Origin of the sequence: Nostoc sp. DedQUE07 (assembly GCF_034530975.2) — a bacterium.
Classification (GTDB): Bacteria; Cyanobacteriota; Cyanobacteriia; order Cyanobacteriales; family Nostocaceae; genus Nostoc.
The window spans coordinates 1-57,671 of the sequence record NZ_JAVRCC020000017.1; the positions used below are offsets into that span (position 1 = coordinate 1).

At 42.3% G+C, this 57,671-nt stretch carries 40 protein-coding genes and 1 other RNA gene; 25 read left to right on the plus strand and 16 right to left on the minus strand.

Going from position 1 to position 57,671, the window contains the following annotated elements:
- Nucleotides 1-186 precede the first annotated feature (186 nt).
- Nucleotides 187-1,146 (minus strand): NAD-dependent epimerase/dehydratase family protein, encoded by a 960-nt coding sequence (locus RMZ95_RS15190; RefSeq protein WP_322682675.1) that lies wholly within the window; start codon nucleotides 1,144-1,146, stop codon nucleotides 187-189.
- Between the two features lie 628 nt (nucleotides 1,147-1,774).
- Here RMZ95_RS15190 and purD point away from each other — a divergent pair.
- The 5 genes from purD to RMZ95_RS15215 all read left to right on the plus strand — a co-directional run bounded on the left by purD (nucleotide 1,775) and on the right by RMZ95_RS15215 (nucleotide 16,910).
- Nucleotides 1,775-3,055: a phosphoribosylamine--glycine ligase gene (purD, locus tag RMZ95_RS15195; RefSeq protein ID WP_322682676.1), complete on the plus strand. Its 1,281-nt coding sequence runs from the start codon at nucleotides 1,775-1,777 to the stop codon at nucleotides 3,053-3,055.
- Entirely contained in the window at nucleotides 3,048-3,392 is a 345-nt protein-coding gene (locus RMZ95_RS15200) for a XisI protein (RefSeq protein ID WP_322682677.1), read from the plus strand. Before purD ends, RMZ95_RS15200 begins: the two co-directional genes overlap by 8 nt.
- Before the next feature lie 332 nt (nucleotides 3,393-3,724).
- The gene (gene nblS, locus RMZ95_RS15205) at nucleotides 3,725-5,671 is read left to right on the plus strand and encodes a two-component system sensor histidine kinase NblS (RefSeq protein ID WP_322682678.1); all 1,947 of its coding nucleotides are present in this window, start codon (nucleotides 3,725-3,727) and stop codon (nucleotides 5,669-5,671) included.
- Between the two features lie 524 nt (nucleotides 5,672-6,195).
- Entirely contained in the window at nucleotides 6,196-11,637 is a 5,442-nt protein-coding gene (locus tag RMZ95_RS15210) for an AAA family ATPase (RefSeq protein WP_322682679.1), read from the plus strand.
- A gap of 419 nt (nucleotides 11,638-12,056) precedes the next feature.
- Entirely contained in the window at nucleotides 12,057-16,910 is a 4,854-nt protein-coding gene (locus tag RMZ95_RS15215) for a non-ribosomal peptide synthetase (protein WP_322682680.1), read from the plus strand.
- A 396-nt stretch (nucleotides 16,911-17,306) separates the two neighbouring features.
- Here RMZ95_RS15215 and RMZ95_RS15220 read toward each other — a convergent pair whose 3' ends face one another.
- On the minus strand, nucleotides 17,307-17,678 hold the full coding sequence (locus RMZ95_RS15220) for a zinc ribbon domain-containing protein (protein ID WP_322682681.1): 372 nt from the start codon (nucleotides 17,676-17,678) through the stop codon (nucleotides 17,307-17,309).
- Between the two features lie 258 nt (nucleotides 17,679-17,936).
- Between RMZ95_RS15220 and RMZ95_RS15225 the strand changes: the two genes are divergently transcribed.
- Together RMZ95_RS15225 and RMZ95_RS15230 are read left to right on the plus strand one after the other, a co-directional pair.
- Nucleotides 17,937-19,316, plus strand: coding sequence for an AAA family ATPase (locus RMZ95_RS15225; protein WP_322682682.1), 1,380 nt, complete (start codon nucleotides 17,937-17,939; stop codon nucleotides 19,314-19,316).
- Complete coding sequence (locus RMZ95_RS15230; RefSeq protein WP_322682683.1) at nucleotides 19,316-20,032, plus strand: chromosome partitioning protein ParB; 717 nt, start codon at nucleotides 19,316-19,318, stop codon at nucleotides 20,030-20,032. The genes RMZ95_RS15225 and RMZ95_RS15230 overlap by 1 nt, the downstream gene beginning before the upstream one ends.
- Before the next feature lie 210 nt (nucleotides 20,033-20,242).
- Here RMZ95_RS15230 and RMZ95_RS15235 read toward each other — a convergent pair whose 3' ends face one another.
- From RMZ95_RS15235 to RMZ95_RS15245, 3 genes are all read right to left on the minus strand, one after another.
- A complete protein-coding gene (locus RMZ95_RS15235) occupies nucleotides 20,243-21,190 on the minus strand; it encodes a glycosyltransferase family 2 protein (protein ID WP_322682684.1) in 948 nt (315 codons plus the stop codon).
- Between the two features lie 66 nt (nucleotides 21,191-21,256).
- Nucleotides 21,257-22,285 (minus strand): Npun_R2821/Npun_R2822 family protein, encoded by a 1,029-nt coding sequence (locus RMZ95_RS15240; RefSeq protein WP_322673050.1) that lies wholly within the window; start codon nucleotides 22,283-22,285, stop codon nucleotides 21,257-21,259.
- Nucleotides 22,286-22,584: 299 nt separating this feature from the next.
- Nucleotides 22,585-23,034, minus strand: a complete 450-nt coding sequence (locus RMZ95_RS15245; protein ID WP_322682686.1) for a hypothetical protein — start codon at nucleotides 23,032-23,034, stop codon at nucleotides 22,585-22,587.
- A gap of 481 nt (nucleotides 23,035-23,515) precedes the next feature.
- Between RMZ95_RS15245 and RMZ95_RS15250 the strand changes: the two genes are divergently transcribed.
- Both RMZ95_RS15250 and RMZ95_RS15255 read left to right on the plus strand, forming a co-directional pair.
- Nucleotides 23,516-24,988: a DHA2 family efflux MFS transporter permease subunit gene (locus tag RMZ95_RS15250; protein WP_322682687.1), complete on the plus strand. Its 1,473-nt coding sequence runs from the start codon at nucleotides 23,516-23,518 to the stop codon at nucleotides 24,986-24,988.
- A gap of 44 nt (nucleotides 24,989-25,032) precedes the next feature.
- Nucleotides 25,033-25,782 (plus strand): SDR family NAD(P)-dependent oxidoreductase, encoded by a 750-nt coding sequence (locus RMZ95_RS15255; RefSeq protein WP_322678877.1) that lies wholly within the window; start codon nucleotides 25,033-25,035, stop codon nucleotides 25,780-25,782.
- A 173-nt stretch (nucleotides 25,783-25,955) separates the two neighbouring features.
- Here RMZ95_RS15255 and RMZ95_RS15260 read toward each other — a convergent pair whose 3' ends face one another.
- Both RMZ95_RS15260 and RMZ95_RS15265 read right to left on the minus strand, forming a co-directional pair.
- A complete protein-coding gene (locus RMZ95_RS15260) occupies nucleotides 25,956-26,936 on the minus strand; it encodes a sugar-binding transcriptional regulator (RefSeq protein WP_322682688.1) in 981 nt (326 codons plus the stop codon).
- A gap of 101 nt (nucleotides 26,937-27,037) precedes the next feature.
- Nucleotides 27,038-27,838, minus strand: coding sequence for an SDR family NAD(P)-dependent oxidoreductase (locus RMZ95_RS15265; protein WP_322682689.1), 801 nt, complete (start codon nucleotides 27,836-27,838; stop codon nucleotides 27,038-27,040).
- 147 nt (nucleotides 27,839-27,985) lie between these two features.
- Between RMZ95_RS15265 and RMZ95_RS15270 the strand changes: the two genes are divergently transcribed.
- The 7 genes from RMZ95_RS15270 (at nucleotide 27,986) to RMZ95_RS15300 (ending at nucleotide 36,396) form a co-directional block, all read left to right on the plus strand.
- Nucleotides 27,986-29,332, plus strand: coding sequence for a sugar ABC transporter substrate-binding protein (locus tag RMZ95_RS15270; protein WP_322682690.1), 1,347 nt, complete (start codon nucleotides 27,986-27,988; stop codon nucleotides 29,330-29,332).
- A 104-nt stretch (nucleotides 29,333-29,436) separates the two neighbouring features.
- Nucleotides 29,437-30,360: a sugar ABC transporter permease gene (locus RMZ95_RS15275; protein ID WP_322682691.1), complete on the plus strand. Its 924-nt coding sequence runs from the start codon at nucleotides 29,437-29,439 to the stop codon at nucleotides 30,358-30,360.
- Nucleotides 30,361-30,439: 79 nt separating this feature from the next.
- On the plus strand, nucleotides 30,440-31,261 hold the full coding sequence (locus RMZ95_RS15280; RefSeq protein WP_322682692.1) for a carbohydrate ABC transporter permease: 822 nt from the start codon (nucleotides 30,440-30,442) through the stop codon (nucleotides 31,259-31,261).
- Between the two features lie 202 nt (nucleotides 31,262-31,463).
- Nucleotides 31,464-32,621, plus strand: a complete 1,158-nt coding sequence (locus RMZ95_RS15285; protein ID WP_322682693.1) for a sn-glycerol-3-phosphate ABC transporter ATP-binding protein UgpC — start codon at nucleotides 31,464-31,466, stop codon at nucleotides 32,619-32,621.
- Complete coding sequence (locus tag RMZ95_RS15290) at nucleotides 32,578-34,065, plus strand: mannitol dehydrogenase family protein (RefSeq protein ID WP_322682694.1); 1,488 nt, start codon at nucleotides 32,578-32,580, stop codon at nucleotides 34,063-34,065. Before RMZ95_RS15285 ends, RMZ95_RS15290 begins: the two co-directional genes overlap by 44 nt.
- A 78-nt stretch (nucleotides 34,066-34,143) precedes the next feature.
- Nucleotides 34,144-35,610 (plus strand): xylulokinase, encoded by a 1,467-nt coding sequence (xylB, locus tag RMZ95_RS15295; protein WP_322682695.1) that lies wholly within the window; start codon nucleotides 34,144-34,146, stop codon nucleotides 35,608-35,610.
- Nucleotides 35,611-35,673: 63 nt separating this feature from the next.
- The gene (locus RMZ95_RS15300; protein ID WP_322682696.1) at nucleotides 35,674-36,396 is read left to right on the plus strand and encodes a gamma-glutamylcyclotransferase; all 723 of its coding nucleotides are present in this window, start codon (nucleotides 35,674-35,676) and stop codon (nucleotides 36,394-36,396) included.
- Here the strand turns inward: RMZ95_RS15300 and RMZ95_RS15305 are convergent.
- The 5 genes from RMZ95_RS15305 to RMZ95_RS15325 all read right to left on the minus strand — a co-directional run bounded on the left by RMZ95_RS15305 (nucleotide 36,374) and on the right by RMZ95_RS15325 (nucleotide 39,919).
- The gene (locus tag RMZ95_RS15305) at nucleotides 36,374-37,213 is read right to left on the minus strand and encodes a class I SAM-dependent methyltransferase (RefSeq protein WP_322682697.1); all 840 of its coding nucleotides are present in this window, start codon (nucleotides 37,211-37,213) and stop codon (nucleotides 36,374-36,376) included. The two genes, RMZ95_RS15300 and RMZ95_RS15305, sit on opposite strands and share 23 nt — an antisense overlap.
- Nucleotides 37,197-37,586 carry a DUF120 domain-containing protein gene (locus RMZ95_RS15310; protein WP_322682698.1) on the minus strand — a complete coding sequence of 130 codons (390 nt, stop codon included), beginning with the start codon at nucleotides 37,584-37,586 and terminating at the stop codon, nucleotides 37,197-37,199. Before RMZ95_RS15310 ends, RMZ95_RS15305 begins: the two co-directional genes overlap by 17 nt.
- Before the next feature lie 143 nt (nucleotides 37,587-37,729).
- The gene (locus tag RMZ95_RS15315) at nucleotides 37,730-38,338 is read right to left on the minus strand and encodes a TetR/AcrR family transcriptional regulator (RefSeq protein ID WP_322673064.1); all 609 of its coding nucleotides are present in this window, start codon (nucleotides 38,336-38,338) and stop codon (nucleotides 37,730-37,732) included.
- 113 nt (nucleotides 38,339-38,451) lie between these two features.
- Nucleotides 38,452-38,955, minus strand: coding sequence for a GNAT family N-acetyltransferase (locus RMZ95_RS15320; RefSeq protein WP_322682699.1), 504 nt, complete (start codon nucleotides 38,953-38,955; stop codon nucleotides 38,452-38,454).
- 250 nt (nucleotides 38,956-39,205) lie between these two features.
- A complete protein-coding gene (locus tag RMZ95_RS15325) occupies nucleotides 39,206-39,919 on the minus strand; it encodes a DJ-1/PfpI family protein (protein WP_322673066.1) in 714 nt (237 codons plus the stop codon).
- Nucleotides 39,920-40,241: 322 nt separating this feature from the next.
- On the opposite strand from RMZ95_RS15325, the gene RMZ95_RS15330 reads away from it, so the two are divergent.
- Entirely contained in the window at nucleotides 40,242-40,727 is a 486-nt protein-coding gene (locus RMZ95_RS15330; RefSeq protein WP_194040625.1) for a beta-lactamase hydrolase domain-containing protein, read from the plus strand.
- A 242-nt stretch (nucleotides 40,728-40,969) separates the two neighbouring features.
- Here RMZ95_RS15330 and RMZ95_RS15335 read toward each other — a convergent pair whose 3' ends face one another.
- Nucleotides 40,970-41,293, minus strand: coding sequence for a hypothetical protein (locus RMZ95_RS15335; protein ID WP_322682700.1), 324 nt, complete (start codon nucleotides 41,291-41,293; stop codon nucleotides 40,970-40,972).
- 726 nt (nucleotides 41,294-42,019) lie between these two features.
- Here RMZ95_RS15335 and RMZ95_RS15340 point away from each other — a divergent pair.
- The 8 genes from RMZ95_RS15340 (at nucleotide 42,020) to RMZ95_RS15375 (ending at nucleotide 54,474) form a co-directional block, all read left to right on the plus strand.
- Nucleotides 42,020-42,544, plus strand: coding sequence for a pentapeptide repeat-containing protein (locus RMZ95_RS15340; RefSeq protein ID WP_322682701.1), 525 nt, complete (start codon nucleotides 42,020-42,022; stop codon nucleotides 42,542-42,544).
- Nucleotides 42,541-43,707 carry a 5-(carboxyamino)imidazole ribonucleotide synthase gene (locus tag RMZ95_RS15345; protein WP_322682751.1) on the plus strand — a complete coding sequence of 389 codons (1,167 nt, stop codon included), beginning with the start codon at nucleotides 42,541-42,543 and terminating at the stop codon, nucleotides 43,705-43,707. The genes RMZ95_RS15340 and RMZ95_RS15345 overlap by 4 nt, the downstream gene beginning before the upstream one ends.
- Nucleotides 43,708-43,767: 60 nt before the next feature.
- Nucleotides 43,768-43,951: non-coding RNA, 6S RNA (ssrS, locus tag RMZ95_RS15350), on the plus strand.
- A gap of 136 nt (nucleotides 43,952-44,087) precedes the next feature.
- Entirely contained in the window at nucleotides 44,088-49,511 is a 5,424-nt protein-coding gene (locus tag RMZ95_RS15355) for an AAA family ATPase (RefSeq protein ID WP_322682702.1), read from the plus strand.
- Nucleotides 49,512-49,678: 167 nt separating this feature from the next.
- Complete coding sequence (locus RMZ95_RS15360; RefSeq protein WP_322673071.1) at nucleotides 49,679-50,944, plus strand: pitrilysin family protein; 1,266 nt, start codon at nucleotides 49,679-49,681, stop codon at nucleotides 50,942-50,944.
- Between the two features lie 129 nt (nucleotides 50,945-51,073).
- Entirely contained in the window at nucleotides 51,074-52,369 is a 1,296-nt protein-coding gene (locus RMZ95_RS15365; protein WP_322673072.1) for a pitrilysin family protein, read from the plus strand.
- Between the two features lie 106 nt (nucleotides 52,370-52,475).
- Complete coding sequence (locus RMZ95_RS15370; protein ID WP_322682703.1) at nucleotides 52,476-53,471, plus strand: peptidoglycan-binding domain-containing protein; 996 nt, start codon at nucleotides 52,476-52,478, stop codon at nucleotides 53,469-53,471.
- A 649-nt stretch (nucleotides 53,472-54,120) separates the two neighbouring features.
- The gene (locus RMZ95_RS15375) at nucleotides 54,121-54,474 is read left to right on the plus strand and encodes a phage holin family protein (RefSeq protein WP_094347683.1); all 354 of its coding nucleotides are present in this window, start codon (nucleotides 54,121-54,123) and stop codon (nucleotides 54,472-54,474) included.
- A 4-nt stretch (nucleotides 54,475-54,478) separates the two neighbouring features.
- On the opposite strand, the gene RMZ95_RS15380 is transcribed toward RMZ95_RS15375, so the two are convergent.
- The 3 genes from RMZ95_RS15380 to argS all read right to left on the minus strand — a co-directional run bounded on the left by RMZ95_RS15380 (nucleotide 54,479) and on the right by argS (nucleotide 57,440).
- Nucleotides 54,479-54,988: a cobalamin biosynthesis protein gene (locus RMZ95_RS15380; protein ID WP_322682704.1), complete on the minus strand. Its 510-nt coding sequence runs from the start codon at nucleotides 54,986-54,988 to the stop codon at nucleotides 54,479-54,481.
- Between the two features lie 8 nt (nucleotides 54,989-54,996).
- A complete protein-coding gene (locus tag RMZ95_RS15385; protein WP_322682705.1) occupies nucleotides 54,997-55,560 on the minus strand; it encodes a Uma2 family endonuclease in 564 nt (187 codons plus the stop codon).
- 125 nt (nucleotides 55,561-55,685) lie between these two features.
- Entirely contained in the window at nucleotides 55,686-57,440 is a 1,755-nt protein-coding gene (gene argS / locus RMZ95_RS15390) for an arginine--tRNA ligase (RefSeq protein WP_322682706.1), read from the minus strand.
- Nucleotides 57,441-57,671 lie beyond the last annotated feature (231 nt).

Below are 57,671 nucleotides of genomic sequence, written 5' to 3' on the forward strand. Positions count from 1 at the left end.
TTAGCAGACTATTCTGAGAAAATTTTGCGTGGTATTGCTTATAAATATGGTAATAATAGCCATGAGTATCAGATGGCTGGGGGTACTCGTAAAAGCGATGTCTACGACGGGCTACGCCTACGCAAGCGTGCTGTGCGCCAAGGTGTTGTTTGACTACTAGCTAAGGGATAAAGAGAATAAGGAAAATTAGGAAGATAGGGAATACAAAGATTTCACCCACTCCCATTCCTGCGTCAAACCCTCTTTTAGAGAGACTTGCGGTTGATATCCGAGAATTTTCTGTGCTTTAGATACATCAGCAGCCGTGTGGCGCGCGTCTCCCATCGCTTTTTCTATGTGGTTTCTTTTGATTGGCTTCCCAACAATTTCTTCAATCGTATTTAAAACTTCTGCTAAAACCACCCTGCTCCCACCACCGATATTAAAGATTTCTCCCACTGCTTGGGGTGCGGTAGCGGCGGCTAAATTAGCGGCGACAATATCACTAACAAAGGTAAACTCCCGCGTTTGCTGGCCATCGCCGTAAATAGGAATCGCCTCATCGTGCAAAATGGATTGAAAAAATTTATGAAATGCCATATCTGGGCGCTGTTTGGGGCCATAAACTGTAAAATAGCGCAATGTCACACAGGGCACACCAAAGTTTTTGTAATACAATTCACACAAAAACTCTGCTGCTAGCTTGGTAATGCCGTAAGGAGAAACCGGTTGAGGACAAATTTTTTCGTGGGTAGGTAATGTTTCTGCATCACCATATACACTAGATGAAGAGGCAAACACTAATCTTTTTAAGTGTTTAGCATCCTTAGCTGCTTCCAGCAAAACTTGTGTAGCGTTAACATTTCGTTCTGTATAGCCTCGAAAAGCTTTACCCCAACTTGCTCTGACCCCTGCTTGTGCCGCTTGATGGTAAACTACATCAACATCTTTTAGGAGTTTCTGCCAATCTAAAAACTGCATATCTCCTTCAATTAATGCAAAATTAGGTAAACGATACAAGTGTGCAACATTGTTTCGCTTTAACATCGGATCGTAATAATCATTAAATTCATCAATCCCGATTACTTCGTTTCCTTGTTGTAGCAATGTTTCTGCAAGATGAGAACCAATAAAGCCTGCGACTCCAGTAACGATAATTTTAGCCATGTTGCCGATTTTTTCTATCCTGATTAACCGCGATATTCACAGGTTAATAATTATAATCAAAAATCGGTTATTAATTGAAGATTATTTTATAGATAGGTTGAATTATATCAGCATAAAAGATAATTAAACTAATACATTTATGCTAAAAATGTGTTATGAACTTGATGGAGTAATTACTAATAATAAAAACTAAAATTTTACTAATTAGTTAAATTTAATTTTTAAAATAAATGCAGTTGGAATTCAATAACTAAAATAGCTGAAAAACCCAAGGTTTTACCCCACCCTAACCCTCCCCTTGTAAAGGCTACGGTGTACACACAAGTCTGAAATAGCTAAAAAACCCAAGGTTTTACCCCACCCTAACCCTCCCCTTTACAAGGGGAGGGAACAAGATTTCTTATTTCCCCCCTTTATAAGGGGGGACTAAGGGGGGTAAATCCAGGGTTTGTGTGTACACCGTAGCTCAATATATCGGGGGGATTAAGGGGAGTGGAATTTTAGGGGACTTTTACAACAGGTATACTAAATCATCAGAAACTTGCACAAGTGTGAAAATTGATGAAAAAATTGATCCGCGAGAGCAGTTAAGGTATTCTCATTTTGCAAGGGACGCACGAGGAAATCAGTGAAAGTTTTAGTCGTTGGTAATGGAGGGCGCGAACACGCTCTGGCGTGGAAACTGTTGCAATCTAAGCAAATTGAGCAAGTTATCTGTGTACCAGGGAATGGGGGGACGGCAAGTATGGAACGTTGCCAGAACTTGCCCTTAGCAGTAGACGATTTTGAGGGAATGAGCCGATATGCTCTAGAACATGGCATAACTCTGGTAATAGTTGGCCCAGAAGTTCCCCTATCTAAGGGAATCACAGATTACCTCCAAAATAAAGGATTGATGGTATTTGGGCCAGTCAGAGCCGGAGCGCAAATTGAAGCGAGTAAAGCTTGGGCAAAAGCCCTGATGCAAGAAGCAGGGATTCCAACGGCACGGGCTGCGGTATTTACGGAAGCTGCGGCAGCAAAATCTTACGTCAAATCTCAGGGAGCGCCCATTGTTGTTAAAGCTGATGGCTTGGCGGCTGGTAAGGGTGTAACGGTGGCTGAAACAGTTACACAAGCAGAAAGTGCCATTGATGCAATTTTTCAAGGGCAATTTGGCAATGCTGGTGAGTTTGTCGTCATTGAAGAATGTTTGATTGGGCAAGAAGTGTCAGTTTTAGCGTTGACTGATGGGTTAACAATTAGACCCTTGTTGCCAGCGCAAGATCATAAGCGGATTGGTGACGGCGATACAGGCGAAAATACTGGCGGGATGGGAGCATATAGCCCCGCACCCATCGCTACACCAGAGTTGATGGCACGCATTCAAACAGAAGTATTAGAAAGAGCGATCGCCACCTTAAGAGCTAAAGGCATTGATTACCGAGGCGTGCTGTATGCTGGGTTAATGATTGCACCCGATGGCGATTTGAAGGTTTTGGAATTTAACTGTCGCTTTGGCGATCCCGAAACCCAGGTGATTTTACCACTGTTAGAAACACCCCTAGAAGAATTGATTCTAGCTTGCGTACAGCAGCGCTTAAGTGAATTGCCGCCCATTGCTTGGAAAGGGGGAGCATCTGCGACTGTCGTTGCCGCTTCCGGTGGTTATCCAGGAGAATATCAAAAGGGGCAGGTGATTACTGGCATTGAGCAGGCAGAAGCAGCAGGAGCAACTGTATTTCATGCAGGTACGAAATTGAACCAGCAACAAGAAATAGTCACAGATGGGGGTCGAGTATTAAATGTGACCGGAATCGGAGAAAATTTTGAGCAAGCGATCGCTCAAGCCTACGCTAGTATCAAACATATTCAGTTTCAAAGGATGTATTACCGAAAAGATATAGGGCATAAAGTGGTTAATGGATAAATTAACTGAGTATCCCCAGATAATTAAGCGTATCCTTACTGAGTACGTAGAACTATGCAACCGTCGTTCTAACCGAGACATCGAAAGATTCTTAATTATCGATGAGCCAAAGGGTCACTATATTTGGATGAACCTTGGTTGGCAAAATGGCGAACGCATTACTGGTATGACTGTCTACGTTCGGATTCGAGATGGCAAATTCTGGATTGAGGAAGATTGGACTGAAGATGGAATCGCAACTGACCTAGTTCGTGCAGGTGTTGCCAAAGAAGATATAGTTTTGGCATTCCATGAGCCTAAAATGCGGCAGTACACAGATTTTGCAGTAGCATCCTAACGATCGCTAATTTTTTAGTTGTTGGGGTTTGAGGAAAACAGGAGAGAGAAAGTTAAACTAATGCCTAATACCCTTCAGGAGTTCTGAGTGCAGGGCGTTGAGCCAGTGCTGAATTGGTAATCTCACTTATGTTACTTGGAACTTGGAACTGTTTTGCTCAATGCCCACTTGCCCTGAGCGTTCGCGTAGCGTCTCGCAGAGAAGCCGTTCGCGTAGCGTCTCGCAGAGAAGGGATGCCTCATTCCCCATTTCCCTAACATATTTGTCAAATTAACTGTTAATTTTTAAGTTGTTGGGCTTTATAACAAAGACTACTAACAACTTTATTTAAGATGCTAAGTCTGTTCAAATCAATTCGAGATGCGATCGCAAGTTGGTGGTCGGAGTTCACTCTCCAAACTAAACTGCTGGCTGTGGCCACAATGGTAGTTTCGTTGGTGATGAGTGGTTTAACCTTCTGGGCTGTAAATACAATCCAGCAGGATGCGCAGATGAATGATACCCGCTTTGGTCGTGATTTGGGGCTGCTGCTTGCTGCCAACGTTGCCCCCTTGGTCGCGGACAATAATCTCACGGAGGTTGCCCGATTTTCCCAACGTTTCTATAGCAGCACCTCTAGCGTGCGTTATATGCTTTATGCCGATGAAAACGGGGAAATCTTTTTTGGCATTCCTTTTTGGGAAGCCGAGGTAGAAAATTCTCTTACCATTAAACGGCGGATACAACTGCCAGAAGATTATCCTGGTGATGGGGAAAAGCCGATGGTGCGGCAACACACAACCCCAGATGGAACAGTCACCGATGTATTTATTCCCCTGATTGTCAATAAAAAATACTTAGGTGTATTAGCGATCGGGTTCAACCCCAATCAAACCGCTGTTATCTCTACCAATTTTACCCGCGATGTCACCATTGCCGTTTTTATCACAATTTGGGTAATGGTGATTTTGGCAGGAGTGATTAACGCTTTGACCATCACCAAGCCGATTAAAGAACTACTGGTGGGGGTAAAGCAAATTGCTACCGGGAATTTTAAGCAGCGGATTAATTTACCTTTAGGCGGCGAACTAGGAGAATTAATTTTCAGCTTTAATGAGATGGCAGAGCGATTAGAGCGCTATGAAGAACAGAACATTGAAGAACTAACCGCAGAAAAAGCCAAGCTAGAAACTTTAGTTTCCACGATCGCAGATGGTGCTGTGTTGATTGACAACAACATGCAGGTGATTTTAGTCAACCCCACAGCAGAGCGAATTTTTGGCTGGGAAGCCGCTAATGTAGTCGGTTGCAATGTCTTGCATCACTTGCCAGCATCAGTACAAATCGAAATCACCCGTCCCTTGTACGAAATGGCAGTAGGCGAATGCGAAAGCGCCGAATTCCGAATTTTTATTAACCAACCCACCCCACGGACGATCCGCATTCTTTTGACTACAGTACTCAACCTGCAAAGAGAAAGCATCAAAGGTATTGCGATTACTATTCAAGATATAACCCGTGAAGTCGAACTAAACGAGGCAAAAAGTCAATTTATCAGCAACGTTTCTCACGAACTGCGAACGCCTCTATTTAACATTAAAACTTATATTGAAACCCTGCACGACTACGGCGAAGACTTGGCTTTACAAGAACGGCAAGAGTTTCTGCAAACAGTCAACCATGAAACCGATCGCCTCACCCGCCTAGTTAACGATGTTTTGGATTTATCAAAACTCGAATCTGGTCGCAACTACAGCTTTGATGGCGTAGATTTGGCCCAAGCGATCGAGCAAACCTTGCGTACTTACCAACTCAATGCCAAAGATAAAGGTGTTGAACTTGTTCAGGAAGTTGCCCCTAATTTGCCGCTAGTATTGGGTAATTACGATCTGTTAGTACAAGTGTTTGGCAACCTAATTGGTAATGCGCTTAAATTCACCAAAGCCGGTGGTAAAGTAGCAATCCGCGCCTACCAACTAGATTTCAACCCCAGTCACAGCGAATCTGTACCAGTGCGGATTGAAATTTCCGATACTGGAATTGGCATCGCCACAGAAGATCAACACTCAATTTTTGAACGCTTTTTCCGCGTAGAAAACCGAGTTCACACCCTAGAAGGTACGGGTTTAGGTTTATCGATTGTTAGAAATATCATCGACAGACATCGTAGTAAAGTCCATCTAGTGAGTGAAGTCGGCATTGGCACCACTTTTTGGTTTGACTTAGCCATCTTTGAAGAAAAAGCGCCGTTGATACAAGTTGAACCGATTGCGGAAACATCCAAAATTACCACAGTTTGAAAATTGCAGAAGCATCCAAAATCATCACAGCTTGAAGATTAAAGATTGAGTATGGTTTGTTATTTTTGACTATTCCCGATAGTGGCAATTTTGGATGAAGCTTTTGAAGAAATTGCCACACTTTATTCAATTTATAGATAAGAGTTGATTAGCGATCGCTCTCTAGGTGGATCGTCTCACAAAATCGCATTGCTTTCTTTTGAATCTAGAAATACTACACTAACTGTTCGCATAGTTGTTGATATAACTGTCATTGACAATAGACTTCTTGGCATTTGTCGGTAAAAGGGTAAGGGGGAAAGGGGAAAGGAACAATAAAAACCTTTTCCCTTTTACCTTTCCCCTTTTACCGCCTCTTGCAAAAATTACTTTTGCAAGAGGTCTAATCTTCGTGCAAACAGCATTGAATTTTGCCTAGTTGTGGCTCAATTAATTATGTATACAAGTTACGGAATGTTTATTCTGCCAAATTCTTGGGAAATATTAAAATTATCAACTTCTTCTCAAAATTTTAACTTGACCCTATGACGACGCTGGCAGCAATCCCCGATTCAAATCCATTGCCGTATATCCCTGGTTATGCCATTGTTAAGCAGCTATATGCAGGTTCTCAGACAATAGTTTATCGAGCAGTGCAGGAGTCAAGTCAGCGTCCGGTGGTGATTAAACTATTACGGCAAGACTACCCCAACTTTAACGAGTTATTACAGTTTCGTAATGAGTATGCAATTACCAAAAATCTCAACATTCCTGGCATAATCCATCCATTAAGCCTAGAAGCATACGCTAACAGCTATGCCTTAGTGATGGAAGACTTTGGCGGCATTTCCCTACGGGATTATACCCAAAATTATTCCCTATCTTTAGGGGAATTTTTAGAAATAGCCCGACAAATTGCTGATATTCTCCATGATGTTTGCCAGCATCGAGTCATCCACAAAGATATCAAACCTGCCAACATTCTGATTCATCCAGAATCACAACAAGTCAAGCTGATTGACTTTAGCATTGCCTCCCTCCTCCCCCGCGAAACCCAGGAAATCCAAAATCCGAATGTCTTGGAAGGAACCCTTGCCTATCTTTCCCCAGAGCAAACCGGACGAATGAATCGCGGCATTGATTACCGCAGTGATTTCTATGCTTTAGGGGTGACATTGTACGAACTTTTGACTGGACAATTACCCTTTCAATCCAACGATCCGATGGAGTTAGTACACTGTCATTTAGCCAAGCTGCCACTCGCTCCACACAGTATTAATCCAGAAATTCCCGCGATCGCCTCAGAGATAGTATTGAAGTTAATGGCGAAAAATGCCGAAGATCGGTATCAAAGCGCCTTGGGTTTGAAATATGACTTAGAATGCTGTCTCAATCAATGGAAAGCAACGGGTAGAATAGAAACCTTTGTCTTGGGACAACGGGATGTGTGCGATCGCTTCATTATCCCCGAAAAACTCTATGGGCGAAACACAGAAGTTACAACCTTGCTCAAAGCTTTTGAGCGCGTCGCTAATGGCAGTTCAGAAATGATGCTAGTAGCAGGATTTTCCGGGATTGGTAAAACTGTGGCGATCAATGAAGTCCATAAACCGATTGTCAGACAACGCGGTTACTTCATCAAAGGCAAGTACGATCAGTTTCAGCGTAATATTCCGTTTAGTGGCTTTATGCAAGCCTTTCGCGATCTGATGGGACAACTGCTGAGTGAGAGTAATGTCCAATTGGCGGCGTGGAAAGCAAAAATTTTGGTTGCTGTAGGTGAAAACGGACAAGCAATTGTTGATGTGATCCCGGAACTAGAGCGAATTATCGGTCAACAGCCGCCAGTCCCAGAACTATCTGGTAATGCTGCCCAAAATCGTTTTAATTTGCTATTTCAGAAATTTATCGAGGTTTTCACCACCCCTGAGCATCCGCTAGTGATGTTTCTGGATGACTTGCAATGGGCAGACTCGGCTTCTTTGAATTTGCTGCAATTATTGATCGGTGAAGCCAATTCTGGATATTTACTCATTCTGGGTGCTTATCGAGATAATGAAGTTTTTCCGACTCATCCCTTGATACTAACGCTGGAACAGATTCAGCAAGCCCAAGCTACCGTCAATACCATTGCCCTGCAACCCTTGTCCGAAATAACGGTGAATCAATTGGTGGCAGACACCTTAAGTTGTCCCAATGAACTGGCTCAACCCCTGACGCAATTGGTATATCAGAAAACCAAAGGGAATCCCTTTTTTACAACGCAGTTTCTCAAAGCACTACACGAAGAGGGTTGCATTCAGTTCCAGCCAGAACTGGGTTACTGGCAATGCGATCTGGCTTCGGTGCGGCAGTTGGCATTGACCGATGGAGTGGTAGAGTTCATGGCATTGCAGTTACAAAAACTTCCGGTGGATACACAGGAGCTTTTGAAACTGGCGGCTTGTATTGGCAACCAATTTGATTTGAAGACCTTGGCAATGGTTTCTGAAAAATCACTGATTGATATAGCGACCAACCTATGGACGGCGTTACAAGAAGGGCTGATTCTCCCGATTAGCGAAACCTACAAGTTCTTCCAATCAAATAACTCAGACCATATCGATCGCGGTGGTGAGATTGTCGTTCCTTATAAATTCTTGCACGATCGCGTCCAACAAACTGCCTATGGTTTGATTCCAGAAGATCGAAAACAGTCTATCCACTTCCAAATCGGGCAACAACTGTGGGCAAATACGCCGGAAGCAGAGCGAGAAGGGAAAATTTTTGAAATTGTCAATCAATTGAACTACGGTCTGAAATTGACATCTCAAAAAAGTTCTCCTGGATTGTTGAATGCACAAAATGGTGACGAAATCTCCAGGCTGCAAGAATTGGATCTAGCTCAACTGAACCTGCTTGCAGGACAAAAAGCCAAGGCAGCAACCGCCTATGAAATGGCAAATAAATACTTCACAGCAGGGCTGGCAGCGCTCCCAGAAAACGGTTGGTCAGATCGTTACGACCTGACCCTTGCCCTTTATACAGAAGCGGCTGAAATTGAGTACCTGACTGCCCATTTCGAGCAGGCAGAACGGCTTTCAGAAATTGTTCTTCAGCACGCCCAGGATTTGCTGCAAAAGGTCAAGATGTATGAAATCAAAATCTATTTCTACATTGCTCAGAATCAAATGCTGGCAGCAATCGACATCTGTCTGCAAGTGCTGGAATTTTTGGGCGAACCGCTGTTTAAAGAACCTCCACAGGAGTTAGCGATCGAGGATTTAATTAACCTTCCAGAGATGCTCGATCCGCACAAGTTAGCAGCCATGCGAATTGCGATCGCAATGGTCACTCCCAGCCTGAACGCTAAACCAGAGTTGTTACCACCGATTGCTTACACACTAGTGAACCTATCGATTCAATTTGGCAATTCGGCATTTTCAGCATTTGGCTACACTTTCTATGGCCTGGTTCTATGTGGTACCCCAACCGGAATTGAAAAAGGCTATCGGTTTGGACAATTAGGATTAAAATTGCTGGAGCGCTTCAACGACAGGAAATTGTATGCAAAAGTGGTTAACATTTTTGATGTGTTTGTGCGGCACTGGCAAGAACCCGCTCGCAAAACGATCGCTCCTTTACGTGAAGCTATTCAGGTTGGATTAGAAATGGGTGATGTAGAGTATGCCTGCTACAACGCCGCCTCCTACTGTAACTATCTTTTCTTCATCGGTGAAGCACTGGAGCAGGTAAATCAGCAACAGCAAAAATACATCGATCTGTTGTTGAAATTCAAACAAGAATATCAAATTTATTTCAGCCAGATTTGTCGTCAGCTGGTGTTGAATTTGATGGGAGCAGCAGAAAATCCCTTAATACTAGTTGGAGAGAGTTTCGACGAGCAAAAAATGCTGCCGATTTTAATTGAAACTCAAAACGGAACTCTCTTGTTCCTGCTCCATCTGGCAAAGACCATTCTTCTGTTCATCTTTGAGGACTATCAGCAGGCACTTATCCATGCTCAAGAAGCCGAAAAATACCTGGGAAACATGGTTGGCTTCTTGCAGTTTGCCGAACATAATTTCTATTACTCCCTCGCTCTTTTGGCTACCTGTTCAAATGGCAATGAAGCAGAGCAACAATCGGTACTAGAAAAAGTTGCAGAAAACCAGAAAATGATGAGTCAGTGGGCGTTTCACGCTCCTGCCAATCATCAACACAAATACGATTTAGTTGAAGCAGAGCGGGCAAAAATTTTGGGTCATTTAGACGCAATGACCTACTATAAAAAAGCCATTCAGGGGGCAAAAGAAAACAACTACATCCAAGAAGAAGCACTCAGCAATGAGCTGGCCGCCAAATTCTATCTAGCTTGGGGCAAAGAGAAGCTGGCCGCAGACTATATGCAACAAGCCTACTACTGCTACGCTCATTGGGGTGCAAAGGCGAAAGTTGCCCATTTAGAAGAACAATATCCGCAACTACTAACAGCTATTCTCCAATCGCCTAATATTGCTATCACATCTACGGCAACCATCCCCTTAACTTTGATGAGAAGTGTAACTAAAAGTTCTAGCAACCAAAATTTATACTTAGATTTACAAGCGGTGATGAAAGCCGCACAAGCCATCTCTCAAGAAATTGAATTAGAGAAACTGTTGGCAACCTTGATGCAGATCGCGATCGCCAATGCTGGCGCCCAAATCGGTCATTTGGTTCTTCGCCAAGAGGAACAATGGTTAGTTGTAGCTCAAGCCGATCGAGAACTGGTAAAAACTTTAGAAATTCCCCTGGAGCAATACTCAGAAATTCCCCAAAGTTTGATTTATGCAGTAGCAAGAACTCAAGAGACGGCTGTGTTTGAAGACTTGAGTACAGCAGTGCAATTTGCCAGCGATCGCTACATTCTCACTCACCAGCCCAAATCAGTTTTATGTACTCCCATTAGTCGCCAAGGAAAACTCATCGGTATTTTGTACCTGGAGAACAACTTAATTTTAGGCGCTTTTACTAGCGATCGCATCGAGATTCTCCAACTCCTAACTAGTCAAGCCGCTATCTCTATGGAAAATGCTCGTTTGTATCAACAAACCGAAAACTATTCTTACACCCTAGAAGCAGAGGTAGAACACAAAACCCAAGCTCTCAACCAAAAAGCCCAAGATTTAGAGCAGACCTTGAAAAAATTGCAGCAAACTCAAGGACAATTAATTCATAGCGAAAAAATGTCATCCTTGGGTCAATTGGTAGCTGGTATTGCTCACGAAATTAACAATCCAGTTAATTTTATTAAGGGTAATCTCACCCATACAGAAAATTACATTCAAGATATGATGCGTTTGCTGATACTTTATCAGCAGGAATATCCCCAACATAATCCAGCTATTCAAGCGATGAAGGAAGAAATTGAGCTTGATTTTCTGTTTAAAGATGCTAATAAAACCTTAGAATCTATGAAGATTGGTAGCGATCGCATCAGCAAAATTGTCCAGAGTTTACGCAACTTTGCTCGCTTAGATGAAGCCGAAATCAAAGCTGTAGATTTACACAGTGGGATTGAAAGTACGCTGTTAATTTTGCAACATCGCTTACAAGCTTCTGAAAATCAACCCGAAGTGCGCGTCATTAAGGAGTATGGCAATCTACCTCTGGTGACTTGCTATCCTAGCCAGTTGAATCAAGTCTTCCTAAATCTGATTAACAATGCCATTGATGCGATTCGAGATAATGCCCAAAGCAGCCAACACCCAGAAATTCGGATTCGTACTGGAGTAATAGATCGTGAATGGTTACGAATTGCGATCGCCAATACAGATAGTAGCATTCCTGTAAATCTGCAAGAGCGAATTTTTGAACCGTTTTTCACTACAAAACCCATTGGTCGCGGTCAAGGTTTGGGCTTATTTGTCTGCTATTCCATTATCCAACAACATCGCGGTACTTTAACTGTGCGTTCTCAGCCCACTGAGGGAACTGAATTTGAGATTGTTCTCCCTATCTATTAGACATCTTGCAAAAGTTACTTTTACTTTCCGGTTGGGGAAAGGTTACTGGGTTTGAAAAAATTCCATACCTTTACAATACTGCACGCTTTGTGGATTTTTAACTCGGAATTGGATTTGGGGAAAAGGTTAAAGGGTAAAGGTTAAAGGTTTCTTCTTTCCCCTTTACCCTTTACCCTTTTCCCTACAAATGCCAAGAAGTCTCTGGAGGCGGAGCCTTCCAGAATGGGTTAAGAGCCTGGAGGCTCTTAACCAGTCAGAGCCAAGGCTATATCTTACAGCTATTTTCAGGTAAATAGACCACGCGGTAGGGGCACAGCATTGCTGATATGTGTCAACTTCAGCGTAAAAACTTTTCATTGTGACTAGCCAATTTAAGTATTTTAGAATAGGTTAGTAGTATCAAAAACTACTAATTTACTGTGAAAAATTCTACTGAAAGTTTTCAACAAGACCTCAGTTTACCCAAGATAGAAGTAGATCAGCTGCTTCTGGAATGGTATGAAAATCCAGCAGCTTACGTAAGTAATATATGTATCAATCAGTTGTTTGAATATCAAGTAGAAAAAACACCTGAGCAAATTGCGGTCATTTTTGAAGACAAACAAATTTCTTATCAAGAACTTAACCAGCGAGCTAATCAACTAGCGCACTATCTACAGACCTTGAATGTCAAACCAGAGGTTTTAGTTGGCATTTGCCTAGAGCGATCGCTGGAAATGATTGTTGGACTATTAGCCATCCTCAAAGCAGGCGGAGCTTATGTCCCCTTAGATCCAGCCTATCCCTCAGAGCGCCTAGCTTTAATGCTAGAGGACTCACAGTTATCGATACTGCTGACACAACAAAATTTACTTTCAAAGCTTCCAGAGCATCAGGCCCATATAGTTTGTCTAGATAGCGATAAAGAGGTAATTATTCAACAAAGTCAGGAGAATTTAACCTGTCTAGCGACAGATAAAAACCTGTCTTATGTCATTTACACCTCCGGTTCGACTGGTAAACCGAAAGGGGTAGCTATTGAACATCACAGCACAGTCGCTCTGTTGCATTGGGCCAGAGAAGTTTTTACAACCGAGGATCTAGCTGGAGTACTAGCAGCAACATCTATTTGTTTCGATCTCTCAGTTTTTGAAATATTTGTTCCCCTCAGTTGTGGTGGTAAGGTGATTTTGGCAGAGAATGCCTTGTATTTACCTAACTTACTTGCCGCTCAAGAAGTCACTCTCATCAATACAGTGCCATCTGCGATCGCAGAGTTACTGAGAATTCAAGGTATACCCGCTTCTGTTCGCATCGTTAACTTAGCCGGCGAACCTCTGCAAAATCGTTTGGTGCAGCAGATATATACGTTGGATAATATTCAAAAAGTCTTTAATCTATACGGCCCTACAGAAGATACGACCTATTCCACATTTGCCTTAGTTAACAAAGGTGATAGCAGTGTGACTATCGGTCGTCCGATAACCAACACATACTGTCTTCTGTTGGACGAACAAATGCAGATAGTCCCCACAGGTGTTTCTGGAGAACTATATATTGGCGGCGAGGGACTAGCTAGAGGCTATCTCAACCGTCCAGAACTGACAGATCAGCGATTTATTCCCAACCCTTTTGAGGAGGCAGGAGGCAGGCGGTCACTGAGCGTAGCCGAAGTGAGGCAGAAGGCAGGAGGGAGTAAATTATATAAAACTGGGGATTTAGCTCGTTACTTATCAGACGGCAACATTGAGTATATTGGGCGCATTGACCAACAAGTAAAGATTCGCGGCTTCCGGATTGAACTAGGAGATATTGAAACTGCACTGTGGCAACATCCTGATGTGCAAGAAGTTGTAGTGATTGCTAAAGAATTTTCCCCTGGCGACCAACGCCTAGTAGCTTACGTAGTTCTCAAGCCCGAATCATCAGACACAAATATTGGTAATTTACGCCGTTTTGTCAAACAGAAATTGCCCGACTACATGATCCCTTCTCGCTTTGTGCAATTGAGTGCTTTACCCTTAACAGCTAACGGAAAAGTCGATCGTAAGGCACTCCCAGCACCCGTTCAAACTTTGAATGCAAATGAGAAGTTTGTTGCTCCTCGCACGCCTATTGAGGAACGAGTAGCAGAAATTTGGTCTACTGTATTGGGTCTAAAAAACATTGGCGTTCATGACAATTTCTTAGCGTTGGGAGGACATTCCTTACTAGCCTTTCAGATCCTCTGCCGTATCCGCGATATCTTTCAAGTTGAGTTATCAATGCGGCATTTCTTTGAAGCGCCCACCATCTCTGAAATAGCTGACAGTATTAGACAAGCACAACAGAAAGACATAGGATATTCTGTTGTGCCAATACAATCCATTGGGCGCGATGGCGATTTACTGCTTTCCTTTGGGCAAGAACGGTTGTGGTTTATTGACCAGTTAGTACCCAATCATGCTTTTTACAATGTTCCTGAAGCCTTTCGCCTCAGAGGTGTACTCAACGCCACAATATTAGAGCAGAGCTTGAATGAAATTATCAAACGTCATGAAGTCCTCCGAACTACATATTCCAGTTTGAACGGACAACCCATACAGGTCATCCACTCAACTTTTCCCATCAAACTCTTAGTGGTGAATCTCCAAGGGCTGTCTCCAGACGATCGAGAATCTCAAGTCCACCAGATCGTACTTAAAGAAGCCCAACGTCCTTTCGATTTAGCTCAAGGGCCATTGCTGCGAACAACATTGCTGCAATTGAGTTCAGAGGAACATATATTCCTCCTCAACCTACACCACATTCTTTGTGATGATTGGTCTTTAAGTGTTTTGTTCGAGGAACTGTCAACTCTCTATCAAGCTTTTTCCACTGGCAACCCTTCGCCCCTTCCTGATTTAGCTATTCAGTATACAGACTTTGCAGCTTGGCAACGGCAGTGGCTACAAGGTGAAATTTTAGATAATAAGCTTGCTTATTGGCAGCAACATTTGAGTGGCAGTCTACCTATATTAGAATTGCCCACCGATTATCCACGACCATTAGAGCCAACATATCAGGGGGCGCGTCAATCGGTCGTTATCCCCAAATCTCTAACCGATGCCCTCAATGTTCTCTCGTGCCAAGAAGGTACTACCTTGTTTATGACCTTGTTGGCAGCATTCCAGACACTCCTATTTCGCTACACAGGGCAAGAAGACATTTTAGTAGGCGCTCCGATTAGCGATCGCCACCGTTCTGAATTAGAAGGGCTAATTGGGTTTTTGCTCAATACTTTGGTATTGCGAACCAACTTGTCTGACTCTCCAAGTTTCCGACAGTTGTTAGGTCGAGTCCGGGAAGTAGCTTTATCGGGTTATACTCACCAAGACTTCCCGTTTGAGAAGCTAGTTGATGCTCTACAGATCGAGCGAGGCTTGAACCAGAATCCACTAATTTCAGTGATGTTTCATCTTCAGAATACCCCAAGACCTAAGCTAACTGTTCCCGGATTGACAATGAACCGTCTGGAGATTGATAACGGGACATCCAAGTTCGATCTATACCTGGAACTGCGCGAGACAGCAGCAGGGATATCTGGCAACTTGGAATATAATACTGACCTATTTAAAGCTGAGACGATCGCTCTGATGGTGGAAAATTTTTCTACTCTAGTACAGAGTATTGTCTCTAACCCAGACCAGACAATTTCCAACTTACCCCTGTTAACATTCCCTAGCGATCGGCAAACTAAGCGAGTATACAACGGCAATATAGATATTCGCAGTCTACCAGAGCCTGAATTGGATAGAAGCGATTTGGAAGCAAAATTTGTCGCACCTCGTACTCTGATTGAGTCACAAATGGCTGAAATTTGGCGCCGAGTTTTAGCGATCGAAGAAGTTGGGATTCACGATAATTTCTTTGAGCTTGGCGGTAATTCTCTACTAGCATCTAGGTTGATTTTTTTTGTGAGAGAAATCTTTCAAGTAGATTTACCTCTAAAAAGCTTGTTTGAAAAATCCACCATAGAAGCGCTGGCTCAGGTAATAGAGACAGTGCGTCGAGATGGCGCTTCTGCTTTAACCAGTGCGATCGATCTAAAATCTGAGGTAGTACTCGATCCCGCCATCGATGCTCAAGGAAGGACTGTTGTTCAGGTCGATGAATTGCGTCATGTTTTTCTCACAGGAGCTACAGGCTTTTTGGGGGCTTTTTTAATTGATGAACTGCTACATCAAACTCAAGCAAAAATATACTGCCTAGTGCGCTCCCCGAACGAGCATGAAGGGTTAGAAAAGATTCAACAAAACCTAGAAAAATATTCCCTTCATCACCCAAATTTTAGCTCTAATGTAATTGCAATTCCGGGAGACTTAGAACAGCCATGTTTGGGTCTTCCTATTGAACAGTTTGAAAAATTGGGTTTGCAAATTGATGCTATTTATCACAGTGCTGCCCAAGTGAATTTTGCTAAACCATACTCTGCAATCAAGGCATCCAATGTCCTCGGAACTCAAGAAGTTCTCAGATTAGCTTGTATGGGCAAAGTCAAACCAATGCATTACATTTCTACCGTTGCTGTTTTTGGTGCAATCAACCATTTTACAGGACAAAAACTAGTTTACGAAGATGACGATATCCAGCTTTGTAAAGACTATGTTGCTTTGGATCTCGGCTATTCTCAAACCAAATGGGTAGCCGAAAATCTTGTATGGGTTGCCAAGTCTAGGGGAATACCTGTTAGCATCTTCAGAACAGGGTTTCTCATGGGAGATAGCAAAACAGGTATTGCTCATACAAAAGATGCTTATGTACCTAGAGTTATTAAAGGATGCATACAGCTTGGTAGTTATCCTGAACTCATAGAGCAAAAAGAAGAAATGATTCCTGTGGATTACGCCAGCAGAGCAATTGTCCATTTATCTAAAAAACAAGAATCTCTAGGAAAAGCTTTCCATATAGTACCGCCACCAGACCAAAATATTCCACTCATCGAGCTTTTTGAGGTTATTTGTTCTTATGGTTATCAACTTAAGAAGTTACCATATACTCAATGGAAAGATGAGCTAATTGCAAATTTCAGGCACTCTCAGGAAAATGTTTTACATCCGCTTTTACCGATGATGTCTGAAAAAGTCTATCAAAATTCTTTGACAATCATGGAGTTGTATCAAAATACAGTTGATTATGACTATCAAAATACTCTCAATGGATTGGCAGATTCTACAATTATTTGTCCACCAATGGATGTTAAACTATTTGATAAATACTTTTCATATTTCGTTAGTAGTGGTTTCTTAAATTCACCACCTTTAAGACAGGAGTAAATGTTCGCGCTATAATTTTCAGCTTAACATCTCCTTCAACTTTCTTCAGTAATTCTGGAGTGCATAGTATGATTTACCTACTATTGAAGAAGACAATGTTTGGCTGGCAGACCGGAATTGTTGTACACTCAAGTTCTTATTTGGTATTGCTGCTGAAAAACGCTACTTTATTATCCAAGAGCATCAAAGTATGCTTTAGCAGGCGACTAATGATTTCTGGTTAGTGGGTCAAAGCGATAGTAATACTGTATTTGGTGCTGATGATGGTCAACTGTTAAAGGCACGTCGTATAAAAGGGGAGCATCTTACTTTTGCAAAAGTGAGATGCTCCCTTTTTAGTTCTGTATTAGACTCAACACAGAAGCGTTGTATTCTTAACTCCCCAGAGAACCCAAATCAAGACCTTAATATCACGAACAACAAACAGATCAATAATAAACCCAAAAGTAACAGCAAAGCCTGATTGCGTTTTACCCAACTTTTCACAGTTACAGCAAAACTCTTAGTGTAACGCTGCTGTTCCAACTCTAACTTTGTCTCTTCAATATTTTGGTAGAGGGTACAGTCTTTGGCGTAGGGACGTTTAGGAAAATTGCAAGTATCATCAGCGTGATAGGTGCAGGTGTCGCACAGATACCCATCCCCAGCGGCGCGGTGCAATGGAATACCGGGATGACCGTAAGCTTTAAGTGTAGTCCGACAATAGGGACAACTAATAGCTTGACTATCAACAAGTTGATGGCAGTGGGGACAAGATACAGTAGCCAAAACCTTTAGCGCAAATAGGTAAACACTTTGATTCTAGCCATTTACAGGGATAATGGGGAAATACATACGTAGTCTGTTAATTTTGAATATGGCTAGCTGTCAAAATTGGTTACTTTATCAGCAGAAGTACTAATTTTATGATGATTTTTTAGATTTTATAAGTGATTTCTATCACTCAACATAATTAAGGCTATGCCATAATCTAGCAAATATCAGGTTTTGTCCCAAGTCCAATAATTAATTAGAGGTAGAAAAATATTGCTTTTTAATCCTGAGCTGTGCCGTAACGAAAGCGAAGTTGAAAGCAAACTCATAGTGCAATATTTGCTACCACAGCTAGGTTATACTCCTGACACCTGGCATCAAGAAGTTGCCATTGGTAGCATCCGCTTAGATTTCTTAGCATTTGCCGCACAAGTGATTCCCTTTGTTTTAGATGCCAACTCACCGCTGAGTGTTGTCATGGAGGCAAAGCATCCCAAACAAAACTTAAATCATCATGTCTCCCGACTCAGACATTATTTAACCAGCTTAAATGTTAGGTATGGATTGCTGACTAACGGCAAAGAAATTAGAATTTATCAGAAATTACAATACGATATTCAACTAGTATTTCAATGTTCTGGGAAAGAAGTTGAGACAGAATTAGAGAATATTAAAGGTTTAATTGGTAGAGAGAGCCTAAAAGAAGGACAGTTAGTAGATAAACCAGAAATTCAAATAGAAAAATATTCAACCTTTGAAATAAAGAGGCAAAATTTAATGAAAACAATTGCAATCTACCACAATAAAGGCGGCGTTGGTAAGACTACTGTTGCAGTTAATCTTGCAGCAGCATTAAGTAAAAAAGGTAAAAGGGTACTTTTAATTGATATAGATTCTCAGGCAAACACTACTTTTGCTACAGGACTAATTAAATTTCAATTTGAAGAAGATGATAATTTAAGAGAGCGAAACATATACCATTTGTTAGAATCAGGAGATTTTAACTTTATCCCAGAAGTAGTGCGTACATCTGATTATTTCAACAATCCAGAAATTGATGTTATTCCTTCACATATTACATTGATTGAATATCAGGAGAAACTGAATAGAATATTACCTAGTAGGAGCAGGTTAGTAACAAAACTAAAAAGGGTAGAAAATAATTATGATATTGTAATTATTGATACCCCTCCATCAAGAGATTTGTATGCTGAAGTTGCACTGATTGCTAGTGATTACCTGATAATTCCATCGGATTTGAAACCATTTGCTAACCAAGGTTTACCAACGGTCAAAAACTTTGTTAATCAAATTAATGAATCCAGAGAAATCATGGTGGGTAAGCCACCAATTAGTATAATGGGCGTTCTTGCCTCTAAAATCTCAACAAATGCTAAATTTTTACAATACAATTTTCCTAAACAGAGAGAAGTAATTTCAGATCGCTATCAACTGCCACTAATGGAAGCTGTAATTTATGACAGAACAGCGTTATCAGAATGTATGAATCAGACTATCACGGTTGGAGATTTAGAATATCCTGACCCTAAGTCTATTATTAAATTTGCCGAATTAAAAACTTCTGCTCAAATTTCTGCTGAAGAATTTAATGTATTAGCAGATGAAGTTATCCAAAAATTGGGGATTGATTAATGATTAATTTTTCTTTGGTGGATGTAAAAAGTATTACTTCTAATGAACCTCGTTCAAATTTTGCAGAAGCTGATTTAGAGAACCTTGCAGACATAATTATAGAAACAGGAGGAATTATCAGACCATTAGTTCTGAAAGTAACAGGTGTAGAGAGCTATACGGTAGTTGATGGACATTTTGAATATTATGCTGCTGTCAGGGCAAGAGAAAAAAATCCTCGACAAGGTGAAATGGTTAATGCTTGTGTTATTGCCCCAAAAGTAGAGGATTTAGTAGTAAAGCAAGTTGTATCTCTCAAAGGAATTGATTCTTCTACTAAACCAGTAACACCACAGCCTGAAACAACAAAGTTAGAACCACGTCTGACAAATTTAGAATTACGTCTTGAGAAGCAATTAAATGAATTTAAGTCAGAATTTATACAAGAAAGGCAAAGAATAGATAGTCAGTTTAAGCAACTTGAAAACCTTATTCCCCAAAAGGGTGAACAGACCAATCCACTTAGTTTATTGAACTCTTTGGATAGAGACGAGTTATCCAGAAAGTTACAACGCTCTAGAATTCGTGGGGCTGAAAAACTTGCAAAAGACATATTTGATGCTCGACGCAAGAAACCGAAGCAAGAGTTTGAAGATTATCGTGATGTAGTAAAATCTGTTAAGAACTTGGGTGATAAAACAATTTTGACTATTATTGATGAGTGGTCAAGAAGTTAGTAGTTAGTTAAATAAGCAGCTAGTAGGTTGGGTTGAACGAAGTGAAACCCAACGATTAAGGCTTAATGTTGGGTTTCGTTCCTCAACCCAACCTACGTAGCTTAAAGTTTTTAGGGCTAACTGAACCGTATTAGGAGAAGTTCTTCACAGTGTAAAAACCCTGTATAATTTTCTCTGCATCTCTACGTGAAACATTTCAAGAACTATTTTCTAACCCCGCATCTGTCGCAGTGCATTAAACGCCTTAGCTCGCAACCCAACTGGTAACAACGATAAACCTAAACCAGTCCAAGCTTTAGCAGTCGAAAAAGACTGTCCCGCTAAAACTAGCTCTCTGCCTTTTTGCGTTTCACCCTTTTCAATTAAACGCAAACCTAATAATAATTGTGTTTCAGTTAAACGATTTTTCCTGACCTTTTCTAATTTTTCAGACTCAAACTTATAATTTTCTAAATACTGAATTTTATCAAATAAATAAGGAATGGCTCGATTAATACCTTGCTGCTCTGCATGGTAGCGATATTCCATCAATAATTCTGGTAAGTAATAGCCCTTTTTTCCAGCCAAAGCCAGACGTACAAATAAATCATTATCCTCACAATTTTGCAGATTTGGCTGCATATATCCTAATTCTTGCAAGGTTTTACGGCGAAATAATGTCGCCCCAACTTGAAAGCTTTGCTGAATAAATACAACTTCCAACAAATTATTTACAACACCTGCTGATAAATTCTTCCTACCCCAGCGATGAGAATTTTCTTGAGTTTTTGCCTCATCCCGGACATTGTTAATATCAATTATCCAATGGTCTGTACCAACAAAATCAATGCTAGAGTCTTGAGCAAGAATAGCTGATGTACTTGCGAGAAAATCGGGTGTTAGGCGGTCGTCATCATCAAATTTAATAAAATATTCACCACTGGCAGCATCAAAACCAGAGCGCATATTATTACTTTTACCAATATTTTGCTGATGACGGATATATTTTATCCGATCGTCTCTGTATTGTGACATCAATTCGGGTGTGCGATCGCTAGAACCGTCATCACAAATAATTAGCTCAAAGTCTTGCTCAGACTGGTTGAGTACACTGTCAATTGCGAAAGGCAGTAAATTAACTCGATTAAACGTGGGAATGGAAACACTAACTTTAGGCATTTTTGCAAGATGAGAGTGGACATTGCTCACTAAACTAAACGCTTAATGAGCAAGGCTGGGCAAAAGCTAGGTGTAGGAAATAGTTTGATTAATTTTATTCCAAACTTTTTTGATAAATCGATTGCTTCTAGCCGCTATGGTAGGTGGCTTTAATCGCTTCGGTTTTTGCTCTGGTTGCTTCAGAAAGCGATAGTGTAAAAATTCATTTTTGTAACGAATATCAACATCTTCACCTTTACACAAGCGGGCAAATCCAATAGCAGAATAGCCCATATAGTGAAGACGATGAATTGGTTTTAATCCCTGTTGGTTGTAAAGAACATTATCAATATTCACAAATGGATTTGCATTAGCACAGTTACCAGTTCTATCTTCACCATTGGGACTGAGTGTAAAGTTAAATAGTGGTCGAGCAATTCTAAAAGTCATGTAACTAAATAAATCTGCGTCACACCACCAAGCGATTTCGTTAATCAATTCTACTTCTTTATCTTCTATCAATCGCTTTTTGAGTATTTTTAATTCTTCAGCGCCTAAAATACCCTTTTTTGAACCAAAAAAACTAGAACAGTGGATTTCTCGTCTGATTTCAGATTCAGGCAAAGACATTTTTTGTTCTAACTTCGGCAAGTCGAAAGCTGCAACTGAAGTTTGTTTTGTGTGTTCCCAGTCATCAAACACAAAGTCGTATTGGTCTAGTTTTTCTAAAACCTTATCCAACTTATTCATTGCCAAACTATCAGCATCATAAAATACAAATCTTTCAAACTCACCATCAAAAGCACACATTTTTCGGATTAAATTATTTTTTTTATTCCATTCGATAGAAGGTTTATTTTTTCGACCATTTCTTGGATAAGCGTTCCAAACTTGAACGGCAAAATCCTCCCATTTTTTGATCGAGCTTTTATTGTCAAACAAGGTGACATTTGGTCGAGAATGTATCTCCTGTTTAACTCGTTTTAAGCGGTCATCATAGGGAATAATACAAATAGGAATATCTGGACTAACATTTACCTCAATGCTGTTTAGCAAAGCTACTAGTTGGTCAAATACCACGTCATTAGCCAGTGTATAAATCCCAAAATTATCCATTGTAATAAATTCTTTTGATTTTTGATTTACTGAGTAAAGCCAATTCTCTGTGAAGCTGCACATCATTTAGACCCCTTCCAACCTTCCCAAACTCGCGGGAAGCGCCGCAGGTAGTGGGGTTATTTCTACACATCTTTATACAGAATTGGTCTAACGCGAATAATACATCGCTATTTTTTGACCGATTATTCTCAAATAATAATATACACATTTTCAACTTGATGCTGAAATAAGCAGGAAGTTATTTTAGTAACTAATAATACTAAATATTACTCAAATACTTAGAAGTGCTTAAAACTCTAGCTGTTAAACAATTGCCTCCTAGAGAATAATCTCAGTAACCCAGCGGTTCCCACACCCCAAGCCCCATTAACCAATAAACCTGTGACTATTCCCACAAGTTTCCAGCCGCCTGCGATGGGTTGACCCTTAAGTGGTGCAACTACAAACCAAGCCACTAGCGTCGGAGCAATTGCACCAAAGACTAAAGCTCCTAACCAATAGTTTTTATCGTGTCGAAAACGAGGTGCAATTACTACCAAAATCAGTCCCCAAATCCCTCCCCAGAAAGCATTTGACCAAATTTGCGGGATTCCTAATGGTTGTGTTGGTGCAGTTGAATAAGGGGCGCGAGGTGTAAAATTTACTGCATGTAGCAGCGCCAATACACCTTGATGAAATAGCAAAACAGACACAAAGCCTGCAATAAATCCTAATGCAAATCGAGATAAGGCAGCTTTTTGAGTCATTGCTTATACAAAAAGGTACTTATTTGCAGTTGCAGATGTGACTTTAATGATTGACATTTCCCATTCCCTTTTCTCCATTTTCTTTAGAGCTTGCTTCTGAGAGTTGTCTATGATAGTTTGCTAATTAGTCTAAATACAGTAAGTCTATCGAATTACCGTACTTTGTTGAACACTATCGTTAATATAGCCGAAGGAGTGCAGAGTTAAGAGTACTTAAGTACTTTACCAAATATATGACAAGTGGAAAAGCCAATCTTGCCGATTGGGAAGTAGATACTTGATATAAACCTGAATTTTTCAACCTATCGAGAGCATTTCCGATCGACCAAGTGTCTGCTGCGATCGCACTCAAAAAAATCACCAACGTCAAGGATGGAAAGTAAACTTAGTTTCCTGAACTTAGTAGCGAGGATAGCACCCTACAATGAATATACGTATGCAAACTATTCACAACCGTAAAGTCAAAGGTGGAGGCTAAACGTTGGCACAATTCCAAGCAGAACCTCTGGCTTTATCAAGCTCTCAAAAAAATTGGGTTTTACTCGGTGTCGGACTTGGGGTATTCATGTCTACCCTGGATGTGGGGATCATTAATGTTGCTTTGCCCACATTAGTGCAAGCCTTTGGCACTAGTTTTCCTACCACCCAATGGGCTGTATTGAGTTACCAGTTGGTCAGTTCTGGTTTAGTTTTGGGAGCAACCCGCTTGGGGGATATGTGGGGTAAGAAGTCCCTATACCAAGGGGGACTAGTTCTGTTCACTTTCAGTTCGCTGTTGTGTGGTTTTGCACCTAGTATCGAGTGGTTGATTGGCTTTCGGGCGCTTCAAGGATTAGGTGCTGTGTTCATTTCTGGGCTTGGTTTAGCAATTATCACAGAAGTTTTTCCCTCTTCCGAGCGAGGTCGGGCTGTTGGCATCATCGGTAGTGTAGTGTCACTGGGAATTGCTTTTGGCCCCTCTGCTGGCGGATTGCTCTTAAGCTGGTCAGGCTGGCATAGTATATTCTTCATCAATGTACCCTTGGGGATTATCGCTAGTTTCTTAATAGCTCGTGTAGTGCCACCTTCTGCACGCATTGAGGGCAAACAGAAATTTGACTTTTTGGGAGCCATATTAGCTTTATTGACTCTGGGTAGTTTTGGGCTGGGTATGACACTAGGGCAAAGCCAGGGCTTTAGCAGTATTAATACATTGATATTATTAGCGATCGCTACCGTAAGTTTCATTACATTTTTGGTAGTTGAAGCGATTCTAAAGCAGCCACTACTAGAGCTAAAGCTGTTTCGCAATCTTCAGTTGAGTATGGGTTTGCTAAGTGGCTGGTTAGCATTCATTGTTATTGGCGGTTCGCTACTGATCGTCCCTTTCTTTCTAGAGAGCGTCAAGCATTATCCGACGGTAAAAGTAGGGCTATTACTAGCCGTATCGCCTGTACTGAGTGGGTTAATTGCTCCACTGGCTGGAATACTTTCAGACCGTTTTGGCGCTCGACTAATCAGTTCGATTGGGTTGGGGTTGATGATTGGCGGCTGTCTGGGGATTAGCACCTTTGATGCTCAAATTACTGAACTAGGCTATGTATCGCGCTATTTTATTTACGGCATTGGATTGGGTTTATTTCAATCGCCCAACAACAGCACTGTTATGGGATCGGTACCGAGAGAGCGGCTAGGGATTGCTTCTGGGCTGTTATCTTTGTCACGTACCTCAGGAAACACCGTAGGAGTTTCTCTAATTGGGGCAGTATTTGGAGCCTTAATCGCTAGTATGTCTGCGGGTGCAGATGTCTCTGTCGCCCCTCCTGATGCGATCGTTGCAGGGTTCCAAGGAACTTTTCGCTTTGCAGCCCTAATACTTTGTGGGGCGGCTGTTGCATCTGTTTTGAGGATTGGTAAGAGGCAGGGGGCAGGGGAGCAGGGGAGCAGGGGGGGCAGAGGAGCAGGGGAGGAATAATTAATGCTCAATATTCAATAATCAATTACTAAGGAGTTAGATAAATGACAGGTAAATTAGAAGGAAAAGTGGCAATTATCACTGGGGCTTCAGCGGGAATTGGAGAGGCAACTGCGATCGCTTTGGCTTCAGTTGGAGCAACAGTAGTACTCGCTGCTAGGCGTGGCGATCGCATTCAGGCATTAGCAGAACGCATCGAAGCTAGTGGTGGGAAGGCATTGCCTATTGTCACTGATGTGACTGATGAAACTCAGGTAAATAACTTGGTGGCAAAGGCCAATGCAGAATTGGGAAGGGTTGATATCCTTGTGAATAATGCCGGGATTGCCTTACTGGGCACAATTGAAGCGGGAAATAGCTCAGATTGGCGGCGATCGTTTGACCTCAACGTATTAGGACTGCTATATGCTACTCATGCCGTTTTGCCTTTGTTGAAGGCGCAAAAATCAGGGCATATAGTCAATATCTCCTCAGTGGCTGGCCGGACAGCGCGGGCGGGTGTTGGTGTTTACAATGCTACCAAATGGGGTGTTAATGCCCTCTCGGAAGCATTGCGCCAAGAAGTCCACAAAGACAACATCCGCGTCACCATTATTGAACCAGGTTTAGTAGATACGGAAATTGACAACCAAATTACCGATCCCGTTGCCAAACAACGGATCGAAGAACGACGCAAGTCAATTCAACCTCTGCAAAGCGAAGACATTGCGGCTGCGATCGTTTACGCTCTTACGCAACCGCCACGCGTTAATGTCAACGAAATCCTCATCAGACCAACGGGACAAGAACACTAAAGCTAAAGGGCAGGCTTAACAGTCATGCCCTTTTTTAGATAAGTAGTGAAAATCTTTAATCAAATTCCAAGTATAGCAAGGGACTGGGGACTGGGGACTGGGTGAAAAGCCTTTTTGTATCTAAGTTTTATCGTCTGTTGATGTCCTAACCACCTTGCCTGTTGCTATATTTACTAAATTTTAGAAAGAATCATTTGGGCAGCAGCTTCATCGGTAATCAATCCTGTAATTAACTTGCCATGCAGAGCAGCTAAAATCGCCTCTGCCTTTTTCACACCACCCGCCACACCAATAATCAGTCGATGAGCGGGTTGTTCGAGCGCTACACTGGCAACCCGGCTGTTTGTCCCTTGTTGCAGCAATACTCCACGATCGCTGTAAGCCCAACCTGCAATTTCTCCGACTGCTCCCAGTTCAATCAATTCAGCTACCTCATCGTCATTGATGAAACCGTCTTGATGTAACGGAGCATTCCAGGCAATGTGACTAATTCCGACAAAGGTTGCTTTGGCTTGCTCGGCGAGAGTTTTGACGGCGAGAAACGATCGCTGAGTCTGCAAGAGTTCTCGTTCTTCAATGCTAGTCGCAACAACGGGAGTCGGCACTGGGTAAGCTTGGGAACCGACGCGATCGGATAAATGCATAACCACTTCGTGACGACCTGCACGCCCAGAATGAGACATATTCCCAATAATTGAAACAATCTTATGTTGGGGTTGGTTCATTGAGGGTATCTGTTCCACCATTGCTCGCAATGTGCGACCTGACGAAAACGCCAGTATACTTGGGGTTTTAGCCATCAGGTAAGCTTCTAGGTGGGTGGCAGCACATACACCAATCCCGTATAATGTATCACCACTGCCTGCGTCAGTTGGTACTACTTCACAAAGTGATAGAGCAAAGCGATCGCGTAACGACTCAGCCAAAGCAATGCATTCACTCAGGGGATGATCGAGTCGAAATTTAATCAATTTTTCACTGACTGCCAGTGCCACTAAGCGTTGTGCAGCTTGCCGGGACACATTAAGCTTGGCGGCAATTTCTTCTTGCGTATTGCCGGCGATGTAATAGAGCCAAGCAGCATGAGCAGCCAAGTCTAATTTGCGTGCCCGAAGGGGGGTGGCATCGCGCCGCTCTAAAAAAGGTTGTCCCATATACTACCTGCAAAAACTATGTATCTATCAAAGGTATGATTGCATTTTACCGAGTATATGCCCAAAGATTATATCTTTGCTCAATTATTTTTAAATTTCTATTATCCCCCAGTAACCTCCAAGTTAAAGCCAGTAATGTAGCTTGCCTCTTCGCTCATCAAAAACGCTACTCCATTTGCCACCTCTTCCAAACTTCCCAAACGCCGCATTGGCACTGAATTAATCATCTGTTGCTCAACTACTTTGGGATCGGCATCAAAGTATTGCGATCCTACTGCTGCTTGTAATTCCGTTTGCCGCGTCCACATAAAACCAGGGCCAATCAACGCAGGCGAGAGTGCATTCACCCGAATGCCATAGGGAGCCAAGTCTTTTGCTGCTGTCTGAGTCATTCCAATCACTGCAAACTTAGAAGCGGCGTAAGCCAACATATTTGGCGGCCCAACCACCCCTGCATAACTCGCCATATTAACGATCGCGCCTCCACCTGCATCGCGTAATTGTTGTGCAGCAGCCTTGAGAATATGGAAAACGCCAACAACGTTAATGTCGATCACTTTTTGAAAGTCGTCTTCAGGATATTCGTCAGTCTTGGCAAATGCTCCTTGATAACCCGCGTTATTAAATACATAGTCGATGCGTCCAAATTGCTCAACAGCACCAGTAAAGGCTTTGGCGACATCATCACTAGATGTAACATCACAGCGAAACGTTCCGACTGGAACGTTGTACTCTTTTAGTTCCTGAGCCACATCTGCCATCTTCGGTTCATTCAAATCTAGCAGGGCTATTCCTGCACCATTGGCAGCAAAACGGTGTGCAGTTGCCTTGCCAATATCTCCTGCACCGCCAGTAATTAGGATCGTTTTACCTGCAAACTGATAAGTTGCTTTTGCCGTCATAGATTCAACCTCTTATTGAAGAATTGTTGCAAATGACCGTGATGGAAATCAGATTGGTATGATTTCTATTATTGAGCTTTTGCCCAATAATAGAGCATAAAATCAAAAATTTATTTCGTTCGGTTTTTACTTTAAAGGAGTTATGCGATGCGTATTCGCCGCTTCGCTAAAGTGCTGGCTGCATTTCTCGCTGGAGTAATGCTGGTGCATCTGCTATATGCTTGCTCACCGCGCTCCCAAGCCGCAGAGAAAACTAAACTAACGATCGCCACTGTTAATAATGGCGACATGGTGGTGATGCAAGGGCTTTCTCGCAAATTTGAGGAAGCTAATCCTGATATTCAACTCCGGTGGGTTGTGCTGGAAGAAAATGTGTTACGCCAACGCACAACTACAGATGTTGCAAGCCAAGGTGGGCAGTTTGATGTGATGACGATCGGTTCTTATGAAACACCAATCTGGGCTAGGCGGGATTGGTTAAGACCTTTGGATCTAGGCGCAAACTATGACGTAAATGACTTGCTTAAACCCATACGAGAAGGACTTTCCAATAACGGCAAACTCTATGCCGTGCCATTCTATGGGGAAAGTTCCATGCTGTACTACCGAAAAGACTTGTTTGAAAAAGCTGGAATTGCAGTTCCTCAACAGCCAACTTATCCCCAAATGAGAGAATGGGCAAGCAAAATCCACGACCCAGCGCATGGGGTTTATGGAGTTTGCCTGCGCGGAAAACCTGGTTGGGGTGAAAACGTCGCATTTGTTTCCACATTGGTTAATACCTATGGTGGACAGTGGTTTGATATGAAGTGGCAACCAACGATCAATACTCCAGCTTGGAAAGAGGCGATCGCCTTTTATGTCGATCTGCTCAACAAATATGGGCCGCCAGGAGCTAGTTCTAATGGATTTAACGAGAATCTGGCGTTATTCTCAACGGGTAAATGTGGTATGTGGGTAGATGCAACCGTTGCTGCGGGTTTATTATCCAATCCCAAAGAATCCCAAGTTTATAACAAAGTTGGCTTTGCCCGTGCGCCAATTGAAAAATATCCCAACGGTTCAAACTGGCTTTGGGCCTGGGCGCTAGCGGTTCCAAAAACCTCAAAATCACCGGAAGCCGCGCAAAAGTTCGTTGCTTGGGCAACATCAAAGGAATACATTCAACTAGTTGCTAAGGAAAATGGCTGGATTGCTGTACCACCAGGGACTCGGACTTCCACTTATGAAAATCCCAACTATCGAAAAGCTGCCCCCTTTGCTGAAATAGTACTGGCAGCAATTCAATCTGCTGATGTTACCCGTCCATCTGCACAACCAACTCCTTATAAGGGAGTTCAATATGTGGATATTCCAGAGTTTCAGGCGATCGGTTCTTCTGTCGGGCAAACCCTGGCAGCAGCGTTAACCAATCGGACTTCGGTAGACCAAGCCTTGCAGCGATCGCAGAAATCAACTGAACGCTTCATGAAACACACGGGTTATATCGAGTGAAATGGGGCATTGGGCATTGGGCATGGGTAAAAAGAGCCGATGCTCAACTACAAAACATTCAAAATCTAAAATCCAAAATCTAAAATCTAAAATTTCTTTGGGTTATGTCTTCTTCATTAGCGGTAAAACCTCAATCGGAAACGCCACCACCCACGAAGCAACGGACTACGCGGCAAGTGTCAACCTTACCTCTGGTTGCGCCTTCGGTCGTTCTCCTACTGCTGTGGATGATTGTGCCTCTGGTGATGACTATATGGTTTTCTTTTCAGCGTTATAACTTGCTGAATCCAGATGCACGTAAATTTATTGGGATTGAAAATTTCACTTTCATCCTGAGTGACTCAGCTTTATGGACATCGATCGCTATCACAATAGTTTTGGTTGTTTCTGTTTTAGCAATCACAATTGGTCTGGGTACATTACTAGCAGTACTATTTGACCAAGATTTTTATGGTCGTGGAGTGGCGCGGGTACTGGCAATTTCACCATTTTTCGTGATGCCCACAGTTAGCGCCCTAATCTGGAAAAATATGCTGATGCATCCAGTGAATGGGCTGTTTGCTCAAATTACTAGAGGTTTGGGTTTAGGGGCGATCGATTGGTTTGCCAGCGTTCCCTTGCTTGCCATCATTATTATTGTGTCCTGGGAATGGCTGCCCTTTGCCCTGCTGATTTTGTTGACTGCAATTCAGTCACTCGATCGCGACCAGTTAGAAGCTGCGCGGATGGATGGCGCAAATGCGATCGCTCTATTTCGTTTCGTTATGCTACCCCATCTGAGCCGCGCCATTTCTGTGGTTGCCATGATTGAGACAATTTTCTTCCTGACCATCTTTGCCGAAATCTTTGTTACCACAGGCGGCGGGCCAGGACTTGCAACCACTAATCTAGCTTATTACATCTTCTTAAAAGCCTTGCTGGAATTCGATGTCGGCGGTGCTTCAGCCGGTGGATTAATTGCCGTAATCCTTGCCAACATCGTGGCAATCTTTTTGATGCGTAGTGTTGCTCGTAATTTGGATACTTAATGCCAAGTTTCCCAAATAAGGCTACCGAAGCTAACTTTTCTAATTACGAATTACGAATTACAAATTACGAATTAGCATTATGGCACGTAAAACCTCGAAGATTTGGCTATGGACATTACTCGGCTGGCTTGCTGCCTGCATATTGTTTTTTCCAATTTTCTGGATGTTTCTCACCAGTTTCAAAACTGAAGTCGCGGCAGTATCAACTCCCCCTCAGTTGTTTTTCCGCCCGACATTGGAGAATTATATTGCCATCCAAGATCGGGCAAATTATTTCAATTATGCATTTAACAGCGTAGCGATTTCCCTTGGCTCTACTATAGTCGCGCTGCTGCTTGCTGTACCTGCTGCCTACGCAATGGCATTTTTCCCAACCAAACGCACCAAGGGCACTTTACTCTGGATGCTGTCTACCAAAATGCTGCCACCCGTTGGTGTGCTAGTGCCAATCTACATTTTGTGTCGCAACACCGGATTGCTGGATACTCACATCGGTTTGATTATTATTTATACCCTGATTAATTTACCAATCGTCGTCTGGATGATTTACAGCTTCTTCAAAGAAGTTCCTAAAGAAATTCTCGAAGCCGATCGCATGGATGGAGCAACCACACAGCAAGAACTTGTGCATGTGTTGTTGCCATTAGCAGTACCCGGAATTGCATCTACTGCCTTGCTTTCGATTATTTTGTCATGGAACGAAGCATTTTGGAGCTTGAACTTAACAACGGCAGATGCAGCCCCACTTACAGCCTTTATTGCTTCTTTTTCCAGTCCTCAAGGATTATTTTGGGCAAAACTTTCGGCAGCATCAACATTGGCGATCGCACCAATCCTCATCTTTGGTTGGCTGAGTCAACGGCAATTAGTCCGGGGTCTTACTTTTGGTGCAGTGAAATGAGTGAAGGCAGGCACTCTTACAGCTTTGCGTAAAATCGTGGCAAATTGAGGGTTGAAATTTAAACGCATAGGCGCTTCGCCTTCCCGCAGGGTAGGGGCGCAGAGGTAAGCGCAAAGGTACGCAGAGAATTTGCTACGAATTAATTAAATGTTGCACTCTTCTCTGTGTGACAAAAACTTAAACTCATTAATGGAAATATTTTATGTCAACAGTTGCTTTAAGAAATATCCATAAAACCTACGCCGATACAGAGATTATCAAAGGCATCGATCTCGACGTGGGCGATCGCGAATTTGTTGTCTTCGTCGGCCCCTCCGGTTGTGGGAAATCAACCTTACTCCGCATGATAGCTGGACTCGAAGAAATTTCCTCCGGCGATCTACTCATTGATGGACAAAAAGTCAATGATGTGCCACCCGATAAACGTGGTTTAGCAATGGTGTTTCAAACTTATGCCTTATATCCCCACATGACAGTGGCAGAAAATATGGCTTTTAGCCTCCGACTTGCGGGTATGCAGAAAGCCCAGCGTTATGAAAGGGCGCGTGAGGTCGCTCGTATCCTGCAATTAGAGCCGCTTTTGAACCGGAAGCCCAAAGAATTATCGGGAGGACAACGGCAACGCGTGGCGATCGGTCGTGCTTTGGTGCGTAATCCCAAAGTATTTTTGTTTGATGAGCCACTGTCCAACCTGGATGCTTCATTGCGGGTGCAGATGCGGATTGAGCTTGCCAGTTTACACGACAGCCTGCAAGCCACCATGATTTATGTTACCCACGATCAAGTTGAGGCAATGACCCTTGCCGACAAGATTGTGGTGTTGCAGGGCGGCATCATCGAACAAATGGGTTCTCCCCTGGAATTGTACCATCATCCCCGCAATCTATTCGTTGCCGGATTTATTGGTTCACCGAAAATGAACTTTATCTCGGTGACAGTTTCAGCCGTCAATGACTCTGGGGCAACAGTTAGACTACCTGGTGACGCAAGCGTAACGATTCCAGTGAAGCCCAAAACCCTCTCAGTTGGGGATAGAGCAACATTAGGGATTCGTCCCGAACATCTGCGGCTCGATCGCAATAACCCAAGCGTGAATGGTGAAGTATTAGTCGTAGAACGATTGGGCGGAGAAACTTTTCTCTACATCAAAATTGCCGGTGGCGAAACCATAGTTGTGCAAACAGACGGAGATAATCCAGCCAACATGCACGATTACGTTCCGATTTACATTAATGGTGAGCTTTGCCATTTGTTCGATCGCGACGGTGAAGCCATCCCCAAAGTTCATCGTCACCACCTAACCCAGAATGAATCCCATGAACAGCAATATCAGCAGAGGATCGGCAATCAAGCTGAATGAAGCATCTCTGTCTCATTTAGGAAATAACATTCGCGTACCCAATTACGATCGCCATCAAATCACAAACGGTATTGTCCATATCGGTGTGGGTGGGTTCCATCGCGCACATCAAGCTTTATACCTGGATAATTACTTTCATCAAAATTCCGGTATTGAATGGGGAATATGCGGGGTTGGGCTACTAGAATTCGATAAACAGATGCGGGATGCACTTAAATCACAAGATTGTTTGTATACCTTAATCGAAAGATCCCCAGCAGGCGATCGCGCCCGTGTGATTGGAGCAATTACAAAATATCTATTTGCCCCAGATAACCGCCAAGCTGTAATTGACACCTTAGCAGATCCCAAATGCCGCATCGTTACCCTCACCATTACCGAAGGTGGCTACTACTATATTGAAGGTAGCGGTGAATTCGATGTCAATCACCCAACAATCCAGTACGATTTGCAGCATCCCGACGAGCCAATTGGAGTATATGGCTTTTTGACAGCAGCCCTTAATCGCCGCCGTCAACAAGGAATCGCACCATTTACCGTGTTGTCCTGCGACAACTTGCAAGGTAACGGCAATATTGCCCGCAAAATGTTAACCGCATTTGCCCAAATGCAGAACCCGGAATTAGGGCATTGGGTTGCTGAACAGGTAGCTTTTCCTAACTGCATGGTCGATCGCATTACCCCCGCCACAACCCCAGCAGATATCAAAATGGTGGCGGAACAGTTTAACATTGATGATGCCTTTCCAGTTGTTGCCGAACCGTTTCTTCAGTGGGTAGTCGAAGACAATTTCAGCGCAGGTAGACCTGATTGGGAATCAGTTGGCGTTCAGATGACGAGTGATGTTCATCCTTACGAGATGATGAAAATCCGGTTGCTCAACGCCAGTCACTTGTTGATTGGCTATCTCGGCTCCTTAGCAGGTTATACATACGTCCATGAAGTTATGGCAGATGCATTAATCCGACAAGCCGTCGATAATTTGATGGCAGAAGTTACGCCCACACTTCAACCCGTACCTGGAATTGATTTAGATAATTACAAAAAAACCTTAATTGAACGCTTTGCCAATCCTAAAATTCGAGATCAACTCCCGCGTCTTTGCCTCAATAGCTCCGCTAAAATGCCAAAATTTGTTTTAGGCTCAGTCCGTGACGCGCTGCATCAAGGAGGGGCAATTGAATACATGAGCCTAACGGTTGCTGCTTGGTTCCGTTACCTCAATGGAAACGATGACCAAGGCAATACTATTCCCATTGATGACCCAATAGCAGGTACTCTAACTCAATTAGCTGATTCCAGTGGTAGCGATGCCAAACCATTGCTTAATTTAACTGAGATTTTTGGCGATTTGTCCCAGTCACCGCTTTTTGTTGAGTCAGTTACGAATCATTTACACAGATTGTATAAGTTTGGAGCGAAAGAAACATTAGTCAAAACTTAACCAAAGAGTGAAAGCTGTGAGCTTTGAAGGTGGAAGTTTCATTTCTGCCTTCTGAATATTAAGAATTTGGAGGGGCAATTGACTGACATCGTAGTTGGCTTAGACTTGGGTACAGGAGGAGTAAGAGCGATCGCAGTTGACCTCCAAGGGCAAATTATCGCTCAGTCAACCAGAAGCTATCCCCTGTTAACTCCACAACCCGGTTGGACGGAACAGAACTCATCGGATTGGGTGGAAGCAAGTTTGGATGCTCTCTTCGATGTTACTCAACAGCTAAACGGACATCGACCGCTCGCCCTCGGTTTGTCTGGACAAATGCATGGTATGGTTCCTCTCGACGCGGAAGGCAAAGCAATTAGACCGGCAATTTTGTGGAATGACCAGCGCACGGGTAAAGCTGTTGCTGAGATTGAAGCCACCATTCCCCGTCAAGAGTTGATCCAGCGCACTGGAAATCCGGCAATTACAGGCTTTCAACTGCCGAAGCTCCTATGGTTGCGGACTGAAGAACCACAAGCCTATACTCGATTGTGGCAGATTCTTTTGCCCAAAGATTATCTGAGATATGTGCTAACAGGCGAAGCAGTAACAGAACCGTCTGATGCCTCTGGTGTCGGCTGTCTGAATCTGGCAAATCGGCAATGGGATACAGATATTCTCGATGCTCTCGATATCAGCCCCGCGTTATTCCCCCCAGCCATCGAATCTACCGCGATCGCTGGACGGCTCAAATCAGAAATAGCCGCCCGTGTGGGATTACCTGTGGGATTACCTGTGGTTGCAGGTGGAGGTGATAATGCCGCCGCCGCCATCGGTTTGGGCATCTCATCAAGCAACCTAAATCGGGGTAGTTTGAGTATTGGCACATCGGGAGTTATTTTTGCACCGTGCGATCGCCCAATTCCCGATCCCGAAGGTCGGGTACATTTATTCTGCCATGTGGATGGTGGCTATCATCTGCTGGGAGTGACGCTAGCAGCTGGTGGTTCTCTGCGTTGGTATCGAGATACATTTGCACCGCATACATTCTACACCGATTTAATGGATATGGCAGAGCGATCGCAGCCTGGTGCGCGTGGTGTGCTATTTCTACCCCACCTCGCAGGAGAACGCAGTCCCCACCTCGATCCAGATACTCGTGGTGCTTTCGTGAATTTGTCATTAGCTCATACACAAGCAGATATAACTCGCGCTGTCCTGGAAGGGGTTGCATTTAGCTTGCGGTCAGCATTGGAGGTAATTAGTGCGATCGCTCCCCTCGATCAACTCTTAGCAACGGGTGGAGGCGCACGTTCTCACATCTGGTTACAAATTTTGGCAGATGTTTTGCAAACAAAACTCATTGCACCCAAAGCTGAGGAAGGAGCTGCTTACGGAGCAGCTATTTTGGCAATGGTGGGGATTGGTGTTTATCCGAATTTAGAAGCTGCACTCAAGATTTTATCGCAGGATAATAATGTAGTACAGCCGCAGCCAAATCCTTTATATGAAGCAGGATTTAAGCGCTACAAGCTACTTTACGATACATTGAAAGCTGTTCGTTGAGAATTAAATTATCTTAAAGTTAGAGTGAATTACTGAAGATTTACAGAAAAAATAATATACATTATGTCACTCAGTCGTAGCGACCTCGAAGCTGGAAACATACAGACAAGACTATTAGAAGCATCACACTCTGGAATCAAGCTAACTACCCTGAGCGAAGATGAGTTACAGCGATCGCTCGATGAAACATTACAACAGCAGCCACCAAATTCTGATATTTGGATATTTGCCTACGGTTCGCTGATTTGGAATCCTCTAATCACATACGTCGAGCGCCGTGCTGGGATCGTTTATGGTTGGCATCGGCGCTTCTGTACATGGATGATCCTCGGTCGCGGTACTCCAGATAATCCCGGATTACTCTTAGGACTCGATCGGGGTGGTAGCTGTCGTGGCGTTATTTATCGGATTGCTGCTGCTGATGTCCCATCCGAATTACTGCTGATTTGGCGACGGGAGATGTTGGGTGGTGTCTACATTGCTCGTTGGGTGAAGGTATTTGATGGTACACAGGAATTCCTAGCGATCGCTTTTGTTGCTAATCGCCAACATCCCAGGTACGCTCATCAAATACCATTCACAACTACTGTGAATAGCATTGCCACCGCATCGGGAAAATTGGGTTCCTGCGCTGATTATCTGATGAAAACTGTTGAGGGATTAATCAGTGAAGGCATTAAAGATAGACAATTACTCTGGTTACATAAACAAGTGTTGGCAAAACAACAAGCGCTTTTAGTTAGTGGCGATCGCTCTATACCGTCTATTTCCGGGCAACAGCCATGATGTGAGCGCTCATCCCCAACATAGAGGGTTCGGTTTCTAACCAGCGAATTGCTTCTAAAAGGCGATTGCAGCGACCTACATCATTCCAGTGTTCCTGAAAGTTTTGTAATAACCAGCCTGGCCCTTCAATCGCTAAAATCTTTTCAGAATGTAAGCCCGCTTCTTCAACCTCTGCTTTGAGTTCTTCTGGATGATGAAAGAAGGTTTTTGTAAAGTAGCGAGGATGGTTGTTTGGGTTGCGGTGTTGACCATCAATCAAATCCTGTTTAACAATCTCTACAAACTCAGGATCGTCTAAATGTCCGCCAAATAATCCATCTAAGGTTGAAGCAAAACGAGAGACTCCCGCAGCAAAAACAAAACCTCCAGTTTTTAAGATCCGATGAGCTTCACGCAAAGCAATAATCCGATCTGTGCGCTCAGTCAAATGATACAAAGGCCCAAGTAAGAGTACAGCATCAACGCTATTATCCGCCCGATTGAGTTGCCGAGCATCTCCAACTGCCAAACTAGCTAGAGGATATTCTGGTTGAGCTTGAGACAAATGCCGAGCTTGCTCTATGTGCAAAGGAACCGCATCAATAAGATGGACTTCATAGCCTTGTTGAGCAAGCCAAAAAGAATAAACGCCAGCGCCACCGCCAACATCGAAAATGACTGCGGGAGGAGGCGGTAGGTAACGGTTAATAAGTTCTTGGCTTCGGGCTAATTCCAGCAAACCTGCACCTTTTGATAACCGATCTTGCTCCCGACCACTCGCGTAATGGATTAACGCTTCATCTCCAAGCAGATTGTTTAATTCAGATAAATCTGGCATCGTGAATCTCAACTTCAATCAAATCATTATCTTTAAGGTTATATAGCTCCCGAAGTTTCACATCGCAAGCTATCTCAATAATTGTTTTCGGATGATCTCCACTTTCGGTATTATTTTTGTCTGTTCTTAAGATAAAAGCATCTCTGCCAAATATCTTACAGGGAACAATGCTCACAGAAACAGTCCCTCCATATTCTTCCTTTTCCAGACGCATAACATTTTTCGGAAGATGGTAATGTCGATCTAACTGAATATTTAAAGTTCCAGGGAAGAATTTCATTCCGGTTTTTCTCAAGTAATATTCTTGGAGTTTCTCAATCCAGTAAGAAAAGTTTCCTAAACCACTAACAACCTTACCTTTTAAGATTCTCATATATCTTTATGTATATAAATAAGCTGGTATTTATATCGGTTGAACTTAAAGAAAAATTCAAAATTCAGAAACAATAATTTGTCTCTAACTCTTTCCCCTGCTCCCCTGCTGCCTATTTGTATCAACCTTAAAGTAAAATGGTATTAGAGGGGAGTAGTACTGATACCACGCACAAAAATATCTACACAGGTTTCGATATAGTCCTCACAGCTATAGTTGCCTTGATTGAATTTTGCACTGCGGCATAGCATTCCAGCCAATAGCATTCCTGTAAACATATCGACAGCCGGAAATGGATCGAGGTCTGCTCGGACAGTGCCTCGTTTCTGACTCGATTGCAGGTAAGCCACCAGTTTTTCCCCTAAGGGCTTGGCAGCTTCTTGAATAACTTGTTTAGCTGCTTCTGGATGACGTTTGGCTTCTCCAATGAAGGTACGAATTAAGTCCTCCTGTGTCTCTAGCATAGTATTGTAGAGATGGGCATACTGTTTTAAATCAATTTTTAAATCCTGTGTCCACGCTTCGGGGTATGCAAGGGCTTCTGTCTGGAGTGCCAAGGCATTCTTCATTACTGCTCCCAGAAGTTGTTCTTTGCTAGCAAAGTGGCGAAATAAAGTCACCTCATTTACACCAGCAACACGAGCTATTTCACGGGTAGTTGCTCCTTGAACACCTAAACTGGCAAATACCTGCAAGGCGGCTTCTATCAAACGTGTACGGGTGAGAGTTGATGAACGGATGGTTTTGTGCATTTATGCTGGCAAGTACTTACTTTCATCATAGATTATGTAGAAAAAGTGGTCGTAATTTAGGGAAAATAGTATTGATGCCAACATTTTTAAAGTTATTAAAAATATTTACTTTCTCAAATTGATTTCGGTGCAGTAGCTAATGTTTTACTCATTTTAGTAACTGGAACAAATATCCCACTTCTTAAATAATGAGGTGCTTTTTGGATGACTGTAAATCCCAGTCGTAAATAAAACCCTTCAGCATAAAGGCTAGCGGTTGTAATTACCTTATCTATACCTTGCTCAGTTGCTTCGTCGCAAAAATGTTGAACTAAAGCACGTCCAATCCCTTTACCTTGATATTTAGGGTGGACATACAGCCCAATTAGTTCATCAACAATGAAACTAGCAAAACCTATAACAACATCTCCCTCGATCGCAACCCAGAAAGATTCTGCTTTCATACTCTTCAAGATATTTGAACCATCAGGTTTGTCGCGGTAATTGCGCCAAGCTAAAAGTTCTTTTTGGGTGTAGAAAGTTGGAGGTAGAGCTTTGATAGCAGCAATATGAATTGCACTCAACACCCACGCATCTGTTTCTTGGGCAGGTCGAAGAGATATTTCCTTAGCGCTCATAGTTCAGTGCTGGCATTCAGATTACAAGAGAAGGCAGGGGCAGATCGCTTTTAGCGTCTCCCCTTGGGAGAAGGCAGGAGGAAAAAAGTATGAATAAAAACTTTAGTTCTGGGTACATTGCCCAGTTTAAAAAGAAGAATTGTTCTGTAAGCTATGTTACAGCTTCCGTAACACACCGAAAATCGGAAATGGTGCGTTATGTGTTTCACGCTAATACAATCTACCCTATCTTCTAATTATTTGCGCCTAGCTATTTATTAGCAGTTTGCAATTGAGTCACAACTCGCTGGACAATTTGCCGTCTGATTTCCTGAACATTGTGACTTGCATCTATAACGCGAGCAAGTACAGCCGCAGGGGCAGTTTGGGGAGAACCACTGTTAAAGGGTGGTTGGGGATTGTATTCAATCCCTAGTTGAATTGCTTGGGCGAGCGCTTCCCCAAATAACTCAGCAGCTAGAGCCAGCCCAAAATCAATGCCAGCTGTCACACCACCGCTTGTAATTCGATTGCGATCGATGACAATTCTTTGGGCAACTGTCTTCACTCCTAACATCTCAAGTAAATCCAACGATAGCCAGTGAGTAGTGGCGCAATAGCCCTGAAGTAAACCCGCCGCCGCCAGCAGCAGCGAACCAGTGCAGACAGCCGTAACATAGCGGGCTTGTTTCCCTTGGGTTTTGAGAAAGCCGAGGAACTTTTCATCTTCCATTTTGGCATTGATACCTGGGCCTCCTGGCACAAATAACACATCTAAGGCTGGGGCTTGAGCAAAGGTTGTGTCAGGTAGAAAAGTCAGGCCGCAATCGCTTTGAATTGGTTCGAGTGTTTCCGCCAGCAGATATAATTGCGCCTTTGGCAATTTGGCAAAGACTTCGTAGGGGCCCGTAAAATCTAACTGCGTCACATCTGGGAACAATACTATTCCAATGGATAGAGAAGAAATTTGTTCTGTAACAGTCATTATTGATACCCTTGTTCGCAAAAATTCCGATCGATTGCTCCTGCAACTTGCCCAATAGTATAACTCTAGAACTATAAACTACGGTAATTGCATCAACAAAAAGTATAAAAAACTCTAATTATCACTAATTCTATCGACAAACCGTATATTATGGATAAAGCAAAAAAATAACCAACTTCAAAAGACAAATTTTGAATTAATCAAGCAATATCTTGTGATATTTGGCTAATTTTATTGTGTTTATTTTGAATGTCTTCTCAAAGCTTGCTCTCTTAGAGTATTTACCAAGCTAGCAGACATTAGAAAATCAAAAGGAGTGAATGTGATCAACGCCATACAAATTAACGAAAACTTGACAACAACAGGACAAGTCATACCGAAACAGCTTGAGCAAGCTATTCAAGAAGGTTTTAAGTCCGTTCTCAATTTGCGATCGCCTGATGAACTAGGATTTTCTAAGGATGAGCAAAAAGTAGCGGAAGCATTGGGGCTGTATTATCAAAATGTTCCACTCAAGGTGGATCTCAAAAATTTGAATGAAGAGGTAATTACCAAAATCCTCACCACACTCGAACAAATCCCAAAACCAGCAGTTGTGCATTGTGCCGCCGGGATGCGATCGACTGGAATTGCGCTGTTGAGTATCGCTATCCAGGAAGGATTAACACCAGAGGAAACTTTAGCAAAAGCAAGGAATCTCGGTTTTGGATTCTTTGAACACGCTGGCGTTAGTCCCCGATTGAAGCAATTATTTGTGGACTACGTTAACAAACACGCGAAAGTAGCTTTACCAGCTAGCTGCTCTTAAATGGATGTTAGTTATTTCTATTGTTATGTCCTAATAGACTAGAAGGCTGCTATACAAATCATTGAAGAAGAATTCAGAATTAAGATGCTCTAGTTCCACAGAATTCAATTCTGTTAGCCGATAGCTAAGGTTTAGCCCATTCTGGCTCCTGACTCCTGAATTCTTTCTTCTTAAAAATTAAAAACTGCTCTTGCTGAAAGTAGACAAGAGCAGTTTTGAATAGCAAAGCCCAAAATCATAATTTAGGCATCTTCAAGTTCAAATTGAGCCACCGTAACAGCATTAAAAGCGAAAGCTAAAACTAATGGCATCGGCGACTGAAACCAAAAGGTAAAAAGAACAGCTAGGATTGTGCCAATTACTGCCGACAGCGACCACAATCGTTCTTCAAAAGTCAGCCCTTTTTCGGCTTTAATCAATCTGAGAACATGAACTGGAATTGGCTCTGGCATTACCCCACCCGGAGGAAAAGCCCAGAAATTGTTACGTCGCTCAACAAATAAATCTGTCCAGCCATTTTCTTGGCACCATGCCTCAATCCATTGAACAGAGTAATGATTCATCATCGGGTTTCGCAGTTCGGTTTGTGGAAGTTGTGTACTTGGTGAATGTAAACTCTGGGAGATTCCTGAAGAACTAACTAATCGCTATAAAATTAACGCTAATTATCGAGTTTTAAGCTTTGTTAAGCAATTGAGACGCATCTAATTACGCTCAAACCTTGCTTTCATTAATTAAAAGACTAACAGTTGATCGGGGCTATTGAATTTAAAAGACAACAAACTTTACTTGCAAAATAGAAAGTCAAGAATTGTAAATAACTCCGTGAGTATTACTGCTTAAAAAAAGTTTTTATCTGTTGAAAATTTAAATCCACAGATGAAGAATTGTAAATTAAGTCAACAAGCATAGGCCATAGTAGACATTGCTTTATTCAGCTAAATTATTCCTTAAGAGTTAGGAATTTCAAGTTTTATTTTCATCAAGAGCGACAGATTATCCTGCCCGTCTCTATTTTGCTAAAGCTTGCTTGATGTAAGAAACAATTTATACTCAGTCATTGCGATCGCTATTTAGTAATTATTGTTTTGATATCTAATTTTAGTGCGATCGCAGATTGCCTCTCTCTACCTCAAGTAGCAGGGAGAATTTTGCTAAAGTAAGAAGTTTATGCTCTTTTTGCGTTACAAAATATTAAGCAACGGAAATACACGTTTTCCAAGTCCAGTAGCAAGGCTGCGAGTCTCAATTAGTACGATCCAGTCTTGCTAATATTCAAATGCGGTAATTAAATGCGGGAATTATACACTAAATTGGCTCTCAATATCTTTTGGCGGCAAACACTAGCATTCCTTCTCGGAATTATTATCTGGTGTGTGGCCGATCCAGCAGTGGCAGTAGACTGGACTCATCCACTGTCATTTAGCAATGCAGAGCTATCAAGACGTGATTTTTCTGGACAGAGTTTGCAAGCTGCGGAGTTTTCTAACGCCAATATGGAATTGATTAACTTTACAAACGCTGACTTACGCGGAGCAGTTATGAGCGCTTCAGTGATGACAAAAGCAAATCTCCACGGAGCAGATTTAACGAATGCAATGGTCGATCAGGTAAACTTGACTAAGGCAGATTTGAGCGATGCAGTTTTCAAAGAAGCTCTTTTGCTCCGCGCCATATTTAATGATGTAAATATAGACGGTGCAGATTTTACAGATGCAATTTTGGATAGAGCGCAAATTAAAGAACTGTGCGAAAAAGCCAGTGGTGTGAATTCCAAAACAGGTGTGCAAACTCGTGATTCTCTAGGATGTCAATGAAGCGTGTTGGTGTAATTGGTGGCGGACAACTAGCCTGGATGATGGCGGATGCAGCACAGAAGCTAGGAGTAGAATTAATAGTACAAACTCCAAGCGTTCACGACCCGGCCGTGTCAATCGCTCAGGAAACTGTTTTTGCGCCAGTTGATGATGCAAATGCTACGGAAATATTAGCTCAAAAATGCGATGTTATCACCTTTGAAAACGAATTTGTTAACCTGCAAGCTTTATCTGGTTTAGCACAGCAAGGCGTTTGTTTTCGTCCCAGATTAGAAGCTTTAACTCCTCTTTTAGATAAATATCATCAGCGTTGCTATTTACGCGACTTAGGCTTACCAGTTCCTCAATTTTTCGCCCTTGACGAGGTAGAAAATCTCAAATCAAAAATAGAATATCTAGGTTTTCCAGTAGTTTTGAAATCCCGCCGTCATGGTTATGACGGTCAAGGTACTTTCATAATTCAGGATTTTGCTGCTTTAGAACAAAAGCTAAGTCATGAAACCACAACAAAAACTTTAAATCGATCGCTATTCTTGTTAGAAGAATTTGTTCCTTTTGAAAGAGAACTAGCAATAATTGCAGCTCGTTCTGTGGAGGGAGAAATTGTCACTTATCCAGTAGTGGAAACCCAACAAGAACAACAAGTGTGTCGGCGGGTGATTGCGCCAGCAGAGATTACGTCCAATCAAGTAGCAGAAATCCAAGCGATCGCACATACTCTATTAAATAGCTTAGAAGTAGTGGGAATTTTTGGAATTGAGCTATTTCTCAGGGCTGATGGCAAAGTACTGGTAAATGAAATTGCACCCCGTACCCACAATTCTGGGCATTTTTCCCTTGATGTTTGTGAAACTTCGCAGTTTGAGCAACACCTGAGAGCAGTTTGTGGTCTACCTTTGGGGAATCCGACTTTGCAGTGCGCTGGTGCTGTGATGGTGAACCTGCTGGGATATGAAAATTCTCACAGCGACTACCAAAGCCAGCGTCAACAAATAGCAGAAATTCCCCAGGCGCACGTTCACTGGTATGGGAAGACAGAATCACGTCCTGGGCGAAAGTTGGGACATGTCACTGTTTTGCTGGATAATCGGAATCGAGAGTCGGCAAGTGCATACGCCAATAACATCGCCCACAACATAGAATCTATCTGGTATCCCAGGTAAATAGATCGGAAAGTTTCGATATTGAACACACAACATCTTTTGAAAAGCTATAATGAGTGAGTTGCACTACGACGTTGGTGACTGCCATCAAGTTTTTTGATCTATGCCTTTAATGACAAGGGAGTCAACTGTTCTCGTGGCAGTATACCGGGCATGTACCCGGAAACTTTAAACGAGGAATTTAGGTTCCCACCTGGATAAACCCAGGTCATAAACTTAGGTAAAACGGCGTCGCGGTGAACTTAAAATTATTAGCTCCCAAAGTCAGTTAGAATTTGGGAGCTTTAATTATTTCAATCAATTTAAAATAAGCGAACTGACAGTAAAGATTGCCATATTTTTGGGAAACCTAGATACTGAGGTCTCAAGAATTAAGCCCTATGGTCAGCATTCCCGGATATCAAATTAGCAAAGAACTCTACAACGGTTCTCGAACCTTGGTTTATCGCGCTAATCGAGAAACTGACCAAAAATCTGTGGTGATTAAGCTGATGAAAACTGCTTATCCCAGCTTCAGTGAATTGGTACAGTTTCGCAACCAGTTCACCATTGCCAAAAATTTGAATCTACCTGGAATCATCCAAACCTATAGTCTGGAACCCTATCAGAATGGCTATGTCTTAGTGATGGAAGACTTTAGGGGAATTTCTCTAAAGCAGTGGCAAGGTAGAGGAGAGAATAGGAGAATAGGGGAAACACCACAAGCTCTGATTGAGTTTTTACAAGTAGCGATCGCACTGTGCAATACATTAGATATTCTAATTCGTCATCGGGTCATTCACAAAGATATTAAACCCGCCAATATTTTAATTAATCCAGAAACTAAAGAAGTTAAGTTAATTGACTTTAGTATTGCATCTTTATTACCACGAGAAACTCAAAGCCTCATGAGTCCTAATGTATTAGAAGGGACACTTGGCTATTTGTCTCCAGAGCAAACTGGAAGGATGAATCGGGGGATTGATTACCGTACTGATTTTTATTCTCTGGGTGTAACTTTTTACGAATTACTAACAGGGCAATTACCATTTCAATCGCACGAACCAATGGAATTGGTACATTGTCATATTGCCAAACTTCCGCCTTTAGTACATGAAATTAATCCGCAAATTGCGCCTGTACTCTCATCGATTGTTAGCAAACTGATGGCGAAAAATGCCGAAGACCGTTATCAGAGCGCATTTGGGCTGAAATATGATTTAGAAAATTGTTTAGCTCAACTCAAGGAAACGGGTAAGATTGTAAGTTTCCCAGTTGCTCAACGGGATGTGTGCGATCGCTTTATTATCCCAGAAAAACTCTATGGGCGCGAGCATGAAGTTGAAACTCTGCTCAAAGCCTTTGAACGCGTTAGCAACAACCAAACAGAACTAATGCTGGTGGCTGGTTTTTCTGGTATTGGTAAAACTGCTTTAGTTAACGAGGTTCACAAACCTATTGTCCGGCAACGGGGCTACTTCATCAAAGGCAAATTTGACCAATTTAATCGGAATATTCCCTTTTCCGCTTTTGTGCAGGCATTTCGAGACTTAATGGGGCAATTACTGAGTGAAAGTGATGTCCAATTGTCAACTTGGAAAAATAAAATTTTACAAGTGCTAAGGGATGAGGGGCAAGTCATTCTTGAGGTAGTTCCTGAACTAGAACAAATTATTGGTCAACAACCACCTGCAACGGAACTTTCACAGAGTGCAGCCCAGAATCGCTTCAATTTACTCTTTCAAAAGTTCATTCAGGTATTCACCACAAAAGAACATCCATTAGTAATTTTTCTTGATGATTTGCAGTGGGCTGATTCTGCATCGCTAAAATTGATGCAGTTGTTGATGAGCGAGTTAGGAAGTGGAGCTTTACTTTTAATTGGCGCTTATCGAGACAATGAAGTATCTACCGCACATCAGTTGATGTTGACTTTAGCGGAGATTCGCAAAGTCAATGCGACAATTCACAGCATTACTTTAGCCCCGTTAAGTAAAACGAGTTTAAATCAATTGGTAGTTGATACCTTGAGTTGTTCGAGTAAAACTGCCCAACCACTAACGCAACTCGTCTATCAAAAAACTCAAGGAAATCCATTTTTTGCAACGCACTTTCTCAAAGTATTATATGAAGATGGGCTGATTACTTTTAATTTTGCTCAAGGTTACTGGCAATGTGATATTGCTGCTGTGAAAGCACTTGCTCTTACCGATGATGTTGTAGAATTCGTAGCGCTACAGTTGCAAAAGTTGCCAGATGCAACGCAAAATGTGTTGAAATTAGCCGCGTGTATTGGCAACTCTTTTGATTTGTTAACCTTAGCAATTGTTTCTGAACAATCGGAAACCGAAACGGCAGCATTTTTATGGAAAGCTTTGCAAGAAGGGTTAGTTTTACCTACTAGTGAAGTTTATAAATTTTTTCAAGATAATGAGCATAATTCTGACTCAAACCCCTTAAACTCTAATTTCCAAATCCCCATCTATAAATTTTTACACGATCGCGTGCAGCAAGCGGCTTACTCTCTAATTCCAGATGAAGAGAAACAATTTACCCATCTTAAAATTGGTCAATTACTCTTGCAAAATACCTCTGAGTCTCAGCAAGAGGAGCGAATTTTCGAGATTGTCAGTCAGTTGAATCGAGGAATACTGCTAATTACCCAACCGACTGAACGTCAACAATTAGCTCAGTTAAATCTGAATGCTGGTCGAAAAGCAAAAGAAGCTACCGCTTATGGTGCAGCAATTCATTACTTGTACTCTGGAATGCAGCTGCTACCGATTAATAGTTGGGAAATCGCCTACGAATTGACTAGAAGTTTATACGAAGAAGCTGCCGAAGCTGCCTTTCTCAACAATGAATTTGAGCAGATGGAATCTCTTATTCAGGTTGTCATCGAACAAACAACCACCTTACTAGATAGAGTGAAAGTTTATGAAGTGCAACTCCAAGCTTATCAGGTTCAGGGTCAACCATTGCAAGCGATCGCAACTGGATGCGAACTTCTCGCTCAACTTGGGGTAACATTACCTGAATCAGTAACACCTCTAGACATTCAGCAATATGTAGTAAACACGCTCTCCACCTTGGCAGGCAGAAGTATTCAGGGCTTAGTTGATTTGCCATTGATGGACGATCCCAAAGCTTTGGTTGCTTTGCGGATTATGGCTAGTATTGCTCCCGCCATCCACCAGACTTCTTCCTATCTGTTACCAATTATTGCTTGCGAAGAGGTGAATTTATCTCTTAAATACGGCAATGCACCACTTTCTGCACCAGGATATGCAGATTTTGGAATTGTACTTAATATTTGTAACCAACTCGAGTCAGGCTACGAATTTGGTCAGCTAGCTTTAATACTTGTGGATAGATTTCAAGCAAAATCTGTTCAAAGCATAACTCTATTTAAGGTGGGTGCATTGAGTCAATTTAATAAACAACACGTTCGCACCTCAATTAGTTTATTACAGGAATCCCATAGTCTTGGATTAGAAACAGGCGATTTGTTTCATGTACTGGCATCGATGATTTTCAAGTTATTCTATGTCTATTTAAGTGGCACAGAAGTTTTAGAAATTCTCTTAGCAGATATCAAAGCCTACGAGTCTAATTTTGCCCAAAATCAGCGCTTATTAAATTGGTCGAATATAATTTGTCAAAGCATTAATAATTTAACCGAATCTAGCGATCGCACAGAGCGCTTCATTGGTGAAGATGATCGAGATGAACAACTATTATCTGCGCTCATTAAAGAAAATGACGAATTAACACTCCATGTATTTTTCTTAAGTAAGTTAACACTAAGTTATTTGTTTGAGAATTTTCCGGCGGCAGTTGAAAATGGAAATCAGGGAGAGCAATACCTCAACGGTGGCGCAGGAATGCTATCTGTGGCTGTTTTCTACTATTACGATTCTCTGTCTCGTCTGGCTGTCTATCCAACGGCTGAACCATCTCAACAAGAACAATTACTCTTAAAGGTTGGTGAAAATCAGGAAAAATTGCTGTTTCGAGCCAACTTCGCACCGATGAATTTTCAGCACAAATTTGATTTGGTGGAAGCAGAACGCCATCGGGTTTTAGGCGAAAAAATAGCAGCAATGGAATTGTACGATCGCGCCATAACTCTAGCGAAAGAAAACCAATATATCCAAGAAGAAGCCTTAAGTAATGAGCTAGCTGCCAAATTCTACTTCGACTGGGGCAAAGAAAAAATCGCCCAAGTTTATATGCAAGAAGCTTATTACTGCTACGCTCGTTGGGGCGCTAAAGCCAAAACTGAGGATTTAGAAAAACGCTATCCTCGACTTCTGGCTCCCATCTTACAAGGGCAGTATCATCGCTTTCAACACAGTTCAACCGTCGATACATCATCATTTCCTCATCAAACCATCCACACAAACCTTTCTAGCAGCAGTATTTCGGAAGCACTCGATTTTGCCACCATCTTTAAAGCCGCACAAGTTCTCTCCAGTGAAATTCAATTAGAGCAGTTGCTCACTACCCTTTTGCAAGTAGTGATGGAAAATGCCGGCGCACAAAAAGCTGCTCTGCTTGTACTTCAACAGGACAACTTGGTGGTTGAAGCTGTAGCTACCATCAATGAAGGAGTGGCTCTGGTATCTATACCATTATCAACCAGTGAAGGCATTCCGATTACACTGGTGAACTATGTCAAACGCAGCTTAAAAACTGTTGTGCTGGATGATGCGACAGCACAAACTGATTTTATCGCCGACTCATATTTTATGCAGCAACAACCTAAGAGTGTGTTGTGTACGCCGATGTTAAATCAAGGTAAACTCATCGGGCTGCTATATTTAGAAAATCCGTTGACGATTGGCGCATTTACAAGCGATCGCACCGAAGTTATCCAACTGTTATGCGCTCAAGCTGCCATCTCTCTAGAAAATGCCCGTCTTTATCAAGAATCTCAAAATTATGCCCAAGAGTTAGAGCGATCGCTACAAGAACTTGAGCATACCCAACTACAAATGGTGCAAAATGAAAAAATGGCAACCTTGGGTAATTTGGTTGCTGGGGTGGCACATGAAATTAATAATCCCATTGGATTTCTTAAAGGCAGTGTTAACAATGCCGAAGAGTATATTCAAGACTTACTCGCTCATATCCAATGCTACCAACAACATCATCCCAATCCGGCGATCGCAGTCATTGAGCATGGCGAAGAAATTGACCTAGAATTCCTGACCGAGGACTTACCAAAGTTAGTAGACTCGATGAAGGTGGCTTCAGAAAGGATCAAAGATATTAGCATCAGTCTCCGCACCTTTTCCAGAGCCGATACAACTGAAAAAGTTGCTTGTAACCTCCATGAAGGGATTGAGAGTACACTGTTGATTTTGAAGTATCGCCTCAAAGCTAACGAAAAACGTCCAGCAATTGAAGTCATTACTGAATACGCAAAATTACCACCAGTTAAGTGCTTTTTAGGACAATTAAATCAAGTATTTATGAACATCCTTGCTAACGCCATTGATGCCTTAGATACTTCTTCCTGCGAGGGGCTTTCTTTTGCTCAAGCCCAAGCAAATCATCACCAAATACTGATTCACACCGAAGTATCCAGTGAGCAAAATATGGTGGTAATTCGCATCAAAGATAACGGTCAGGGGATGCCAGAGGAGATTAGATCGCGGATATTTGACCACCTATTTACAACAAAAGAGGTTGGGAAAGGAACAGGATTGGGACTCGCGATCGCTCGTCAAATTGTCGAAGAAACCCATGATGGGCGGTTGAGTTGCAATTCTGTGCTTGGCGAAGGAACAGAATTTGTCATTGAGATTCCAGTATTTTAAAGAATTTGCGATTTTCTTCGCAATGCATAACGCTTCTAATTTTTCGGTAATGTGGAGAACAGGAATAGCATAATTCTACTAAATCTGTATACCTTGATTCTAAATGAGGTAGCGTTCAGAGTTAAAATTACACAATTGCGTTAAATTGTGGTTAAAACTACAAAAAATTGTTAAAACAACTAACTAATACCGTATTTCCAGCCTCGATCTTCCGACTAGAGAGTGGTTTAACTTTTATTCATCAAGAAATTCCCACTACTCCTGTAGTTGTGGCGGATGTTTGGGTGCGTGCTGGAGCCAGCTTAGAGCCAAAACCGTGGTTTGGCATGGCGCACTTTTTAGAACACATGATTTTTAAAGGTACGGCGACGCTACCCCCTGGAATGTTCGATTCCAAAGTGGAAAATCGGGGTGGCGTCAGTAATGCAGCGACAAGCTATGATTATGCTCATTATTCACTCACCACAGCTGCTCCTTATTTAAAAGATACTCTGCCCTACTTGGGAGAACTACTACTCAATGCGGCAATTCCAGAAGATGAATTTAGCCGCGAACGAGACGTGGTACTAGAAGAAATTCGCTCTTGTCAAGACGATTCCGACTGGATAGGATTTCAAGCGCTGATTCAAAGCATCTATCCGCATCACCCTTACGGACGTTCGGTGTTGGGTACAGAACAAGAACTGATGCAGCAATCGCCAGAAGCAATGCGCTGTTTTCACCGCACTCACTATCAGCCGGAAAACATGACGGTGGTAATTGCCGGGGGTATAGCCCAGCAACCAGCTTGGGAAATGGTAAATCATTCCTTTGCTGATTTTGCCGAACCCTCAAATTGTCCGCAGTTGGAGAAAGTGACAAAGCCAGCGATCGCCGGAATTCATCGTCAAGAATTGTGTTTACCACGCATAGAACAAGCGCGATTGTTGATGGCGTGGCTGGTACCTGGAGTGGAAGATATCCGTACTGGCTATGGTTTAGATTTCTTGTCAGTGTTATTGGCAGAAGGGCGGACTTCGCGTTTAGTGCATGATTTGCGAGAAGATTTGCAATTGGTACAGGGAATTTGCAGTAGTTTTTCTCTACAACGAGAATCAAGTTTATTTACAATTACTGCTTGGTTAGAACCAGAAAATCTGGAGGAAGTTGAGTCTTTAATTTGCGCTCATTTGGATGATTTGCAGACTAAAGGAATTAGCGAACAAGAAGTTACCCGTATACGCAGACTTCTATGTAACGAGTATGCCTTTTCTACCGAAACGCCAAATCAACTGACAGGGCTTTATGGATATTACAATACCATCGCCCAAGCTGAATTAGCTGTGACATATCCCCAACAGATTCAGTCTTTTGATGCCCAAGAATTGCAAAAATTAGCTAAACAGTATCTCTCGCCGCAAAATTACGCGGTTACTGTACTTAAACCGTGTTAGTTATTGGGCATTGGGCATTGGGCATTAGGCATTGGGCATTGGGCATGGGGCATTGGGCATTGGGCATTGGGCATGGGGCATGGGGCATTAGTTTTTGACAAAGGACAAATGACAAAGGACAAATGACAAATGACAAATGACAAAGGACAAATGACAACCTTGCTGCAAAAATCGCCCATCCATCGCACTGTATTGAACAATGGGATTGTCGTGCTGGTGGCAGAAAATCCGGCTGCGGACATTATTGCAGCGCGAATCTTTGTGCGTGCCGGTAGTTGTAACGAAAATCGGGAAAAAGCAGGGTTAGCACATTTGTTATCAGCAGTGATGACAAAAGGATGTGATGGACTTTCTAGCTTGGAAATTGCAGAAAAAGTCGAGTCTGTAGGGGCGAGTTTGAGTGCGGATGCTGGCACTGATTATTTTTTGCTATCTTTCAAGACGGTAACATCTGATTTTGGGGAAATTTTAACATTGGCAGGGCGGATTTTGCGATCGCCGACTTTTCCTGAAACTCAAGTGGAACTAGAACGGCGTTTAGCACTCCAGGATATTCGTTCTCAAAAAGAGCAACCATTCAATGTCGCCTTTGAACAAATGCGGCAGGTAATGTACCAAAATCATCCCTACTCCATGTCAGTGCTGGGAGATGAAACCACCATGAGCCGCTTAACTCGTGCGGATTTAGTGGAGTATCACCAGACTTATTTTCGTCCAGATAATGTAGTAATTAGTATTGCTGGTAGAGTCACACCCACAGATGCAGTAGGATTAGTGGAAGAAGTTTTTGCTGATTGGCAAGTGCCAGATCAGGCAGTACCAATACTGAATTTACCTGAGATTAAGGTAGAGCCGCAGGTAAGGTTAAAGCCAGTACAGACACAACAATCAATCGTGATGCTTGGGTATTTGGGAACATCGGTGAGTTCTGTTGATTACGCCGCCCTGAAGTTGCTGTGTACCTACTTAGGAAATGGGCTTTCTAGTCGGTTGTTTGTCGAATTGCGGGAAAAACGCGGTTTAGCTTACGAAGTATCAGCTTTTTACTCCACAAGGCTATTTCCAGCCTCCTTTGTAGTTTACATGGGTACAGCACCAGAAAATACCAGCATTGCCCTAGAAGGATTGCGTACAGAAGTAGATTTGTTGTGTACCACCGAAGTATCCGAAAGCGCACTCCAAGCTGCGAAAAATAAGATCCTGGGGCAATACGCCTTGGGTAAACAAACCAACGGGCAAATTGCTCAGATATACGGCTGGTATGAAATTTTGGGCTTAGGAATTGATTTTGACACCAAGTTTCAAGAATTGGTTGCGGCGGTGAGTGCCAAGGATGCGATCGCTTCAGCTTGTAAGTATTTAAAAGAGCCTTACTTGTCTTTAGTTGGTCAAGAAGAAGCAATTAATCGAGCGATCGCGAACTGAGAATGTACCGCAGCTTTGCCCATCAGAGATATTGTAAAATCTAGCAGCTGTTTTTTCGACCAAGCGGCTGTACCATTAGCATGAGAATATTCTGGGAGTGAATTCCATGCAAAGCAGCCTGACAGCAAGTATTTTGAGTTACTTAAAATTACTAGACCCAACTGTAAATCGCTGTAGAATGGAAAAACGGCAAAAAGATTGGTGGCCAAAGAGGTCTAAATCTTTATCAGCTATTAAAATACTCTTGTTCTCCGCTACGCCTCTGCTTATTACCTCAACGACTTTAGTATCAATAGCAGCCCCACAAAAAATTGCCCAAGTAAATCCTGGAAATAGCATCAACCGCCCTAGCCTGAAAGTTGGCAGTCAAGGCGAACGTGTGGCTGAACTTCAGGCAGCTCTGAAACTTTTGGGTTTTTATTCTGGTGCAGTAGATGGTATTTATAGTGAAAATACAGCTACTGCTGTTTCCCGATTTAAACAAGCAGCTGGCTTGAATCCAGATGGCATTGTTGATGCCAGCACTTGGCAACGACTTTTTCCTAATCAACCAGTAGCAGCATCAACCGCCCCTTCATCCCAGCCAAGATTTAACTCAGCGACAAATTTTCCTGTTCCAACCCAGGCTAGTAACCTCACCAACGTTGGAAATCCCAACCCCAACCCTCCTAGACAAGCTGTAACACAAGTTCCGACCAGACCAGAACCAAAACCTACTACCCCAAAAAAAGCTGTAACCCAAGTTACGAACAACCCTGAGCCAAGACCTGCTACTCCCAGAAAAACTACAACTTCTAGCACAAAGAAACCGCCAAAGCGTACTACATCAACTACTAGAACTCAGTCAAACACAACTACAAAACGAACTCCTGGTATTCAATACACCTCAGAAGGATTGCCAATTTTGCGTATAGGATTACGTGGTTCTGAAGTTGTTAAGCTGCAACAACAACTGAAAAAGCTTGGTTTCTTGAAAGGTGATGCCGATGGCGACTTTGGCGAGACAACCGAAGCAGCAGTGAAAGCTGCACAAAAACGCTATGGTTTAGAACCTGACGGCGTAGTTGGTGGCTCTACCTGGGAGGTTCTTTTGCGGCGTTAGCCATAGTATGAGTATAGCCAGCATCTCCTTTGCGTGTAAGCAAAAACGCTGACAAAATGCTTTGAAGTTTTGATATAGCAAGGGACTGGGGACTGGGGACTGGGGACTGGGGACTGGGTGAAAAGCCTTTTTGTGTCTAAGTTTTATCGTCTGTTGATGTTCTAACCACCTTGACTGTTGCTATAACTTATTTCTTTTTTGGAAATCCCCAAGTTACAGAGGTTTTTTAACTTTAATAAACCTCTGTAAGGGTTTTGCGCTTCACAGCATTTTTTATGAATTTAACTAAATCATCGTAATACCATTTTGAAAAATGATTGTGACACATGGATTCACACCAAGCCAGACGCACCAAGGCAATTCCCAATCTAAAATCTAAAATCCAAAATCTAAAATGGTATAAGTTCCCCACCTAAATTGTACTCAGGTCGGTGTGGGTAGTTCACTACGGTACATCCTGCAATACGATAAAGATATACCGATTAGAAATATCTCTCTTGGCAGTACTGAAAAATTACATTGATTTTAGGCTGATAAAAGATGATGGCAACTTTAGGAGTCAAGCACAACAACACTCGATAGTGTTACAAATCACAACTGGCAATAGTGAAATTAATTAAACTTACTGCTAATTCCTCTAAAAAAACTTATGCAACACTTTTTATTAACTTGGCTCGGTACTGCGGTGGCGTTATTCATTACAGCTAATATCGTTCCGGGATTCTTTATCAAGAATTTTGTGACTGCCTTAATTGCTGCCTTTGTAATTGGTTTGGTTAATGCATTTATTAGACCAATTTTGCAGATTTTGACGTTTCCAATTACCTTGCTCACCTTTGGTTTATTTACATTGGTGATTAATGCCTTAGCCCTTTGGCTGGCAAGTGTCCTAACTCCTGGTTCTGGTTTTGAGATTCAGGGCTTTTTACCTGCTTTGTTAGGTTCAATTGTACTAGCAATTGTTTCTAGCATCATTAACTATTTTTTGAGAGTTGTTGACTAGAAAATTAAGGAACTTTTGTAATACTAATAATATTTAAAGCTTGGGCAACAGCAAGAGTTACCGCTCCTGGTTGTCCTTGTATTTGGAAAATTTGTTTAGGAACTAAAAACTTCACTCGCAATTCCTCGATGTTTGTAAAGGGGAAAACAGTCGAAGATGTGAGTTGAGAAGCTGCAAGAATAGCAGCTGCCTCTGCTACGCTAGGTGTACCTACTCGATCGTCGATAATTGTGGCAGGGTTGGGGACACAGACAGAGCGAAGTATTTCCGCAGAAAAGGTTTTTAGGGGCAAATTGCGGAGGCGACAAAGTTTGACTAAGCCAACTTCCGAGGCTTTAGTATCAATGGTAGCAATACCTGCGATCGCACTTGGAAAAAGTTGATTTTCTCGAAACACTTGCTCAATTGCCCAATCGATCAACTCCCATGATGTTCCCCGTTTACAACCGATTCCTACCCATAAAACCTGTTGTATTTGCTGTATTTCCTTACTCAGGCTGTTAGGGTTTGACATGATTGGGTTTACTCCAACAGCCAACCAAATAAATTTCCTACTGTCAGCCTCAACTCACTTGCAAAATCTGGCACAGCGAGTAAAGCTTCTTGTTCATCCAACATGACTGGCTGTTGATTGCGAATGTATACAAATACCGTTTGTTCTTCTGGATCGATCAGCCAACCCATTTGTGTTTCATAATTCAGGCAATGTAAAATATTTTTTGTAACTTTTGTTTGCCTTTGGTCAGGCGATAGAATCTCAATAGTCCAATCGGGAGCTGCTTGGAATACGTTGGCAACTTCACCATTTTGATCGCGGGGAATTCTTTGCCAAGTAAACACAGATATATCTGGCACTATTGACCTTCCACCAAAAGTACACCGCAGTTCTGGAAAAGCGCGAGCAATTCGCTTGGGCTTCACTATTGAGCTGATGGTGCTAATCATTTCACCTCGAATTGTACTGTGCTTTCCCTGTGGCATAGGTTTTTGAATAATTTGGCCATCGATGTATTCACTAGCGGGCTTCGTTTCTGGTAACATTAGGAACTCTGCCAAAGTTATGTTTTTAGATGGTGTCCGTACCATAAGCGATCGCCTCCAGTCCAGCAATTCTGATTAAAAAACCGCAAAGTACACAAAGAAGCTTTAACTTAACTCTTACTCTGCGTACCTTTGCGCTACCTCAGCGTAACTTTGCGTTAAAAAAAATATTACATCCTCTCCAATACCTGAATTCCCAATAAAGATAATCCCAACTTCAGAGTTCTAGCAGTCAAATCACACAGAATCAAGCGAGATGTGCGCTGCGGTTCTTCCGCTTGTAGTATAGGACAGCGATCGTAAAATTGGTTAAACTTTTGACTCAGTTCAAACAAATACTCACATAAACGATTGGGCAACAAATCTTGCTCTACACTACTAATAACTTCATCCAGTTGAAGTAAATATTTTGCCAGCGCTAATTCTGTTTCATGCTGCAACAAAACAGCATTATTTTCCAACTCTTTAAAGTTAATATCACCCTTGCGGCTAATCCCATAAATTCGTGCATAAACATACAGCATATAGGGCGCAGTATTACCTTTGAGATCCAGCATTTTGTCGTAGCTGAAGATGTAGTTACTGGTGCGATTTTGGCTTAAGTCTGCATACTTAACTGCGCTAATTCCAACTACCCTAGCAACTTCATTAATAAATTCTTCAGTTTCAATACGTTCTTCTTTTTGTAATCTAGTTTTTAGGTCAGCATGGGCATGAGAAACAGCTTCATCTAATAAATCCCGCAACCGCACAGTATCACCAGAACGAGTTTTGAATTTCTTACCATCTTCTCCTAACACTAACCCAAAGGGAACATGCACTAATTCGACATCATCGGGTATCCATCCGGCTTTGCGTGCGACTTGGAAAACTTGAGTAAAGTGGTTTGCTTGTCCAGCATCGGTTACATAAATTATCCGCTTTGCTCGATCCTGCTGAATCCGGTAGCAGAGGGAGGCTAAATCAGTTGTGGCGTAGTTATAGCCACCATCTGATTTCTGGATAATTAAAGGCAAAGGTTCACCTTCTCTATTTTTAAAGCCTTCCAAGAAAACACATTTTGCCCCTTGGTTTTCTACCAGTAACCCAGATTTATCTAAATCTTCCACAACTCCTGGTAGTAAGGGATTGTAGAAAGATTCGCCTCGTTCAGTTAACTTGATATCCAATAACTCATAAATTACTTGAAACTCCCGCCGTGACTGTTCGCACAAAAGTTTCCAAGCATGGAGTGTATCTTCTGCACCTGCTTGTAATCTGACAACTTCTTGGCGTGCTGTTTCTTGAAAAGCTTCATCGGCATCAAACCGCAGTTTGGCTTTGCGATAAAAAGAGACTAAATCACCAATATCTAAAGCATTCGCGGTGGTAAGAGCGTCTGGGTAAACTTCGCGCAGATAGGCGATTAACATTCCAAACTGCGTACCCCAATCACCGACATGATTTAGCCGCAGTACATCATGTCCAAGAAATTCTAAAATCCGGGCGATGGAATCACCAATAATCGTAGAACGCAAGTGTCCGACGTGCATTTCTTTGGCAATATTGGGACTGGAAAAATCCACAATTTCCCGTTTTGGCGTTTGCGCGGCTGGAACTCCTAGTCTGGGATCGGCTTGAATCGCGTTTAGTTGTGCTTCTAAGTATGCTGTTTTCAGTTTCAGATTGATAAATCCTGGGCCAGCGATTTCCGGCGGTTCGCAGATTTCGGATACATCTAATTTACCAACGAGCGCACCTGCGATCGCTCTTGGTTGCTTTCCTAACTTTTTACTCAGGGATAAAGCCACATTAGCCTGATAATCGCCAAATTTAGGATTGCTAGCAGTAACCAAAATTGGATCTACTCCAGCAAAGTCAGCGCCAAAAGCCGCGATTAAAGCCTGCTCTAAGAGAGCTTTTAGTTTTTCTTGTGTAGCGTTCATATATAGATTTTATCTGTGAAAGGGGGAATGTAGCTCTGGAAAAGCTTGATTATTTTAACCTTAAAAGATATTCATCAAGTCTAATCAAAGACTGCCATTTTAAGGTACAACCCCCTTAAATTGTCTCCCATCGTCGGCATAACTTCTAGATTCTGACGATACCGAAGTCGATTTTGACAGACTACTAGTTAATCAAGTCAACTAAAGCGTAGTACGTAGTAAACACTTTAG

Coding starts and splice junctions, on each gene's coding strand:
- RMZ95_RS15190 (WP_322682675.1), bottom strand. CDS start 1,146: ATGGCTAAAATTATCGTTACTGGAGTCGCAGGCTTTATTGGTTCTCAT.
- RMZ95_RS15265 (WP_322682689.1), bottom strand. CDS start 27,838: ATGACGGCAAAAGCAACTTATCAGTTTGCAGGTAAAACGATCCTAATT.
- RMZ95_RS15200 (WP_322682677.1), top strand. CDS start 3,048: ATGGATAAATTAACTGAGTATCCCCAGATAATTAAGCGTATCCTTACT.
- RMZ95_RS15290 (WP_322682694.1), top strand. CDS start 32,578: ATGAACAGCAATATCAGCAGAGGATCGGCAATCAAGCTGAATGAAGCA.
- RMZ95_RS15230 (WP_322682683.1), top strand. CDS start 19,316: ATGATTAATTTTTCTTTGGTGGATGTAAAAAGTATTACTTCTAATGAA.
- RMZ95_RS15385 (WP_322682705.1), bottom strand. CDS start 55,560: ATGGTACGGACACCATCTAAAAACATAACTTTGGCAGAGTTCCTAATG.
- RMZ95_RS15365 (WP_322673072.1), top strand. CDS start 51,074: ATGACAAATGACAAAGGACAAATGACAACCTTGCTGCAAAAATCGCCC.
- RMZ95_RS15285 (WP_322682693.1), top strand. CDS start 31,464: ATGTCAACAGTTGCTTTAAGAAATATCCATAAAACCTACGCCGATACA.
- RMZ95_RS15370 (WP_322682703.1), top strand. CDS start 52,476: ATGCAAAGCAGCCTGACAGCAAGTATTTTGAGTTACTTAAAATTACTA.
- argS (WP_322682706.1), bottom strand. CDS start 57,440: ATGAACGCTACACAAGAAAAACTAAAAGCTCTCTTAGAGCAGGCTTTA.
- RMZ95_RS15355 (WP_322682702.1), top strand. CDS start 44,088: ATGGTCAGCATTCCCGGATATCAAATTAGCAAAGAACTCTACAACGGT.
- RMZ95_RS15320 (WP_322682699.1), bottom strand. CDS start 38,955: ATGAGCGCTAAGGAAATATCTCTTCGACCTGCCCAAGAAACAGATGCG.
- RMZ95_RS15210 (WP_322682679.1), top strand. CDS start 6,196: ATGACGACGCTGGCAGCAATCCCCGATTCAAATCCATTGCCGTATATC.
- RMZ95_RS15280 (WP_322682692.1), top strand. CDS start 30,440: ATGGCACGTAAAACCTCGAAGATTTGGCTATGGACATTACTCGGCTGG.
- RMZ95_RS15340 (WP_322682701.1), top strand. CDS start 42,020: ATGCGGGAATTATACACTAAATTGGCTCTCAATATCTTTTGGCGGCAA.
- RMZ95_RS15300 (WP_322682696.1), top strand. CDS start 35,674: ATGTCACTCAGTCGTAGCGACCTCGAAGCTGGAAACATACAGACAAGA.
- RMZ95_RS15310 (WP_322682698.1), bottom strand. CDS start 37,586: ATGAGAATCTTAAAAGGTAAGGTTGTTAGTGGTTTAGGAAACTTTTCT.
- RMZ95_RS15335 (WP_322682700.1), bottom strand. CDS start 41,293: ATGATGAATCATTACTCTGTTCAATGGATTGAGGCATGGTGCCAAGAA.
- RMZ95_RS15240 (WP_322673050.1), bottom strand. CDS start 22,285: ATGGATAATTTTGGGATTTATACACTGGCTAATGACGTGGTATTTGAC.
- RMZ95_RS15375 (WP_094347683.1), top strand. CDS start 54,121: ATGCAACACTTTTTATTAACTTGGCTCGGTACTGCGGTGGCGTTATTC.
- RMZ95_RS15245 (WP_322682686.1), bottom strand. CDS start 23,034: ATGACTCAAAAAGCTGCCTTATCTCGATTTGCATTAGGATTTATTGCA.
- RMZ95_RS15380 (WP_322682704.1), bottom strand. CDS start 54,988: ATGTCAAACCCTAACAGCCTGAGTAAGGAAATACAGCAAATACAACAG.
- nblS (WP_322682678.1), top strand. CDS start 3,725: ATGCTAAGTCTGTTCAAATCAATTCGAGATGCGATCGCAAGTTGGTGG.
- RMZ95_RS15275 (WP_322682691.1), top strand. CDS start 29,437: ATGTCTTCTTCATTAGCGGTAAAACCTCAATCGGAAACGCCACCACCC.
- RMZ95_RS15235 (WP_322682684.1), bottom strand. CDS start 21,190: ATGCCTAAAGTTAGTGTTTCCATTCCCACGTTTAATCGAGTTAATTTA.
- RMZ95_RS15325 (WP_322673066.1), bottom strand. CDS start 39,919: ATGACTGTTACAGAACAAATTTCTTCTCTATCCATTGGAATAGTATTG.
- RMZ95_RS15260 (WP_322682688.1), bottom strand. CDS start 26,936: ATGGGACAACCTTTTTTAGAGCGGCGCGATGCCACCCCCCTTCGGGCA.
- RMZ95_RS15270 (WP_322682690.1), top strand. CDS start 27,986: ATGCGTATTCGCCGCTTCGCTAAAGTGCTGGCTGCATTTCTCGCTGGA.
- RMZ95_RS15345 (WP_322682751.1), top strand. CDS start 42,541: ATGAAGCGTGTTGGTGTAATTGGTGGCGGACAACTAGCCTGGATGATG.
- RMZ95_RS15305 (WP_322682697.1), bottom strand. CDS start 37,213: ATGCCAGATTTATCTGAATTAAACAATCTGCTTGGAGATGAAGCGTTA.
- RMZ95_RS15255 (WP_322678877.1), top strand. CDS start 25,033: ATGACAGGTAAATTAGAAGGAAAAGTGGCAATTATCACTGGGGCTTCA.
- RMZ95_RS15315 (WP_322673064.1), bottom strand. CDS start 38,338: ATGCACAAAACCATCCGTTCATCAACTCTCACCCGTACACGTTTGATA.